The 47,273-nt window shown below is 64.6% G+C and carries 31 protein-coding genes, 1 tRNA gene and 2 pseudogenes; 20 read left to right on the forward strand and 14 right to left on the reverse strand.

From position 1 onward, the window contains the following. Positions 1–79: 79 nt before the first annotated feature. Complete coding sequence (locus ABB27_RS09245; RefSeq protein WP_057628415.1) at positions 80–418, reverse strand: P-II family nitrogen regulator; 339 nt, start codon at positions 416–418, stop codon at positions 80–82. A gap of 156 nt (positions 419–574) precedes the next feature. Here ABB27_RS09245 and ubiK point away from each other — a divergent pair, with 156 nt between their 5' ends. From ubiK to ABB27_RS20345, 3 genes and pseudogenes are all read left to right on the forward strand, one after another. Next, complete coding sequence (gene ubiK / locus ABB27_RS09250; RefSeq protein ID WP_057628416.1) at positions 575–832, forward strand: ubiquinone biosynthesis accessory factor UbiK; 258 nt, start codon at positions 575–577, stop codon at positions 830–832. Positions 833–842: 10 nt separating this feature from the next. After that, positions 843–1,289: pseudogene (locus ABB27_RS09255) on the forward strand (magnesium chelatase domain-containing protein); the annotation flags it as partial. A 17-nt stretch (positions 1,290–1,306) separates the two neighbouring features. Continuing rightward, complete coding sequence (locus ABB27_RS20345; RefSeq protein WP_244479194.1) at positions 1,307–1,564, forward strand: magnesium chelatase subunit ChlI family protein; 258 nt, start codon at positions 1,307–1,309, stop codon at positions 1,562–1,564. A 249-nt stretch (positions 1,565–1,813) separates the two neighbouring features. Here the strand turns inward: ABB27_RS20345 and ABB27_RS20175 are convergent, their stop codons facing one another. From ABB27_RS20175 to ABB27_RS20495, 3 genes and pseudogenes are all read right to left on the reverse strand, one after another. Then, the gene (locus tag ABB27_RS20175) at positions 1,814–5,878 is read right to left on the reverse strand and encodes an autotransporter outer membrane beta-barrel domain-containing protein (RefSeq protein ID WP_244479195.1); all 4,065 of its coding nucleotides are present in this window, start codon (positions 5,876–5,878) and stop codon (positions 1,814–1,816) included. Beyond that, a complete protein-coding gene (locus ABB27_RS20350; RefSeq protein WP_057628417.1) occupies positions 5,766–10,331 on the reverse strand; it encodes a beta strand repeat-containing protein in 4,566 nt (1,521 codons plus the stop codon). Before ABB27_RS20350 ends, ABB27_RS20175 begins: the two co-directional genes overlap by 113 nt. A gap of 273 nt (positions 10,332–10,604) precedes the next feature. Further along, positions 10,605–10,667: pseudogene (locus tag ABB27_RS20495) on the reverse strand (ESPR domain-containing protein); the annotation flags it as partial. Between the two features lie 581 nt (positions 10,668–11,248). Between ABB27_RS20495 and ABB27_RS09265 the strand changes: the two are divergent. Then, positions 11,249–12,775, forward strand: coding sequence for an esterase/lipase family protein (locus ABB27_RS09265; protein ID WP_057628418.1), 1,527 nt, complete (start codon positions 11,249–11,251; stop codon positions 12,773–12,775). Positions 12,776–12,888: 113 nt separating this feature from the next. Here the strand turns inward: ABB27_RS09265 and ABB27_RS09270 are convergent, their stop codons facing one another. The 4 genes from ABB27_RS09270 to ABB27_RS09285 all read right to left on the reverse strand — a co-directional run bounded on the left by ABB27_RS09270 (position 12,889) and on the right by ABB27_RS09285 (position 24,982). Continuing rightward, the gene (locus ABB27_RS09270) at positions 12,889–14,772 is read right to left on the reverse strand and encodes a prealbumin-like fold domain-containing protein (protein ID WP_161809637.1); all 1,884 of its coding nucleotides are present in this window, start codon (positions 14,770–14,772) and stop codon (positions 12,889–12,891) included. A gap of 270 nt (positions 14,773–15,042) precedes the next feature. After that, complete coding sequence (locus tag ABB27_RS09275) at positions 15,043–18,759, reverse strand: porin family protein (protein ID WP_244479191.1); 3,717 nt, start codon at positions 18,757–18,759, stop codon at positions 15,043–15,045. Next, positions 18,756–22,661: a DUF7507 domain-containing protein gene (locus ABB27_RS09280; RefSeq protein ID WP_161809638.1), complete on the reverse strand. Its 3,906-nt coding sequence runs from the start codon at positions 22,659–22,661 to the stop codon at positions 18,756–18,758. Before ABB27_RS09280 ends, ABB27_RS09275 begins: the two co-directional genes overlap by 4 nt. 794 nt (positions 22,662–23,455) lie before the next feature. Next, on the reverse strand, positions 23,456–24,982 hold the full coding sequence (locus ABB27_RS09285) for an aminotransferase-like domain-containing protein (RefSeq protein WP_338061720.1): 1,527 nt from the start codon (positions 24,980–24,982) through the stop codon (positions 23,456–23,458). 246 nt (positions 24,983–25,228) lie between these two features. Here ABB27_RS09285 and ABB27_RS09290 point away from each other — a divergent pair, with 246 nt between their 5' ends. Next, complete coding sequence (locus ABB27_RS09290) at positions 25,229–26,326, forward strand: hypothetical protein (protein WP_057628423.1); 1,098 nt, start codon at positions 25,229–25,231, stop codon at positions 26,324–26,326. Continuing rightward, positions 26,323–27,282, forward strand: a complete 960-nt coding sequence (locus tag ABB27_RS09295; protein WP_057628424.1) for a hydroxymethylglutaryl-CoA lyase — start codon at positions 26,323–26,325, stop codon at positions 27,280–27,282. The genes ABB27_RS09290 and ABB27_RS09295 overlap by 4 nt, the downstream gene beginning before the upstream one ends. Positions 27,283–27,446: 164 nt before the next feature. Here the strand turns inward: ABB27_RS09295 and ABB27_RS09300 are convergent. Next, positions 27,447–27,523: transfer RNA gene (locus tag ABB27_RS09300), tRNA-Arg, on the reverse strand. 126 nt (positions 27,524–27,649) lie between these two features. On the opposite strand from ABB27_RS09300, the gene ubiA reads away from it, so the two are divergent. Beyond that, positions 27,650–28,543, forward strand: a complete 894-nt coding sequence (ubiA, locus tag ABB27_RS09305; RefSeq protein WP_057628425.1) for a 4-hydroxybenzoate octaprenyltransferase — start codon at positions 27,650–27,652, stop codon at positions 28,541–28,543. A gap of 157 nt (positions 28,544–28,700) precedes the next feature. Here the strand turns inward: ubiA and ABB27_RS09310 are convergent, their stop codons facing one another. Then, positions 28,701–29,282, reverse strand: coding sequence for an HdeD family acid-resistance protein (locus tag ABB27_RS09310; protein ID WP_057628426.1), 582 nt, complete (start codon positions 29,280–29,282; stop codon positions 28,701–28,703). A 143-nt stretch (positions 29,283–29,425) separates the two neighbouring features. Further along, positions 29,426–30,151 (reverse strand): ComF family protein, encoded by a 726-nt coding sequence (locus tag ABB27_RS09315; protein WP_057628427.1) that lies wholly within the window; start codon positions 30,149–30,151, stop codon positions 29,426–29,428. Between the two features lie 49 nt (positions 30,152–30,200). Here ABB27_RS09315 and bioB point away from each other — a divergent pair, with 49 nt between their 5' ends. The 4 genes from bioB to bioC all read left to right on the forward strand — a co-directional run bounded on the left by bioB (position 30,201) and on the right by bioC (position 34,293). Further along, a complete protein-coding gene (gene bioB, locus ABB27_RS09320) occupies positions 30,201–31,229 on the forward strand; it encodes a biotin synthase BioB (protein ID WP_057628428.1) in 1,029 nt (342 codons plus the stop codon). Between the two features lie 90 nt (positions 31,230–31,319). Further along, positions 31,320–32,528 carry an 8-amino-7-oxononanoate synthase gene (gene bioF / locus ABB27_RS09325; RefSeq protein ID WP_057628429.1) on the forward strand — a complete coding sequence of 403 codons (1,209 nt, stop codon included), beginning with the start codon at positions 31,320–31,322 and terminating at the stop codon, positions 32,526–32,528. Between the two features lie 17 nt (positions 32,529–32,545). Continuing rightward, positions 32,546–33,313 carry a pimeloyl-ACP methyl ester esterase BioH gene (gene bioH / locus ABB27_RS09330; protein WP_057628430.1) on the forward strand — a complete coding sequence of 256 codons (768 nt, stop codon included), beginning with the start codon at positions 32,546–32,548 and terminating at the stop codon, positions 33,311–33,313. 92 nt (positions 33,314–33,405) lie between these two features. Next, positions 33,406–34,293 carry a malonyl-ACP O-methyltransferase BioC gene (gene bioC / locus ABB27_RS09335; RefSeq protein WP_057628431.1) on the forward strand — a complete coding sequence of 296 codons (888 nt, stop codon included), beginning with the start codon at positions 33,406–33,408 and terminating at the stop codon, positions 34,291–34,293. A 200-nt stretch (positions 34,294–34,493) separates the two neighbouring features. Here the strand turns inward: bioC and ABB27_RS09340 are convergent, their stop codons facing one another. From ABB27_RS09340 to ABB27_RS09350, 3 genes are read right to left on the reverse strand one after another with little or no spacing between them, the layout of a single operon-like run. Then, positions 34,494–34,925, reverse strand: coding sequence for a ketosteroid isomerase-related protein (locus tag ABB27_RS09340; RefSeq protein WP_057628432.1), 432 nt, complete (start codon positions 34,923–34,925; stop codon positions 34,494–34,496). Between the two features lie 29 nt (positions 34,926–34,954). Beyond that, positions 34,955–35,575 carry a YdcF family protein gene (locus tag ABB27_RS09345; RefSeq protein ID WP_057628433.1) on the reverse strand — a complete coding sequence of 207 codons (621 nt, stop codon included), beginning with the start codon at positions 35,573–35,575 and terminating at the stop codon, positions 34,955–34,957. Continuing rightward, positions 35,560–36,522: a pyridoxal-phosphate dependent enzyme gene (locus tag ABB27_RS09350; RefSeq protein WP_057628434.1), complete on the reverse strand. Its 963-nt coding sequence runs from the start codon at positions 36,520–36,522 to the stop codon at positions 35,560–35,562. Before ABB27_RS09350 ends, ABB27_RS09345 begins: the two co-directional genes overlap by 16 nt. Before the next feature lie 141 nt (positions 36,523–36,663). Here ABB27_RS09350 and ABB27_RS09355 point away from each other — a divergent pair, with 141 nt between their 5' ends. From ABB27_RS09355 to ABB27_RS09395, 9 genes are all read left to right on the forward strand, one after another. Then, complete coding sequence (locus ABB27_RS09355) at positions 36,664–37,278, forward strand: hypothetical protein (protein WP_057628435.1); 615 nt, start codon at positions 36,664–36,666, stop codon at positions 37,276–37,278. A gap of 493 nt (positions 37,279–37,771) precedes the next feature. Next, the gene (gene mnmG, locus ABB27_RS09360) at positions 37,772–39,661 is read left to right on the forward strand and encodes a tRNA uridine-5-carboxymethylaminomethyl(34) synthesis enzyme MnmG (protein WP_057628436.1); all 1,890 of its coding nucleotides are present in this window, start codon (positions 37,772–37,774) and stop codon (positions 39,659–39,661) included. Between the two features lie 333 nt (positions 39,662–39,994). Then, complete coding sequence (locus tag ABB27_RS09365; RefSeq protein WP_057628437.1) at positions 39,995–40,534, forward strand: gamma carbonic anhydrase family protein; 540 nt, start codon at positions 39,995–39,997, stop codon at positions 40,532–40,534. Between the two features lie 78 nt (positions 40,535–40,612). Then, a complete protein-coding gene (locus tag ABB27_RS09370; protein WP_425477521.1) occupies positions 40,613–41,533 on the forward strand; it encodes a DUF2167 domain-containing protein in 921 nt (306 codons plus the stop codon). 183 nt (positions 41,534–41,716) lie between these two features. Beyond that, positions 41,717–42,412 (forward strand): RDD family protein, encoded by a 696-nt coding sequence (locus ABB27_RS09375; RefSeq protein ID WP_244479193.1) that lies wholly within the window; start codon positions 41,717–41,719, stop codon positions 42,410–42,412. After that, positions 42,409–43,401 (forward strand): stage II sporulation protein M, encoded by a 993-nt coding sequence (locus ABB27_RS09380; protein ID WP_057628439.1) that lies wholly within the window; start codon positions 42,409–42,411, stop codon positions 43,399–43,401. Before ABB27_RS09375 ends, ABB27_RS09380 begins: the two co-directional genes overlap by 4 nt. After that, positions 43,391–44,980 carry a DUF4129 domain-containing protein gene (locus tag ABB27_RS09385; protein WP_057628440.1) on the forward strand — a complete coding sequence of 530 codons (1,590 nt, stop codon included), beginning with the start codon at positions 43,391–43,393 and terminating at the stop codon, positions 44,978–44,980. The genes ABB27_RS09380 and ABB27_RS09385 overlap by 11 nt, the downstream gene beginning before the upstream one ends. After that, positions 44,977–46,128 carry a DUF4350 domain-containing protein gene (locus ABB27_RS09390; RefSeq protein WP_057628443.1) on the forward strand — a complete coding sequence of 384 codons (1,152 nt, stop codon included), beginning with the start codon at positions 44,977–44,979 and terminating at the stop codon, positions 46,126–46,128. Before ABB27_RS09385 ends, ABB27_RS09390 begins: the two co-directional genes overlap by 4 nt. Next, on the forward strand, positions 46,125–47,150 hold the full coding sequence (locus tag ABB27_RS09395) for an AAA family ATPase (protein ID WP_057628441.1): 1,026 nt from the start codon (positions 46,125–46,127) through the stop codon (positions 47,148–47,150). Before ABB27_RS09390 ends, ABB27_RS09395 begins: the two co-directional genes overlap by 4 nt. The last annotated feature ends 123 nt before the right edge of the window (positions 47,151–47,273 follow it).

Below are 47,273 nucleotides of genomic sequence, written 5' to 3' on the forward strand. Positions count from 1 at the left end.
TTGGCGCAGCCAGGGGAGGGCTGGGGAGGGGTGCTTTAAAGCTTCAAAGCTCTAAACCCTCACTCCCCCCAAAAAAAACTCAAAGCGCATCGCCATCCAGCTCGCCGGTGCGGATCCGCACCACGCTGCCCAGGTCGTACACAAACACCTTGCCGTCGCCGATCTTGCCGGTGCCGGCGGCCTTGACGATGGCTTCCACCACTTCGTCGGCCTGCGCATCGGTAACGGCCACCTCGATCTTCACCTTGGGCAGGAAATCGACCACGTACTCGGCACCGCGGTACAGCTCGGTGTGGCCCTTCTGGCGGCCAAAGCCCTTGACCTCGGTGACGGTGATACCGGCCACGCCGCGTTCTGCCAGCGCCTCGCGCACGTCGTCCAGTTTGAACGGCTTGACGATGGCCATGATCATCTTCATTGGTCGGCTCCTTGAGTGGTGGCTGAAGCATACCCCGAGACGGCAGGGTGCCACCTGCCAGCTTCCGGACTATCCTTACCGCAAGTCAAAACGGATACCGATGCCCGCAAACGGCGGCCAGCTCCCACGCTAGGCCCAACCCTGCGGAGAAACCCCATGATCGACCTCAACCACATCGATGAGCTGGCCCGCCGCCTCAGCAGCCTGGTGCCGCCGGGCCTGCGTGAATCACGCGAAGAACTGCAGGCCACCTTCAAGACCGCGCTGCAGGCCGGGCTGAGCAAGCTGGACCTGGTGACCCGCGAAGAATTCGAAGTGCAGCGTGCGGTACTGCTGCGCACCCGTGAAAAGCTCGACGCGCTGGAACAAGCCGTCGTCGCCCTGGAAAACCGCGTCTCCGACAAGAACGCCTGAGCGCACGGCCATGAGCCTGGCGCTGGTGCACAGCCGCGCCCGTGCCGGCGTGCACGCACCGCTGGTGCAGGTGGAAGTCCACCTGTCCGGCGGCCTGCCCTTCACCCAGATCGTTGGCCTGCCCGAAGCCGCCGTGCGCGAATCGCGCGACCGGGTACGTGCAGCCATTCTCTGCGCGCAGTTCGACTACCCCGCCCGGCGCATCACCATCAATCTGGCGCCGGCTGACCTGCCCAAGGAAGGCGGTCGCTTCGACCTGCCGATCGCACTCGGTATTCTCGCCGCCAGCGGGCAGATCGACCGCAATACCTTGGCCAACTACGAGTTCATCGGCGAACTGGCACTGACCGGTGAACTGCGCGCGGTGGATGGCGCCTTGCCTGCCGCCATATCGGCTGCCAACGCGCGGCGCTGCCTGATCGTGCCACCCGGCAACGCAGGCGAAGCCGCGCTCGCCCAGCGCGCCGAGGTCAACTGCAACGTGCCGGCAAGGCCAATGCGTATCTGGCGCAGGCCGAAACCCTGCGCGATTGCCGCCTGTCCACTGCCGACGAAGACCTGCTTGAGCAGGCGATGGAACGCCTGCAGCTGTCGGCGCGGTCGATGCATCGCATCCTGCGGGTAGCGCGGACCATTGCCGATCTTGCCGGAGCCGATGCTATCCAGCGCGTCCATCTGAGCGAGGCCATCGGCTATCGCCAGTTGGATCGCAATGAGTCCAAGGAGTCGTGATTCTTAAGGAGTCGTGATTCTTTTTGCCGATGGAAACCGCGGCGGCAACGCTCGCCACGCGCTGGCCGCGGCCCCCGGTCACTGCGCTCCAGGCTGAAAAACCATCGCAGCACCCAGGCGCCACTCTGCACCGTTTCGCCCACCGCCTGCCGCGCCCTCCGCCACAAACGCCAAGGCCCGCAGCGGGAATGCCTGCGGGCCTTGGTTTCTACTGCGTAGGCTGACTACCTGCCAGCTACGCGCTTGCGTTTACCACTGCAGCTTCGCACCCACCGAGGCCTGCACTCCGCTCTCGACACGGCTGTCACCGCCATTGGCCCAGAGCTTGCCCAGTTCGGCGAAGATCGCGCCGCGCGGGCTGACCTGCAGGCTGGCACCGAACGCCATCTCGGTCGCCGTGTAGCCACCCTTGGCCTTGATCGCGGTGACCCCCGCCGGCGCGGCAAAGCTGGCGACATCGTTGCTGCCACTGGCTTTGTAGACGTTGATGCGTGCATACGGCTGCATCACGCCCGCAGCAGTGGCGAAGCTGCCTTTCAAGCGTGCACCAAGGCGCAGGGTCAGGTCATCGTCAGCCTCATTGCTCACCGTCGCCAGGCTCAGCCTGGTGTCGTCGAGATCAAGCTTGCGGTAGATCAACTGCGCCTGCGGTTCGATCTGCAAGTTGCTGGTCAACGCAAAGGACTGGCCCACTTCCAGCGAGGCCAGTACGCCGTTGCCCTTGCTGCGGACCTGCGTCGCCTCCTCGGCCAGGCGCAGGTCGCTGCGATGGTCAGCGCCTTGCAGCACCGCGTCGAGATAGCGGCCGGCACTGTCCTGCCAGCTGCCATACACACCCAGGTAGCGGCTGGACAGGTCGTTGTAGCCCACGTACTTGCCCTGCACGCCACCGGCAAAGCCGTGCACGCGCATCTTGCCTTCCAGCTGACCAACGTAGATGCCTGCGTTGAGCGCATCGTTGGCGTACAGATCAGTACCCGCCTGGAAGCCGGTCAGATCACCGCTGCTTTCCGGGCTGACCGTGCCTTGCTGGCGGATCTTGGGGTCACTGCGCAGCAAGCGCCCCCAGACCCGGCGATTGGCATCCGCATCGGCGCTGACCGTCGTTGCAGTAGCGGTGTCATCGCCCATGCGCTTGCGCAGATCACCGAGCATGCTGATGTCGGCCTGCCGCAACTGTGCGGGCAAGGCCGACAGCAGCGGCACTTCCGAACGGTAGGTTGTTGCCGGCGTGCCGGGGTCGACCTGGCTAGTGGTCGACTGCAGCGAGGCTCCCTGTGCGGTCTGGGTGAGGCGGTACTCGAACGCACCGGCATCGATATGGCCGCCGGCCAGGCTGAAACTGCCCGCCTGCAGGCTGGCGCCGTTTTCAGTACCGATGACCCGGATGCCATTGCCCGTGGTCTGGGCGCCCAGACCACCCGCATTGGTGATGTAGACGGTGGTGTTGCCGCTGGCCACCGCCGCGCTGCCGCTGAGCAGCAGCATGTCGGTGCTGCTGCCATCGGCGCCCAGCACGCTGGACAAGCCCAGGCTGCCATTGTTGCCGACGTAGGCACCGGTGATCTTGAGTACGGTCCCCGGTGCGGCGCCGTTGTTGCTGTTGAGCTTTACGGTGCCGCTGTTGCTCAGGCCGGACAGGGTCTGGCTGTAGCCGGCCAGATCCAGCACCGCACCACCTGCCACCGCATGTGCCGAGGTGGCGCTGAAGCTGTTGCTGGCACCCGCCTGCAACGTGCCCTGTGCCACTTCGGTCGCACCGGTATAGGTGTTGCCGGCACTGCTCAAGGTCAGGGTTCCGGCGCCCTGCTTGCTCAGGAAGCCCGCACCGGTAATGGCACCGGCGTAGGTCCCGTTGTTGGCACCGGTATCGATGATGGGATCGTTCTGCCCGGTCATGTGCAGGGCGTTGGCAATGGTCATGCCATTGGCCGTCAGCGCGATCCTGGTGCCATCGTCCATGAACAGTGTGCCGCTACCCAGGCCCTGCGCATTGCTGAGATTGATGCTGCCTTGCTTGAGCTGCACGTCCCCGCTCAAGGTGCTTGCACCGTCAAGTGCCAGCGTACCCTCGCCGCTCTTGATCAGGTTGCCCATGCCGTCCAACCGGCCGGCAAAGCTTGATACCGCACCCGCAGCGGTAGTGACGGTCAAATCCGCCGTGCCCAGGGTGACAACGCCAGCGCCACTCAGGCTGCTGGCCTGCAAGGCGTGGCCATTCAGATCCAACGTGGCACCTGCCTGCACTTGGTAGCCGCCACCTTGGGCCAGAGCGCCCGCCGAACCCGCCTGCAAGGTGCCGGCTGCCACCTGCGTCAAGCCGGTATAGGTATTGGTGCCGGTAAGCGTTGCGATACCGCCACCTTGTTTGACCAGGCCGCCGCTGCCGCTCACCACCCCACCAAACACGGCATCCTGGGCGCCTCCGAAGGCAAGCGTATTGGCGCCCAGCTCAACCTTGCCACTACCCACCAGCGTGCCGAAGCTCTGCGTGCCATTGCCGGCAGACAGATCAAAGGTCGCGCCACTGGCCACATTGACCACGCCAGTGGCCGCCAGGCTTGCACCCGCGCCCAGCGCAAGCGTGCCTGCGTTGACTTGGGTGCCGCCGGTGTACGAGGACACGCCGTTCAATGTCAGCGTGCTGCTGCCATTCTTGCTCAAGCTGCCGGTGCCGGAGATGTTTCCATCCAGCGTCAGCGCATGGCTGCCTGCCACGACAAGCCCGGCATTGAGCACCACCTGGTTTGCCAACGCGACCGCTTGGTTTGCGTCCAGTGTGGCCGCGCCGTCAACCGTCAACGCGCCCGATCCGAATGCAGTGTTGTTGCCGACTATCGTGCTGCCAGCCTCGAGTACCGTTCCACCAGCGTAGGTGTTGGCGGCATTGAGCGTCAGGCTGGATGCCCCGGCCTTGATCAGGCTGCCGCTGCCACTGATCGTGCCGTCCAGGCTCAAGGCGTTGGAGCCGGCAATCGTCAAGCCACCATTGAGAACCAGGTTATTGGCAAGACCTACCGCTGTATTGGTATCCAGCGCGGTGCCGGCGGCGGCAGTCAATGCGCCCGTACCGAGTGCGGCGCTGTTGCCCAGCACAATCGTGCCGCCATTGAGCGCGGTGCCCCCGCTGTAACCGTTGGCAGCATTGAGCACCAGCGTGCCGGCGTCGTATTTGCCGAGCATGCCGCTACCGTTGAGCGCTACGCCAATGGTGGCGGTGGCATTTGGATCGACCCGGACCGTGGCATTGCCCAGCGCACCGTTGACCAGCTTCAATGCTCCGGCCGTGCCGCTCTGCAGGATGTAACCGTCGGTGGCGAACTGCATGCCGGCAACGGTTTGCGCACCATTGACGGTGACGGTACCTGCCGTGCCCTGGAACACCGCGAAGCTGTTGGTCCACGCCTGGTTGGTGTTGCCGTCGACGTCGGTCCAGTTGATGCTGCCAGCACCCCAGGTGCCACTGCCGCCGTCGACCGAACCGTTGGCGACGACTTGGTTGCCGTCCCAGAACTGCACGGTTACGCCCGGCGCGGTTACCAGCAGGTTGATCTGGTTGGCCATGTTGGTTTGCAGTTGCAGGTCATCGGCCGACACACTGCCAGGCATACTGCCGATCAACATGCCGTTGTCGGTCAAGCCGCCGTTGTAGTTGAACAAGCGATACACGCCACTGCCGAAACCGCCGATGTCACTGACATTGAGGGTACCGTCCAGGGTCAGGTTGCCGCTGACGTTGACCAGCGGGTTGCCTCCACCGGACACCGGTGTGCCGAGGCCGACATCGAAGTTGGAGTTGGCATTGAACACCAGCGAATTCACCGACAGCGTGCTGCCACTGGCGCCCGCCAGATGACCGCCATCCGCCACGGTAACGGCCCCGCCGAGCGAGCCGCCACCGGTGAGTGTGCTACCGCTGTTGACCAGCACACTGGCGCTGTCCAGCGAGCCACTGACGTTCAAGGTGCCGGCGTTGACCGTGGTGTTACCGGTCAGGCTGTTGAGGCCGCTCAGGGTCAGCGTACCGATGCCGAGTTTGCTCAGTTCGCCGGTGCCGGTGAGCACACCGTCGAAAATGCTGCTGGCGTTGTTGCCGCCGATCCTCAGGGTGTTGCCGCCGCCGATCAGTGCGGTGCCGCTGCCGGTCAGACTGGCGAGACTGCTGGAACCGCCGAGATTGAGGATCGCCGCAGCGCCGAGATTAACCCCGGCGTTGCTGCCGAGTGCCGAGTTGCCCAGCGTGGTCAGGCTGCCGGATTGCACGTCGAACGTGCCGCTGAAGGTGTTGTTGCCGGTTAGCGTCAGGTCGGCCAGACCATTCTTGGTCAGGGTGCCCGCCCCGGCGATCACGCCGCCGAGGGTCAGGTTGTTGTTGCCGGCCACGCTCAGGTTGGCATTGACGTTGACGTTGTTGGTCAGCACCAGTGGTGTCGAGGGTCGAAGCGCCCGCCACGGTCACTGCGCCGGAGCCCAGGCCCGCCGAGGTGCCGAGGGTCACGATGCCGGCGTTCAGCGTAGTGCCGCCCGCATAGGTGTTGGCGCCGTTGAGGGTCAGGTTCGACCCGCCATCCTTGGTCAACCCACCCGCGCCGCTGACCTCGCCCGTGAGGGTCAGGTCATTGCTGCCGGCATTGGTCAGATTGGCGTTGAGCTGCACGTGGTTGCCCACGCTCGATGCGCCGCTGCTGTCCAGCGTCGATTCCCCGGCCACAAAAAGACCGCCTATTCCAAGGGCGTTGTTGCTGCCGACGGTCAACGTACCGGTATTGAGGGTAGTGCCGCCGCTGAAGTTGTTGCTGCCGCTGAGGGTCAGATTGGCCGCGCCACTCTTGCTCAGGCTGCCGAGGCCATTGACGGTTCCACCGAGGCTCAACGCATTGGTGCCGGCGATGTCGAGGTTGCCCGCCAGGTTGATCGCATTGCCGACGGTCAACGCGGTGCTGGTATCCAGCGCGGTGCCGCCGCCGGCGGTGAGTGTTGCCGCGCCTAGCGCCTTGTTTGACGCCAGCACCAGTGTGCCGCCATTCAACCACACAGGGCCGAAGAACGTATTGTTGCCGCCCAGCGTCAGGTTGGCCGAGCCGTTCTTGATCAGGCCGCCGGTGCCGCCAATCACGCCGTTGAGGGTCAGCGCATTGCTGCCGCCCACGGCGAGGCTGCCGTTCAGCGTGGTCGCGTTGGCCAGGGTCACGGCGGTGTTGCTGTCCAGCTGGGTGCCGGCCTTTGCCGTCAACGCGCCAGTGCCCAGCGCGGTGTTGCTGCCGACCACCAGCGCGCCGCCATCCAGTTGCGTGCCGCCGGTATAACTGTTGGCGCCGTTGAGCACAAGAGTGCCGGCGTCGAGTTTGTTGAGAATGCCGCTGCCGTCGATGTTCACACCGACCACGGCGGTCACGAGCGGATCGACCCGCATCGCCGTGGTGCCACCGCTACCGTTGACAGCGGTCAGCAGACCCGACGTACCGTCCACTACATTGTAGCCATCGGTGAGGAACTGCATCCCGGTGAACAGTTGCGAGCCGTTGACCGACACCGTGCCTGCCGTGCCCTGGAACACGGCGAAGTCACCGGCCCAGGTTTGATTGAGTGTGCCGTTGAAGTTGGTCCAGTTGGTATCCGCCGCCGTCCAGTTACCCGTGCCGCCATCAACCGTACCGTCCGGATTAGTCTCGCTGCCATCCCAATGACGGATATTGCTGGTCGGAGCCGACACCACCAGATTGACCTGACTACCAAGGGTCTGCACGAGGATGTCGCCCAGGCCGTAACCCACCGGCACACCAGCCACGGTCAGGCCGTTGTCGGTCAGCGCGCCGATGTAGTTGAAAAGGCGATACACGCCAACACCAAAGCCGCCGGCGTCGGTGACGTTGAGATTACCGTCGAGGGTCAGGTTGCCGCCGATGTTCATCAGCGCGCTGCTCGATGGCATGGCGAGGCTCGCGTCGACATTGCTGTTGGCCGTGAGGATCAGCGACGAGGTGGAAAAGGTATTGCGCGAAGACAACGCCAGATGACCGCCGCTGTTGATGGTGATGAAACCAAGCGCCGAACCGGTACCCGTGAGGGTCGCACCGTTGTTGACGTTGAGCTGGCTGCTGGCCAGCGCACCGGTGAGATTGAGCGTACCGGCGTTGACGTTGGTGTTGCCGGTGTGGCCGCTGCTGTCGGTGAGGTTCAGCGTGCCGGTACCGACCTTGGTCAGCGCACCGCTACCACCGAGGTCACCATCGAAAGTGCTGGCGTTGCTCACGCCGTCCACCGTCACCGTCAGGGTGTTGCCACCGGCGATCTGCACGCTACCGCGGCCACTCAGCCTGTTGAGGTTGGCGCTGCTGTTGAGATAGAGATTCGCACCGGCGCTGATGTCGGCGCCGGAGGTGTTGCCCAGCGCCCCGCTGCTCACGGTGGTGACGCTGCCGGAGGCGACGTTCAGCGCACCGGTGAAAGTGTTGTTGCCGCTGAGCGTCAGATCGCCAAATCCGTCCTTGGTCAGGCTACCGGCGCCATCGATCACGCCACTGAGGTTCAGAGTATTGCTGCCGGCCAGGGTCAGGCCGGCGTTGAGGGTGATGTTGTTGCCGACGCTCATGCCGGTGCTGGTATCCAGCGTCGACGCACCGCCGACCGTCAGGCCGCCACTGCCCAACGCAGCGGCCGAGCCCAGTGTCAGCGTGCCCGCGTTGAGCGTGCTGCCACCGCTATAGGTGTTGGTGCCGTTGACGATCAGGTTGGCTGCACCTTCCTTGATCAACTGGCCGGCGCCGCTGATCACACCGCCGAGTGTCAGGTCCTGGGTGCCGCCGACGCCCAGCGCCGCTTTGAGCACGACCGCATTGGCCAGGCTGGCCAGCGGCGAACTGCTGTCGAGCATTGCCGCACCACCAACGGTCAAGGCACCGGTGCCCAGTGCCGAACTGTTGCCAACGGTCACCATACCGGCGCTCAGGGTGGTGCCGCCGGCGTAGGTGTTGGTGCCATTGAGGTTCAGGTTGGCTGAGCCGTTTTTTACCAGGCTGCCGGTCCCGGCGACGGTTCCGGTGAGGGTCAGATCGGCACTGCCGCCGATGGTCATCGCACCGGCCAGGTCGACCAGGTTGACCTGGTTGCCCAGAGTGACGGCTATGTTGGTATCCAGTGTGGTGCCGGCCGCTGCATTCAATGCACCGCTGCCGATCGCGGTATTGCTGCCGACAATCAGCTTGCCGGCGTTGAGTGTGGTGTTGCCGAAGTAGCTGTTGGCGCCGTTGAGGGTCAGGTCTGCGGTGCCGGACTTGACCAGCCCACCGGTACCGGCGACAACACCGCCGAGTGTCAAGGCATGGCTACCGCCAAATGTCAGATTGCCGGTGAGGTTGACGCGATTGGTCAGCGACACCGCCGTGCCCGCATCCAGCGTGGTACCGCTGGCAGCGTTCAGCGCAGCGGTACCCAATGCCGTGTTGCTGCCGACGATCAGCGTGCCGGCGTCCAGCGAGGTGCCGCCGCTATAGGTGTTGTTGCCGTTGACGGTCAGGCTCGACGTGCCGGCCTTGATCAGTCCGCCGCCGCCGGCGATCAGCCCGTCAAGGCTCAGCGCGTTGGCGCCGCCTGCGGTGAGGGTGGCGCCGAGGTTGATCGTATTGTTCAGCGTCACGGCAGCGTTGCTGTTCAGCGTGCCCGTCCCTGCCACGCTAAGCACGCCGCTACCCAGCGCGGCGCCGTTGCCGACGGTAATCGCGCCGGCATTCAGTGTGGTAACGCCGCTGTTGGTGTTGTTGCCCGTCAAGATCAGGGTGCCGGTGTCGGACTTGATCAGCTCGCCGCTGCCGGAAATGGTCCCGCTCAAGGTGGTTGAATGGGTACCTTGCACCCTAACGCCACCGCTGCCGAGCGAAAGCAGGTTGCTGATATTCAAACCGTCTCTGCTGGCCTCCAGGATGCCACCGTTGGAGGTGATCATTCCCTGGCCGAAGGTGGCGTTGTCGTCGAACCTGGCTACGCCGCCATTGAGCGTGGCGGAGCCACTGACCAATGGCCCCTGCAAGGTCCAGGTGCCGCTGTTGAGGGTCAGGTTTTTGAAGTTGACGTAGGTGGAACTGGACGCCGTGCCGGTTCCCGCAGTACCGCCGCCGGGGCCGTTCGCGTTCTGCAGGATCAAGCTGTTGTCACCGCCGAGACCGCCATCGACCTTGCCGGTGGCGGCAAAGCTCAGGTTGACGCCGGCCGGCCCGTCTAGCTCGCTGCCCGTTCCGCCGCCGTTGCTGATGCTCGATCCAGTCACTGCGGTGAAGGTGTTTCTACTGCTTGCACCCAACGATACGCTGCCGTTGATGGAACCGATATTGGTGAAGTTGTTGCCCAACGTCGAGGCTTCGAACGCGACTCTGCCGATGATCGTCCCTGTGTTGGTCATGCTGACCTGCGAGCCGCCCCAGACTCCAACCACGGCCGTGTCGGCATTCATCACGCTAAGGCCCAACAGCGGTTTTGAGGTGATGGTGCCGTCATTGGTGATGATGGTGGTGCCGGTCACGCCGTTGTTCACGCCAAGCGCCAAGCCATTGATGCTGCCCAGGCTGGACGCCAACATCATGCCGGTCCCCCCCAGGATGCCACCGACGTTGTTTGACACACGGACCGCACCGCTCGCCCCCGCGCCGATGAAGGCACCACCGCTCAACGAGAAGACAGGTCCCTGCAATCCCGGATCAACCGTGCCGAAGTTGTTGAAGATGATGTTGGGCCCGGTCAGCTCCACCACCTTGCCACCGAGCGCGGCGTTCATTCCCGCCCCGGCAGTCACGTTGACCGTCAGATTGTCTTCTGCGCTGGCAAAGTTGTTGGGAACCGATGACGGCGTACCCGAGCAAGTCACGATTGAATCGGTGGTGGAACAACCAGCCCATGCCGCAGGGCTGACACCCGCAAGGCAGAACAGCGCGGTAGCTGCTGCCAGCCGCCGTATCCGCCCGAGCCTGTTGTCCAGATCTACCGCCAGCGCGTCGGCGGAAAGTGCCAGCCTTCTTTTCTTTGCCGAGCTCTTGCCGGTCCGGGCAATCTCCGGTGCCGCCACAAAGGTGCCCAACGCAGGATTCCAGATGGATCGATAAATATGGTTCACGACAAGCCCCTGTGGCGGTGATTGAAACTCATGTTTTTAACAAAAACTTTACATTTATTGCCCAAGCTGATCCGTCAGCAGGCCGCCACGGAATCTCCCGCGTTGGATAGCGGCAGCACCCAGCAAAAAATTTAGAGAAATCGCGCTTCCCGGTCCGCCGGAACGGCGGGCACGTCCCCTAGAACCGGCGATGATGTGCCTTGAACGTAAGAGACCGGTGGCCGCAAGAGGCGCGGACCCGCTGGCGGTGAACAGCACCGCAGAAACCGGAGTCCGTGGCTGGCGCCTGCAGCCAAACCGCGACCGGTATTGCGCAGGCGGCACGCGCCTGTTGAGAACGGTATTCGCCAGGCAGCCCCGTATCGGGCTGGATGCCTGTGCGTATCAACCATCCGCTTCGCCGTAGCGTCAGCCTGACGACAGTGATCGGTGGCGATCATCGCGCGGCGCGGCATGCTGCCCCGGCTCAAGGCACACCCGCCCTGCCTGCACGGCGTGCCAGAGAGGCCAGCCGGCTGCAAATTCAGGACAAATCCCAAAAATCCGTTCACCATCGCCCGCAGCCCCCGCAGAGACCGGCCATGGAACGTATCGAACGCCCCTACTTCCCGATCATCTACGTGCGCGGCTACGCCATGACCCGCGATGAGATCGTGGAAACCACCTCTACCCCGTTCATGGGCCTGGAGGCAGGCTCCACCAAGATGCGTCAGGCGCAGGACGGCAGCATCGTCAAGTTCGTGTTCGAGTCGCCGCTGGTGCGCTTGATGAAGGACTACGACTACCGCGACGTCTACGAATTTGGTGCCGAGCGCCGCGATCGCATCTCGCCACGCTGCATCGTCATCCATCGCTATTACGATCCGGCCGACCCGGCGTTCGGGGATGGCAGGACGCCATCGATCATTGATGCCGCTACCGCCCTGGGCAAGCGCATCGAGCAGCTGCGCGACAGCATCTGCGGCAACAACGCGACCATGCGCAAGGATTTCCGCGTCTATCTGGTGGCGCATTCAATGGGCGGATTGATCTGCCGCTGCCTGCTGCAGAACCCGGACGTGGCCAGCGCCGAGGTGCGTGCGATGGTCGACAAGGCCTTTACCTATGCCACGCCGCACAATGGCATCGAGGTGGGCGGCATCAACCTGCCCAATCTGCTGTCGATCAACGACATGAACAACTTCAACCGCACCAACATGGGCAAGTACCTGAAGGTGCCCAAGGACAAGGTCAACACCCTGGGTACGTCCGGCTTTCCGCCCGAGCGCCTGTTCTGCCTGATCGGCACCAACAGCCGCGACTACGCCGCCGCACATGGGCTGTCTTCCTTTGCGGTGGGCGCGCTGAGCGATGGCCTGGTGCGCATCGCCAACGCCTATGTGGAAGGCTCACCGCGGGCCTTCGTCAACCGCAGCCACAGTGGCTACTTCGGCATCGTCAATTCCGAGGAGGGTTACCAGAACCTGGTGCGCTTCCTGTTTGGTGATACCTGCGCCACCGCGCAGCTGGACATCAATGCCCTGCCCTTTCCGCCGGAGATCGAGGCCGCGCGCAAGCGCGGCAAGAAGATCGAGTCTTCGTACTACATCGAGGCCACCGTGGCACCACGCGGCGCCTATACCTACGAGCTCACCTCGCGTACGCAGGCCAACCAATGCGCCATCCGTCGCGAGTACGGCGACATCTTCGATGCGCAGGGCAAGCTGCTGAAGGACAAGCGCTCGACCGTGCTGTTCTCGGTATTCCTGGACAGCAGCAAGATACTGGCCGGCAGCGAGATTGCGTTTTCCATCGATCTGGCGGTGAGCAATGCCGGTTACCAGGTCGATGGCGCACTGTTCCTGAAGAACCACATCCCCGGTGAGTACCTGTTCCGCAACACCTTGGTGGTGTTCGCCAAACCCGACGACGCCGGTGGCTGGCGGCTGCGCTATGTGTGGAGCGATGACCAATGGGCGGGCGGGCCGAAGAACGAAGCCGAGCTGGCCGGCGCACGCAGCAAGGCCATCGGCATCAACCAGCAGGCGCCGAATGTGTTCGGTATTCCGCTGCAGTCGGCCAAGGGTTTCAGCGCCGAGCTGAAACTCTCGCTTTCCGCCTGGCGCTGAACCAGCCGTACACCCGGAGTTCGCACCGGCATTGCTGACCAACGCATCAACTCGCGGCTTGGCACGGCGCGAGTCGGTGGCTGCATTGCAGCAGCAGCCCCTCGCCCGCACAGCTACTCAATCAGGCAGCTCACGCTCATCCTGACCGCGCTGTGTGGCGGAAACACCGATATCGGCACGCCGGCTTCCGACTGCAACTGCCCCGCAGTGAAGGGCGCCGCGCACTGCGCACCGCCGTCGCTCTGGCAACTCACCCGCTGCGCTGGATCGCAGCGCATGGCGGTAGGCAGTGGCGCGCGCACCACCGCGCCATCGGCGGCCTGCGGCCCCGCATTGGCGACGTGGATGTCATAGCGCTGCGCCTTGCCAGAAACCACCACGTCGGCATTGTTGCTGGTGCTGATGGAAAGCGCGGCCAAGCGCGAATCATGGATGAAGGTGCAGACGATGGCGCCTTCGGTACGCGTGGCGGTGGCATCCAGGGTCAGGGTTCGGCTACCGCGGTCCAGCGTCACTGCACCGGCGTTGTTGATGCCGCTGCAGCTGGCGTCGGCCAGGATGAAACCAAACGGCAACGTACTTGCGGTGATATGCGTTGCCACCGCGCTCGCCAGTGCGCTGGCAACGCCGCTGACCGCTACACCGTCGGCGTCGGTGACAAGCTGCTGCGTAGCGATGCCATTGTCGCCAGTGAAGGAGAACTGGCAACTGCCGCCTTGGCTTATGGCGCGCACGCTGAGCGTCGGACAGGCAATGCGCAGCTGCGCGCTGGCGCGATTGTCCTCGGGTACCGCATCGACAAAGCCGGAATCTTCACCGAATTCGGCGCTGAAGCGCATGCTCATCTTCCCGCATGCGGCCTGCGCGGCAATGCTGCCGGTCACCTTGTACGAGAGCACGCCACCTGGTGCCAGCTCGTAGTTGTCGGCATCAATATCGCCCTGCCCGCTGGGCAATGGACAGCGCGAACCCGGCGTCGCCGTGCACAGCCAATGCACATTGCTCAGCTGCGCCGGCATTGGGCCCAGCATCAAGGGTGCATCGGGGTATTCGATATAGGGCGCCTGGATGCCCGGGTCCAGCGGATTGATGTCGGCATTGGTCACCGTTATCGAGAAAGCGACCTCGTCGCCGTGAAATGTCAGCGGCGTCGATGCCGTTTGGCTGACAACAATATTGGCCGGCGCGCGCGCATGCAGATTGCGGACCTCGTGGATATTGCCCCGCACCCCAGTCGAGGCCCCATAGCCAATGCTAAGCCTTGGCGGCGCCGGATAGGGGAAATCGACACCCTCGAAGATGGCCTGCGGCGACTGCCCGACACCACCGTAGTAACCCCAGATCCGATAGCCGCTGTCATTGCCCTTGGGCACCAGCACCAGGCGCAGATGGCGAATATCCAACGGCCGCGCCGCTGCCCCCGGGGCATCGATACGCGCATGGGCACCCGGGATGCTGGCGGCGATATATCTATTGTTACGGTCGGCAGGGCCGCGGATCACGATCTTCTGCGGCGCCCTACCTGGCCCGGAGCCATCGATGCAGCCCGCCGACGGCAAGCCCTGCCGGGGGGAGTTGGAAAAGTTGCCAAACTCGTCCAGGCCCACGCCCAGGTAGCCGCCGCTGCCCTGGCAATAACCCAGCCCTGCGCCGTTGTTGGCGCCGCTCATGTCCTGGCTGGCATCGAACAGGAACACACTGAGCCCATCGGCACCATCGCCGCCCCAGCTGACGTGGTCGAACTCCAGCTGCACGCCGCTGGACGAGGGAAACACCGAGCCATGGTAAAGCGCATTGCCGCGCTGGCTGGACAGGCTGGTGGTGAGCCGCAACCAGCCTTGGCCGCTGCGGTCATTGGTGCCCTTGCCGTCGTCCAGCGCTCCGCGGCCACCGGTGAAGATGCCGCTGTCATTGCTGCCGCTGTTGTCTGTACCCGATGCCGACCACAGTGTCTGCCGCCAGGCGCGGAACGAGGCGTCGACCGCGAACTGAGCCATCGCCGGCGCAGCTGCGAGTGCACAGAACGCAAACAGCAACGCGCCTGCCAGCCGTTTGTGATGTTCTCCTTCCACTGCGAATCTCTTGGCAAATTACCGCCAATATTTCGCGAAAAACGCTGCGCCTTGCATCCGATCAAGGATAGGCAAGGCGTCAGTCAACGGATGACATCAACGTCAGTGGAAACCATTGCCACTATTGCCGGACGCCCGAAGACCGAGCAGTCCGGCACTAGCTGCAGGACGCGCACGCGCGCGGCCACATGCCGGTCAGTAACTGCCCACCACGTTCAGGAACCAGCCGCGGTGGTCGTAGTCGAAATCGGTGAGCTTGTCGCTGAAGTCGGTGAAGTTGTAGCCCACACCAACGCGGAAGTTCTTGCCGATATCCCGATCAATGCCCACCAACGCACCTTGCCTGCGGCCGCCACCCTTGACCATCAAGCTGCGATATTCAGCCAGGCCGTGCCAATCGGTGGTGATGCCGTAACGCACCTGCCCCGCCAGCAAGGTTGCCGCTGAGTCGGCCCAGGCGCCGGTCATGCGGCCCATCCGCACTTCGCCCTCGCGACGCGCGGCCTTGAGTGCGAACTCCCAGTTGCTGAGCGGCCGGTACACGCCCTCGAACGACAGCACCTGGCTGCGCTGGTCGTAATACGCGCTGCTGGTGTCCTGGGCCAGGGTGGAGACGTCGTACAGATAGGTATAGCGGCCCAACAGGCCCCAACGCGTGCTGTTGAACGGGCGGTAGGCAAAGCCGACATTGCCTTCGATGAAGCGTGCGCCGGCCAGCGGATCGAGTTCATCATCGGTATCGGAGTAGTTGAAACGCGCCGCGATACGCAGGCTTTCATTGAACTTGTGGGTCAGGTTGTTGGTGGTCACCCACTGTTCGCGACGCTCGGCACCGCTGTCCTGCCGCCATTCGACCTTGCTGCTCCATTGCGTAGCGGCGGAGGTGCGGCCACCGCTGACGCTCACCGCGCGACGGTTGATGTTGCCGGTGCCACGGTCAAGCTCCGCATCCTGCAGCTGGAAGCCCAGGTTCCAACCCACGCCCGGATAGAAATCCATGCCGAAGGTATGGGCCAGGCCGGTCTCGTTGCGCGCCTTCAGGTATTGGCTCTCATTGAACACATTGACCTGGTTGGACAGGCGCCAACGTTGGCCCAGCGTCCAGCCATCGCGCTGCAGCGGATTGAACAGCGAGTCGTAATCGCTGCTGGTGGCATTGGTGAAGGTGTAGTTGCCGTAGAGGGAATGATCGGGCGTCAGCCGGTACTCGGCATTGAGCTGCGCGGCATCGCCGCGATCACCCTTGGTGACTTCCGCACCGATGCTGGACAGATTGCCGAACTGATAATTGCCACCTACGGTGACCGCATCGTTGTCGCGGTACTTGCCACCGTCGTCGTCCAGCGTCGCCTGCGCGGTGCCGTACATGTCAAAACTCGTGCCGAAACGATGCTTGTACTGCAGCGCGCCCAGCGTGCCGATGCCCTGTCCGCTGAGGCTGCTTTCATCAACACGGCGCAGCTCGGCGCTGAGCGTGTTGTCGGCGTTGATGCGCCACTCGCCGGTCAGCTGGCTTTGTTCCAGATACTCGACACCACGCTCGGCACGGCTGTAGCGGCCGTAGATATCGAAATCCGGCGTCAGCTGGCCGCGGAACTCGGCGCCATGCTCGCGAACTTCCTCGCCGGTGTCGTAGCGGGCAATGGAGTAACCCGAATCCACTCGCCGCATCCACGCGCCGGCCGACCAATCCAGCTGGGTCCAGCCCAGTTCCTTGAAGTTGGCACGTGCTTCTACCGACGTTGCATCGCCCTCGCGGCGCGCGCCCAGGCCGGAGTTGAGCTGATCGAAACTGAGGCCGCCGTTCTCCGAGTAGAACACCGGTGCGCTGGTGCTCTCGGTACGCGCCTGCTCCACTTTCAGGTAGGTGCCACGCCCGGCCTGCAGGGTGAGGTCGGCCGCAGCCAAGGTGTAGTCGTCGCCGGCCCGGTTCTCGTCCACATAGGTGACGCCGACGCCGACATGATCGCCAAACCAGTGCTTGCCGCGCACGCCGGCAGTGATCTCATCGGGATTGAAGCCGGTAGGCAGGTATTCGTAATCGACCAGCAGCACCTGGGTGTAGCCATCGAGTGGGGTGTCACGCGACAGCCGCGGCAGGCCATCGCGGGTAACGATGGACAGTGCATCGGACAGGATCAGACGGCCCTGGAAATCGTCGATCTGGTAGTCGGCGCCGGCCTGCAGGTCGATGCGCTTTTCGACCCGGCCGGTGGTGGCATCACGGATTTCGATGGCCACCTTTTCCGAACCCGGCAGGATGTCGTTGTGCCGCAGGTAGTACAGGCTGCCGCCGGTGCCGAGGAACTCGCTGTGGCCGGGCGCGGTTTGCGCCTCGGAGCCGAATGCGCGCAGCGTGGTGCTGGCGTCGCCCCACGCATTGGTGGCACGGCTGCGCCAGTTCAGCGCACCACCGTATAGCGAACGCGAATACTGCCCGTACTCGGTGCCGGTGATGCCGGTGCTGAAATTGCCCCACAGTGCCTGGCTCTTGTCCCAATCCACGCGCACATACAGCCGACCCTGCGTATCCACATCACGGTAGGTTGTGGAGTCGTCGCCGTACACCGGGTAGTACTGGTCTGGATCCAAACGACGGAACACATCCTGCGGGTCCGCGTTCCAGAAGCCCTTGAACAGCTCGTTGACCTCATGCTCCTGGGTATCGACCTGGGCGGTGACCAGGTATTTGCCCTTGACCTTGCCCTTCAGATAGAACGCCAGGCGGCCGTCGACCACCAGGTCCTTGTCGTAGCGGTCGTCATTTCCCAGTGGTTCCAGCGAGCCGGACACACTGCCGCCGGACAAGGTGAAATCGGCCAGCGCCACGGCAAACATGTAGCGACCGGTGACATCCACGTCCAGCTGGTCGTGGATGGCCTGAATCTGCTTGCCGGGCGCAATATCGATGTCGAACCTGTGCTCGCCCACCGGTACCAGGTATTCGGCAACCAGTTTGCTTTCCATGTCCACCGGCTGCATCTGGCCGTTGATCTTGACGCTGGCGCTCTCAGGCAGGTTGCGGCCCTGGATGCGGATGCGCGAGCCATAGATGGCGATGTTCTGCTGGCGCAGGCTGTCGCGGCCAAAGCTCTGGTCCACCAGGCTCTGCAGTTCCGCATCATCGGTGTTGAAGGCGGTGCCCTTGCGCTTCTCCACCGCATTGCGCAGCAGCTGCGCACCGCGCTCGGCTTCTTCCGGGCGCACCAGCTGCAGGCGGCTGGGATAGGTTTCGTCAAAAGCACCATCGGCGCCGTAGGCACGGGCGATATAGACCAGTTCGTCGCCAAGTTTGGGCTTGTAGCCGGACGGCAGGCTGCCATCCCATTCCAGCGTGGTCGAGGCGGCCACCGGCAATGGGATCACCGCCACCGGATCGACCAGGTCGGTGTCGCTGGCGCGATACACCAGCACCTCGGCGCGCTGCATGAATGCCGAATAGTTGTTGTAGGCGTAGAACTGCACCGGCCGGGTGATGCGCTGGCCATCGAACGGCAACAGCGACGGCGCCGACAGGCTGAACGACGGCTGCCCCAGATTGGGGTCTTCCGTTGCCCATATCACGCCACCATTGGGCAGCTGCAACGACCATTTGCCGATCGCCACCGCCTGCCCAGGCAGCAGGGCGCGGTTCCAATCCTGTTCGCGTTTCTCCGCGGCTACCGACACCTGACGGTCGGCTGCCAGTTGCGTTGATGCAAGCGGTGCGACCTCGGCATCCGTGCTGCCGCGGCTGATCAGCTTGAACAGCATGCCATCCTCACTGCTGCAGCCGCTGGAATCGCAGGCAGCTGCCCCGGCCTTGCCACTATCGGTGGCCGCCAACGGCGACGTCGCCTCCTGCGCGGACACGGACGACGCCATGCCTGCCAGCACGCACAACAAGGTGTAATCCAAAAGTTTCATCTTCATGGCGTGGCCTCCGCATCTGCTTGCCCGGATGAGGCGTCGGGCTCGCCAGGGAGGATCTCGACCTTGATGCGGCCGCGCTGTGCCGCCGGCAACTGCGCGCTCAGCGCGTCGAACACCGCCTTGGCACGACGCATCCCCAAGGCGTCGTTATAGGCAGCCGAAGCGCGGCGGTCGGCATGGCCAATCACCTTGATGGTCGGCACATCCATTTCCAGCAGGTAGCTGACGATGTGCGCCAGCAGCGCGTCGTACTCCGGCTTGATGCTGGCCTTGTCGGTATCGAAAAACGCCGTGCCCAGCAACGGCCACGCCCCCAGCTCCAGCACGCGGCGGCTGTCATCGCCGCTATCGGTACGCAGGCTTATCCGGGTAAGCGCGGCGACATCCGCCGGCAACGCTGCCACCAGCGCCTTGCGCAGCGTTACGGCGCGATCGAAGGCAAGCAGCTCGCTCTCACCCTGCGCGCCGATCACCACCTCGCCACCGCCATGGCTGCGCACCTGTGCCGCCATGCTTTCCACAACCGGCAGGTATTCGCTGCGCAGCTGCGCACTACCCGCTGCAAACATCACCGCACCCAGCTCCATCACCACCGGCTGCGTGACCCCGCCCTGCAGCAGCGCGGGCGGCAGCTTGACGCCGAAATCGAAGCGCACCGGCAGGCCCGGGGTAACCCGACGCAGCAACGGATTGCGGGTAGTGAAGACGCTGCCCGGCGGCAACGTGGCCGGGTCCACCTTCAGGATGAAGTTGCGGCCGCGATCATCGCGCCCGGCATCGACACCGATCAGGTTGTAGCGGCCGTACTGGTCGGTTTCAACCAACAGGCCTTCCACCGACGCGATCCGCACCCCCGGCACGCCGCGCTCGTCCACGCCCTCGTTGCGGATGATGTAGTCGACGCGATAGCCCTGTTCGGCCGGGCTGACCGTGCGCTGCACGCTGGGCGTGGCGGCACTCAGGCCGCGGGCGGCATCGCCACTATCCGCGCTGAGCGTGGTGTTGCCGGCCGCATCCATGCGCAAGGTGTTGCCCTGCGCGGTGGTCAGGACGAAATCATTGCTGAAATCCAGCGAGCGCAGCCGCTGACTCACCACCACCTGGCGTGCCTGTGCCGGATCGGCATCGGACTGGCGGCCACCAATGCGGCCAAGCGCGATGCCATGCAGCAGCGGTGCACTGGCGTCGGCTTCTGGCTGCTGGCCATTGCCACGATCAACCGTGGTTGAGTTGGCAATATAGGCGCCAGGCACAAAGCCGCCCTGTACGCGGATGTCACTCATCTCTGCACTGTCCTGCCAGCCATCACCGTCGCGGTCATCAAACACCGTGCCCAGCAAGGTGGCTTCGTCGGTCATCGGGTCGGGCACCATCTGCACGGTGGCGGTGGCCACGTTGGAAATGCGCCGGCCGTTGTCATGTACTTCGGCCGCGTTGACGTGCAGGCCACCGCGCACACCGGCGCCCACACGCAGCAGGTAGCTGATGGTTGCGCGAGCACCCTTGTCGATGTCTATCTGGTCAACGCGGATCGGATAGCTGCCGGCCAGGCGACCAGCGCCATCGCGGTCAGCCACCTGCAACGACCCCACCACCAGTGTGAAGCCCGGCGGCGGCGTGTCGACCAGGCTTGCGTCGACCACTTCCGTCTCACCGACGTTTTCCATGGTCACGGTGTAGCGCACCAGGTCACCGACCTTTACATCGCGCGGACTGGCCTGCTTGCTGAGCCGCACCTGGGTGTTGCCTTCGATGCTGATGGTGGCCGTTGCGGTGTCACAGACCGGGATGGGCTGCGAGACGTCACAGACGCGATAGACAAAACTGTCCTCACCCACGTAGCCCGGATTCGGCGTGTACAGGCAGCTGCCGGCATTGCAGCTGACAGCACCGTGGGTGGGCGGCGTGACCACCGTTACCGATGCCGGATCCAGTGGCAGCCCGGCGGTGGTGTCATTGCCGATCACATTCAGGCTGACCGGGGTATCCAAGGGCGTCCTGGCGCTGTCATCCACCGCGTCGATGCGGTTGGGCGGAACGGTGATGGTGACGGTGGCCGACTTGCAGACCGGGGTTGGGCTGGCGGTATTGCAGATCTGGTAGACGAAGGTATCCACACCCGAGAAATTGGTATTGGGTGTGTAGACGACCGTGCCATCCGGATTCAGGCTGAACGTGCCATGGGACGGGTTGCTCAGGATCGTCACCGACAGCGGATTCAAGCGCGCGCCGACGACGGTATCGTTGGCCTGCACGTCGACCGTCACCGACGTGTTCTGCGCAGTGGTGCGCGCGTCATCCACCGGGTTCAAGCTATTGACCAGCGGCGTGGTTACCGTGTCGGTCGCGGTGATCGGGGTATTCGTGCCAGGTGGTACGGCGGTGACGGTGGCGGTATTGACCACGCTACCGCTCACATAGTCCGCGGCCGTTGTGGCGTGGCTGTTGTTGGTGCATACCAGCGTCTGCGAAGCCCCCACCGGCAGCGTGATTGCCGGGCAGTCGAGCGCGGGCAGCAGTGGATCGGTCAACGTGACATTGCTCAGATCCACATTGCCGGTATTGGTCACAGTGAAGCTGTAGCTGATGCTTGCCTGGTCCGCCGACAGCGTGCCGCTCTTGCTCAGCGTCAACGCAGGCGCAGCCTGCAGTGGCACCGTGGCCGTGCCGGTGGTGCTGACCGCGGGGCCGCTCGGCGGTATGCCGCTGGCCGTGGCGGTGTTGTCGACCTTGCCTGCGGCATTGTCGAGCGAGCTCACGGTGTAGACATTGCCGGTGCAGATCAGCGTCTGCGAAGCACCGACGGCCAGCGTGATCGGCGGGCAGCTCAGTGCTGGCAGCTTCGGGTCGGTGACCGTTACCGCAGTCAAATCCACATTGCCGGTGTTCTCGACCACGAAGCTGTAGCTGATGGTCTTCTTGTCAGTCGACAGTGTGCCGCTCTTGCTCAGCTTCAACGCAGGCGTGGCCTGCAGTGGCACCGTGGCCGTGTCGTTGGCGCTTACCGCAGGGCCGCTCGGCGGTGTGCCGCTGGCCGTGGCGGCGTTGTCGACCTTGCCTGCGGCATTGTCGAGCGAGCTCACGGTGTAGACATTGCCGGTGCAGATCAGCGTCTGCGAAGCACCGACGGCCAGCGTGATCGGCGGGCAGCTCAGTGCTGGCAGCTTCGGGTCGGTGACCGTTACCGCAGTCAAATCCACATTGCCGGTGTTCTCGACCACGAAGCTGTAGCTGATGGTCTTCTTGTCGGTCGACAGCGTGCCGCTTTTGCTCAGCTTCAACGCAGGCGCATTGATGATGGTCTGCACCGAACTGCTGGCGCCATTGGGATCGGTAGTTCCTTCCGGCGGCGTTGCCGTTGCGGTATTGGTCACCCCGGGCGCCGCCGCGGCGATGCTGGCGGTGCCGCGAATGATGACGCTGCAGCTGCTGCCCATCGGCCCCGAGAAAACGCCACTGAGCGTATTGCCCGCAATATTGGCGGTGCATGCACTTGCAGCGACTTCAGGAGCAACGCTGGGAACAACACTGACAACGCTCAAAGCGCTGAAATTGGTGGGCACCACGTCGCGGAACACCGCACCGGTCAGCGGGCTGGGCCCGCCATTGCCCACCACGATCCGGAACTCGACGGTGGCGCCGATACCTACCGTCAGCGGCCCGGCGATGAAGCCAGCGGTGCTGCCTTCGCGCTCGGTCTTGACGATGGTCAGATCGGAAGTGCGGGTTATCGGGTCCTCGTCGGTCGATGCGCATACGCCAGTGGCAGGCGTGAACACGGCCGGAGCGACACATTGCGTGCCCGGATTGGTGACGCCGCCTGGCGGCGTAACGGTGGCGGTATTGCGCGCCACCTGCGCCATTGCCAATGTCGGCATGCCCAGTGCGGCGACCAGAATCATTACGCTCAGGCATACGCCTCGGCGCAAACCGATGAAATTCGCTTTTGCAAACACACGCAGCTCCATTGAGCCTTATCGGCCCAGTGCAAACGCGCCCCCCCTACGCTGGAGCGACGAACCTTTTGAACGCGAACAATCCCGGCAATTCACTTACGTGGCCGGCGCGGTCTATCGGTGCTTGCGAGTGTTCAAGCTAAAGCTTTCCCCCTGGCACTGCGTCCCCTAGTCCGCGCAGGCCACCACTTCTCGATCACAACAAATTCGAAAGTTCAAGAAGTAAAAGCGGCTAACCGTCACAGTTCGGCGCGGATCCTAGCCAAAAAGCTTGTTTCACGGATGAAGGATTTTTCACGGTGCAGCGCAGCCGCACGCGCCCTTGGCGGCACACGCTATTCAGCATGCTGACGGACGAAATACATTGGGGGACAAGGCGCTTTCGGCGTCGTGATGCGCAGGTGAAGGATTGGCAGCAACATTTCGCCGTGCACCACCGGCATCATCCCGATAGTCATCAGCTCTCTATGCCTACGCTTGGGTATGCGAACTACTTACCGGCCAACAGCCGGTTGAGCCTGAAAATTCGCGCTTGGAAGCAATACAACCGGGGCTTTTGCGCAGGACAAAACACTGCACACCGATGCGGCTGCGGACTTTCCCTACCCCTGCATCGCCCTAAGACAAAGCCTCCGCGCATTCAGGAAAGTCTGCAACAAGCCGGCACATGCGTCGCTCGAAGCTGACGCATGCACCCGCTCAACGCGCTGCCGCGGGGGACCAGCGCTGTCGATCCGCACTCACGCCATTGCCGGCAATTGATCCAATTCTTCGCGGATGCTGTCGATGAAGACGCTGTCATTCAAATAAGCGACGTTCAAACGCGTCCACGGCGACACCTGCTCTGTATCGACGTTGAAGAACGCCCCAGGTGCCAGCACCACGCCGCGTGAGAGCAGGCGCGAGGTCAGCAGACGGGTGTCATCGATGCCTTCGAAGCGCGCCCACAGATACAGACTCTGCTCCGGCGTGGCATAGACCGTGGCGTCAAGCCGCTGCAGCACTTCCAGGCCCTCGGCCGTAGCCGCCCGCACGCGATCCTGCAGCCGCCCAACGTGACGCAGGAAGTTGCCTTCGCGAAGAATCGCCTCCAGTACGCGCTCGCCGTACTCGCTGCTGCCAATATGCAACAGCATTTTCAGGTCGGCCAGTTCCTCGACATGCGCGTTTTCACCGGCAATGAAGCCACTGCGCAGTGCCGCGGAAACCGACTTGGAGAAGCTGCCAACGTACAGCGTGTTCTTGAACTGCGACAACGAAGACAAGCGGAACGCCGAGTTGGGCTTGAAGTCGGCCATCGCATCGTTCTCGACGATCAGCACGTTGTGCGCCGCCGCCAACTCCAGCAGACGCTTGCCCACCTCCGGCGAGACATCCGTGCCGGTGGGGTTGTGCGCGGTGGTCTGCATGAAGAACACGCGTGCCTTGCTGGTCTGCAGCGCGGCTTCGAACTCCGCCAGATCCGGCCCGTCGACGCGGCGGGTGATCGCAATCGATCTGGCACCCTGCAGCTGCAACTTGCCGAACAACGGGTAATAACCAGGCTGCTCCACCAGCACCGTGTCGCCCGGTGCGACGTAGCGCCTGATGATCAGGTCCAATGCGTGGTTGGCGCCAAAAGTAGTCACCAGCTGGCGCGGACCCAGCTCCATGCCGTGCATGGCCATGCGCCGGATCAGCTGTTGGCGCAGCGGCAGGTAACCGTAGCGATTGCCGTAGCGGAACAGGCTGCCGGTACCACTGCGCGCAACCTGGCGGTGGAATCGGTCCAGTCGCATGTAGGTCAACCAATCCACCGGCGGAAAACCCTCGGCAAGATGCGAGCGTCCCGGTTCGCGGATGGCCTGCTGGCGCATCAACCACAGCGTATCGATTACCCGGCTGTAACCGACCGGCTCTTCATCGATATCACGCTCGGGAGGCGCCTCCACCCCACGCACAAAAAATCCCTTGCCGTGCTGTGCCTCAACCAACGCACGCTCGCCAAGCAGATCAAATGCCGAGATCACCGTGTTCTTCGAGTAGCCGTTCAATCGCGCGTACTCGCGCAAGGACGGCAACTTGTCACCCGGCTTCAGGACACCAGCCAGTATCTGCCGGCCAATATCCATGGCCACCTTTTCCGACAAAGAAATTTTACGTGGTTCAGAGCGCATAAAAATCCATACAAAATTTTTCGGGCGCTCACTGTATCTACGCGTTCGAACGCGCTGTAAAGAGCATAAAACGACATTTTGATATGAATTGGCACTCCAACATTCAGGCATGCGCTGTTCGAAAAAACTGTACCTTTCGCCCGCATTTCATGGAGCACAATCTGCCTGACACTTTGCGCAATCCTCTTCGGCATGCAGTCAATCAAGGGGATGCAGTTGAACGCAATTTCGGCACATTCGACGCCAGCGAAGTCAGTATCGCTGGCACAGGCAGCGATGCATGGCCAGCCATCCGCAGTGGCCACCCGAGCAGTCGACGCAATCTCGCCATGCACACTCCCAAAGCTTGGCTTCGGCGTGCCTGACAACACTGCATCTGCAACAGGTTTCATCGACGGTCTGTTGATCAACGACATCGACCAATGCATGCCAGCAACGGCAGACCTTGGTTGGATGGCCGGCGTCGGTCGCATTGCACAGCTGGCCCGCGGCGCAGGCGGCTTCATTGCATTCTGTGCGGGCCCACTGGTCCGCTCGCGCATCCAGTTCACTGGCATCGCCGATGTCTACAACGCGCGACGACAGGTACTGCGGCTACGCAATGAATTGATCGGCCTGGCCAATACGATGAACCCGAAGCTGGTAGCTCTGGGTGGCGGCTGCAAGGATATCGCCGTGTATGCGCGCCAGACTTTGCAGCACGGGGCGTATCTTGAGGTTGACCTCATCGTCGATGTCCCGAACCGTTCCGATGCCAACATCCTCGACAGCATGCTCTCGCGGATGGCGCCGTTGATCGAACAACTGACGCTTGGCACAAGGAACAGGACATCGATAAGCGACATCGCCGATCAACAGCTTCTATGCGCGCAGGTTGCATTCGACGCACATTGCTTCGCGCTTGCGCCTCAAGATGCAGACGCGCTGGCCAGCCGCATTGTCGACCTGCACCGCCACATCTGCACTACGCCAGGCCTCATGAGACTGCACAATGCTGGCGTTGTGAAGGCCGTCAATTCGGTGCTCGCCGCCATCACCCCGGCAGCTACCGACAAGCCGCACTGCCGGACAGCACAGAGCGATCACGATGCGCCTCTGTGCATCTGGTACCGCGACCATCGCGGCCGCCTGTGCGGCAGGATCGCGCTGCCGCTGATCACTGGCCTGGTCGAGCACGATGAACGCATGCCGGCCATGTCCCGCACCTCGTCCAGCGTCCATCAACTCAACCACGCCGTTGCGGCTATTGGTCTGGCGCAGAGCCTGGCCAGCCTGCATGCCGATGCCAGCGATGCGATTGCACTGGCCGAGCCCGGCCAGCATGCACATGACGTGGCATTGCTGGTCGGCGCACGCGGCGATGAAGTCGCCAAACTGGTCAACGCCATGGTCCAACCGCAGGATATCCGCTGCGATCACGCCATCGACCTGCTCGATGCACTGCAATCGCAATGATCGACGATCACGCTGAGGTAATTGAAGACCACGTGCGCATCATCGAAGTTGGTGCGCACAGAGGGTTGCAGAGCCAAGCCAAGGTACTTCCCGTGATGGTGCGGTCGAACCTGATCGAGTTGCTGGAGTCCGCTGGCATTGCGGAAATGGAAGTCGGATCGTTCTCGCCGCAAAGTGCGGCTGCGCAGATGACCGATGCCACCGAAATCTACGCACAACTGGGCCCCTCGCCGGTGGATCGCATCCGCTCGGTGCTGGTGCCCGACATGAAGGGGCTGGAAATGGCGGTCGCTGGCGGGTTCCGCGACATCACCGTCGCCTTGGCCGCTTCGAACGCTTACTGCCGCGCCAACCTCAACTGCAACATCGACGAAAGCCTGCGCCGTGCCGACCAGATCGCCGAGCGCGCATTGACGCTTGGTATCCAGGTCCGCGCCACGCTTTCCACCATCATCCACTGCCCGCTCAGTGGCGCAGTAGCGCCGGCCGATGTCACCGCTATCGTCGCCACCCTGCACAACATGGGCTGCCGCGAAATCAGCCTGTGCGATACCACCGGCTCCGGCACACCCGCATCGGTGGGCAAGCTGCTGCGCATGTGCGCGGCCGAGGTGCCGATGCATTGCCTGGCCGCGCACTTCCATGACACCTACGGGCTTGGCGTCGCCAACATGATTGAAGCGCTGGAGCAGGGCGTACGCGCATTCGACGGCGCCATTTCCGGGCTGGATGGCGACAGCCATGCAGCAGACGCAGCATGCAGCCTTGCCACCGAGGACCTGGTCTATCTGTGCTCCGAACTCGGAGTCCGCTGTCATGTCGATCTCGACGGGCTGCTGCTGGCCGCCGACTACATCGATTGCGTTCTTGAGCGCAGGACCGGATCACGGGTGGGCCGCGCCCTGCGTGCCAGGCGCAACCAAAGGGAGCGCGCCGCAGCGGGTTGGGCGCGCTGAGTACTGCGCTCCTGGGCAGGCTTGCCTGTGCTTCTGGCGACGCGGCCGCAAGCCTGCATGGCTGTCCCGAAAAACCCAATCGAGCAAGGCCTGGCAGCTCGCAGACATGCAAAAGCCCCGCAGTGCGGGGCTTCTGGCGACCCGCGCAATGAGCGGGTTGAATCTGGCGCGCCCGGAGGGATTCGAACCCCCGACCAATGGCTTCGGAAGCCACTACTCTATCCGGCTGAGCTACGGGCGCATTGTGTACCGCACGGCTAAGCCGGGCGGACGCGCATTCTAACGGCAAAAGCGTCCGCAGGTCTGCCCCCTTCGGCAGATCGCTGCAGGCGGACTGAAAAATCCGGTCAGCTGGTAACCTTTGCACATGAGCCGTCTCCCACATACACCGTCCACCGCAGGCAGCCCCTCGCGGTTCGGGCACTACTGGAAATTGATGCGCGCCGACCGCCCGATCGGCACCTTGCTGCTGCTGTGGCCCACCTGGTGGGCGCTGTGGCTGGCTGCCGACGGCCTGCCGCCGCTATGGATACTGTTCGTGTTCAGTGCCGGCGTCTGGCTGACCCGCTCGGCCGGTTGCGTGATCAATGATTACGCCGACCGCTGGCTGGACCCGCACGTCAAGCGCACCAAGGATCGCCCGCTGGCCACCGGCGCCATCTCCGGCCGCGCCGCGCTGATGCTGTTCGCCGGGCTGATGCTGGTCGCGTTCGCGCTGGTGTTGACCCTGAACGGCCTGACCATCGGCCTGAGCTTCATCGGCGTGTTCCTGGCTGCCAGCTATCCCTATCTGAAGCGCTATACCCACCTGCCCCAGGTCTACCTGGGCATGGCCTTCGGCTGGGGCATCCCGATGGCGTTTGCCGCCATCCAGGGCGAAATCCCGCCGCTGGGCTGGGTGCTGTATGCCGCCAACATCCTCTGGTCCACCGCCTACGACACCTGGTATGCCATGGTCGACCGCGACGACGACCTGAAGGTGGGCTCGCATTCCACCGCCATCCTGTTCGGCGACCTGGATCTGGTCATCCAGGGCATCCTGTACGCGCTGTTCTTCGCCGCGATGGCCCTGGTCGGGCAGCGCGCGGGCCTGGGCTGGGCCTATTGGGCCAGCATCGGTGTGGCGATGGCCCTGGTGATCTATGAGTTCTGGATCTGCCGCGACCGCGAGCGCGAGCCCTGCTTCAAGGCCTTCCTGCACAACAACTGGGTCGGCGCGGTGTTGTTCGCCGGCATCGTTGCCAGCCAGTACCTGGATTAAAAAACGGCCCGCAATGCGGGCCGTTTTGTTGTTGCCGTGCCGTTGTCCCGTTGTAGGAGCGGCGTAAGCCGCGAAGCCCACAACGTCGGATGGCGCAGCCCTCCCTGGATCTGATGGACTATCTGCTTCGCGGCTGACGCCGCTCCTACAAGCAGCCTCAGATCGCGCCGATGGTTTTGCCCAGCGAGCGCAGGCGGAAGGCGGCGATTATCTGCAGCACGCCGTAGACCAGAGCCAGCACGCCGATCCACAGCGAGGTCACCGCCAGCCCGGCCAGCGGGTTGAGTGCGAACATCACGCCCAAGGCCACCGCCAGCAAGCCGCTGAGTATCAGCATCCACTCGCCGGTGATCTGCTTGCGCACGCGGATGGCGAACACGATCCGGTAGATGCCGCCCACCACCAGCCATGCGGCCAGGAACAGCAGCAGCACACTTGCCGTGGCCAGCGGGTTGATCACCGCCAATACGCCGAATGCGATCGACACCAACGCATAGAAAATCGCCCAGCCGCGCGATACCGGCGCCGAGCCATTGAAGGCCGAAATCAACACCACCACGCCTTCAACAATCGCCATGATGCCCAACCACCAGGCCAGCACGGCAGCGGTACGCACCGGTGCCATCACCGCCAATACGCCGAAGATCACCGCAAACAGCCCGAACAGCAGCAGCACCCACCAGTTGCGCGTCACCGTGCCAAACAACGAACCAGCGGGAAATCCCGGGGAAGCACCCATGTCTGTCTCCTCATGTTGAACAGGTAAAGGTCTCTCGGGGCCAGTCTAGGCCCATCGCTGTAGTAATGGCATGTAGAGATGACAGGCCAGATTTCAAGCCTGCTGCCGCAAGCAAACGATCCCAACCCTCGCGCCGCTGGCAATCACGGCACCCGTGCGCAGACCCAGGCATCCACCCGCTGCACGCCTGCGCGGTGCAGGGTGAGCGCGGCCGCATGCAGGGTAGCGCCGGTTGTCATCACGTCATCCAGCAGGACCACATGCGCCGGCAACTGCCCCACCGCCGTGAAGGCGCCACGCAGATTGCGCCGGCGCTGCACGGCATCCAGCTCCGATTGTGGTTGGGTGGAACGCCGCCGGTGCAGGCCGCGGCACATAGGCAGTTGCAGCGCGCGCGCCACCGGCTTGGCCAGCTCCCAGGCCTGGTCATAGCCGCGCTGGCGCAGCCGCGACAGATGCAGCGGCACCGGCACGATGGCCTGCGGCCGCTCCGCGCTGGCCACGGCATCAACCAGCAGCGCCGACAGCAAACGCCCGGCACTGAGATCATGGTGAAACTTGAATCGCAGCAGCAGACCGTCAACCGGCGCGCTGTACACGAACGCCGCCCGCACCGTCTGCAGCGGTGAAGACGAGCGCTGGCAGGGGCCGCACAGGGCATCAGCATCGGCGCCGGGCAGCGGCAATGCACAACGCCGGCAGGCAGCCCACAGCCATGGCAGGCCGGCGCTGCAGGCCAGGCACAGGTCCCGCCCCGGCAGCCCCGGCTCGGCGCATACCAGGCAGCGCGGCGGGAACAGCAGCCCCGACAAGCGGCCCCCAAGCCTGTAAACCCAATCTTTCATCTGATAGTTGACAGCAATGCCCATGCTGACCAGACTGCGCCGCTTCCATCGCCCCATCTGTCAGGTAACACCGATGTCCACTGTCCTCCGCCACGACTGGAAGCGCGAAGAGCTGCTGTCCCTGCTCGAACTGCCCTTCCCCGAGCTGCTGCACCTGGCCGCCAGCGTGCACCGCCAGCACTTCGACCCGGCGCAGGTACAGGTCTCCACCCTGCTCTCGGTGAAGACCGGCGGCTGCCCGGAAGACTGCGCCTATTGCCCGCAGGCACAGCGCTATGACACCGGCGTGGACGCCCAGAAGCTGATGGACACCGACAGCGTGGTGGCCCGCGCCCGCGCCGCCAAGCAGGCCGGCGCCTCGCGCTTCTGCATGGGCGCGGCCTGGCGCTCGCCCAAGGACCGCGACATCCCCAAGGTCGCGGCGATGATCCGCGAGGTGAAGTCGCTGGGCCTGGAGACCTGCGCCACCCTGGGCATGCTCGAAGGCCACCAGGCGCAGGCACTGAAGGACGCCGGGCTGGACTACTACAACCACAATCTGGACACCGCGCCGGACTATTACGACTCCATCATCCACACCCGCCAGTACCAGGACCGGCTGGATACCCTGGAGCACGTGCGCAACGCCGGCATGAAGACCTGCTGCGGTGGCATCGTCGGCATGGGTGAGACCCGCGAGCACCGCGCCGGCCTGCTGCAGGCCCTGGCCAACCTGCCCGCCCACCCGGACTCGGTGCCGATCAACCGCCTGGTGCAGGTCGCCGGCACCCCGCTGCATGGCAGTGCCGAGCTGGACCCGTTCGAATTCGTGCGCATGATCGCGGTGGCCCGCATCGTCATGCCGCGCTCGATGGTGCGGCTGTCGGCCGGCCGCGAAAGCATGAGCGACGAGCTGCAGGCGCTGTGCTTCCTTGCCGGCGCCAACTCCATCTTCTATGGCGAAAAGCTGCTGACCACCGGCAACCCCGATACCGAGCGCGACCAGGCCCTGTTTGCCCGCCTGGGCATCAGCCCGATGCAGGTGAACGTGGATGCCGAGGAACATGACCACCCCGGCACCGTGCACCTGGATATCGCCCCGGCCTGCGCCCGCAGTGCCTGACCCGGCCGGCGCTCCCCAGCGGGGGCGCCGCTTGGGCATTCTTACAGGCAACCGGGTACGCTAGCTGCCCGTTTGACCATGAACACTGCCATGGCCCGTCCTGATATCCACGAGCGCATCAACGCCCAGCGCAAGCTGCGGCTTGCCCAAGGCCGCATCCGCACCCGGCGCAGCATCAGCCGCCGTGATGGCGTGCGCCTGGAGCTGGACGGCCGCTGGTTGACCGGCTTCTGCAGCAACGACTACCTCGGCCTGTCGCAACAGTTCGAGGTGATCGCCGCGCTGCAGGACGCCGCCGGCCGCGAAGGCGCCGGCAGCACCGCCTCGCACCTGGTCTGTGGCCACCACAGCCTGCACGAGCAGCTTGAACGCGAGATGGCCGACTGGCTCGGCTATCCGCGTGCCCTGCTGTTCGACAGCGGCTTCATGGCCAACCTGGCCGTGCAGCAGGCCTTGCTGAGCGAGGAAACCGACATCTGCGTGCAGGACCGGCTCAACCACGCCAGTCTGCTCGATGCCAGCCGCCTGGCCGGCTGCCGCCTGCGCCGCTATCCGCACCTGGACAGCGAAGGTGCCATGCGCCAGCTCAAGAACACCGCCGACGGCGCCGCCATGCTGGCCACCGACGGTGTCTTCAGCATGGATGGCGACATCGCCCCGCTGCGCTCGCTGGCACTGGTGGCACGCATGCAGGAGGCGCTGTTCTATGTGGACGACGCGCACGGCATTGGCGTGGTCGGCGAGCACGGCCGCGGCTGCGTAGCCGATGCCGGCCTGGGCGTGAACGAGGTTCCGCTGCAGCTGCTGACGCTGAGCAAGGCGCTGGGCGGCCATGGCGCGGTGGTGGTGGGCGAAGAATCGCTGATCCAGCACCTGGCCGAAACCGCACGCCCCTACATCTACACCACCGCGCTGCCGCCGGCACAGGCCGCCGCCTCGCTGGCTGCGGTGAAGCTGGCGCGGCGCGACCATTGGCGCCGCGACAAACTCACCGAGCTGATCGCCGGCTTCCGCGAAGGTGCGCGCCGCAATGGACTGGAGTTGATGGCCTCGGAAACCCCGATCCAGCCGCTGCTATGCGGTGATGAAGCCACGGTGATGGCCTTGTCGGCAACGCTGGAGCAGTCCGGCTTCCTGGTCAGCGCGATCCGTCCGCCAACCGTGCCGGAGGGCAAGGCCCGTCTGCGCGTGACCTTGTCGGCGCTGCATACGCTGGACCAGGTCAAGGCGCTGGTGGAAGCCATCGCCAAGGCCCGCGATGTCGTGCTGTACCAGAAGTCCCTGAACACTGTTGCCTGAGAACCGGTTGTAACGCCATGCATATCCACGTCACCGGCAGCGGACCGGCCCTGGTCCTGATCCACGGTTGGGCATTGCACGGCGGTATCTTCGCGCCGCTGGTCGAACGACTGGCGCCGCACTTTGAACTGCATATCGTCGACCTGCCCGGCCACGGCCATAGCCGCGACGACACCACCCCGCTGCGCCTGCCCTACCTGGTCAACGCCATCGCCAGCGCCACCCCGGCAGCGGTGTGGTGCGGCTGGTCGCTGGGCGGGCTGGTTGCCCTGCATGGCGCCGCCACGCTGCCGCAGGTGCGCGGTCTGGCGATGCTGGCAGCGACGCCACGCTTCGTCCGCAATGCCGATTGGCCCAACGCGGTGGAGCCGGTGGTGTTCGAGCAGTTCGGGCGTGATCTGGAGCAGGACTACCGCGGCACGCTGGAGCGCTTCCTCGCATTGGACGTGATGGGCTCGCAACACGCCCGCAGCGAACTGCGGACCCTGCGCGATGCGCTGGTCGAACGCGGCGAACCGGCGCCACGCGCCCTGCACGAAGGCCTGGCCCTGCTGGAGCGCAGCGACCTGCGCGGCAGCCTGCCCAGCCTGCACAAACCCGGCCTGTGGATAGGCGGCCAGCGCGACCGGTTGGTGCCGTCCAAGGCCATGCACCAGGCCGCGGCCTTGGCTCCGCCGGGCCTGCATGCCGCACACACCATCGACGGTGGCGGCCACGCCCCGTTCCTGGGCCATGCCGACCACGTCGCCGAGCTGCTGCAACAGTTTGTTGCTGGCTGCGCGTGAGCGGTTACGCAGCCATTGCTGCAGCCTGGCCGATCATGTTCCGGCCAGGCTGAAAGCACCGCCGTTCCCAACCCGAATTCCGAATTACTGCCATGTCTTCTTTGTTCGACCCAAAACACGTCCGCCGCGCCTTCTCGCGCGCCGCCAGCAGCTACCGTGCCGCCGCAGTGCTGCAGCAGGAAGTGGCCAAGCGCCTGCTGGAATCGCTGGACTACCTGGAAGACCGGCAACCGCAGGTGGTACTCGACGTGGGCAGCGGCCCGGCCCATGCCACCGCGGCAATGAAGAAGCGCTGGCCCAAGGCGCAGGTGATCGCGCTGGATCTGGCCCTGCCGATGCTGGCCGAGGCCAAGAAGCAGGCCGGCTGGTGGCGCCCGTTCTCGCGCATCTGCGCCGACGCCCGCGCCCTGCCGCTGGCCGACAACAGTGTGGACGTGATCTACAGCAACCTCTGCCTGCAGTGGGTGGAAGACCTGCCGGCGGTATTCGCCGGCTTCCGCCGCGTGCTCAAGCCCAACGGCCTGCTGGTCTGTTCCACCTTTGCCCATGACACGCTGGTGGAGCTGCGGCAGGCGTTTGCGCAGGCCGACGACACCGCGCATGTAAGCCATTTCGTGCAGATCGCCCAGTTCGGCGATGCGCTGATGATGGCCGGCTTCCGCGATCCGGTACTGGACCGCGACATGTTCACCCTCACCTATGACGACCTGCCCACGCTGATGCGTGAGCTCAAGGCGATTGGCGCCACCAATGCCATGCACAACCGTCGCCACACCCTGACCGGACGCAGCCGCTTTGCCGCCGCCCGCGACGCCTACGAACCGATGCGCCGCGCCGACGGCAAGCTGCCGAGCAGCTGGGAAGTGGTCTATGCGCATGCCTGGGCACCGGCACCCGGCGCACCGATCCGTGAGCAGGGCCATGACGTGGCGAGCGTGCCGCTGTCGGCGATTCCGATCCGGCGGAAGACGACGGAGTAAGCATTCGGAAAAGCCGGCTTTGGCTTTGGCAGTTGATTTTCTCCTCTCCCCTTGCGGGAGAGGATGCCGAAGGCAGGAGAGGGGAAGCGGCGAAGCCGCTAAGAGCTCACACAAAATCAGATTGCACACTAACCAAGCTGCCAGCATTGCCAGCTTCGCGGCTCACGCCGCTCCCACAAAACACAAAAAGCTCAACGCTGTTACGCGCTAGCTACCTGCGCGATCCAATCCTGTAGGTTGTAGTAGTTGCTGACGCGGCTGATCCGGCCATCACGCACGTCGAAGAACGCGCCACCCGGCAGCACATAACGTTGCCCCTGTGCCGGCGGCAGGCCTTCGTCGGTGTGGTGGTACTCGCCGTGCACCACATATTCGGCCGCTACCCGAAGGCCGTCGTCGCTGGCCATCACCACGACATCGTGCAGCTGCTCACGGTAGCTGGCTTCCATGCGCTGCAGGAAAGCAGCAAACACAGCGCGGCCGGTTTCATGCGGGCCCTGGTTCAAGTCATGCGCCACGTCCTCACTCAGACAGGCCAGCATGCCTTCCCAATCGCCACGATTGAACGCGGCGTAGTACGCAGTCACCAACGCCACTGCCTGCTGCCGCGCTGAAGATTCATTGCCAGACATTACTTTCCCCTTGCAACCGACAACACCGCTCAAGCCCCTTTTACAAACAGGTCGCGGTGGAAGAAATACACTTCCTGCAGCAGAAAACGCCAGCTGGTATGGAAGCTGCGGAACCGCGTACTCGGCGTGGACGAGGCCAGCGCATCAATCCCCAGTTCCTTGGACAGGCGCAGCGCGCGGGCCATGTGCAGCGGATCACTGACCACGATCACCTTGTGCATGTCGTTCTTGGCCATCACCTGTTTGGCTTCGACCAGGTTCTGGCGAGTGGTACGCGAACGCGTTTCGATCAGGATGTCCTTGCCCGGCACCTGCTGCTTGAGCGCATAACGGCGTGCCACCTGCGACTCGGAAAAGCGCGCACCCGCGCCACCGAAACCACCGGTGAAAATCAGCTTCGGCGCATAGCCCTGGTGGTAGAGATCCAGCCCGTGGCGGATGCGCTCTTCGAAAACCGGTGAAGGCTTGGCGTCATAGGCCGCAGCACCCAGCACGATGATGGCGTCGGCAGGCGCAGCCTGGTCACGATCGCCTACCCAGATGATCCACGCCGCCACACCCAACAGCCACAACAGCAGCAATGCACACAAGCGCCACACCCAGCCCAGCAAGCCCGTGCGTCCAGCAGCTGCCTTCATGCCTGCCCCCATGGCAAAGCATCCAGGTCGACGTTGCCGCCGGACAACACCAGGCCAACCGTGCGCCCGGCAAAGCGTTGCGGCTGTGCCAGCACTGCCGCCAGGGTGATGGCCGACGACGGCTCCACGGTCTGCTTCATCACCTGCCAGATCAGGCGCATCGCCGCCACCGTATCGGCATCCTCCACGCTGATCACCTGCGCCGCATCGCGCAGCAGCGCGAAATTGGGCGCACCCAGCGCGCCGCGCAGGCCATCGCATAGCGTGTCGGGAACAAAATCGATCAGGTGCTCACCTGCAGCCAGCGAACGCGCGGTATCGGCAGCACCGGCAGGTTCGGCCAGCACCAGTTCGCAATGCGGCAACAACTGCTGCATCGCCAACAGGCTGCCGGCGGCCAAGCCACCACCGCCCACCGGTACCACCAGCACGTCCAGCTGCACCGCGGCCTGGCGGATCAGCTCCAACGCCGCCGTGCCCTGGCCCGCGATTACCCGCGCATCGGTATAGGGATGCACCAGCGTTGCGCCGGTTTCACGCTGCACACGCAGGCACTCGGCCTCGCGCGCGGCCTGGGTGGGCGCGCAACGCCAGAGCGTGGCGTGGTTACGTTCGATATTGGCCAGTTTGGCTGCCACCGCGCCTTCGGGCACAACCACGTGGCAAGGGATGCCCCGCGAGTGCGCCGCCAAGGCCAGCGCAGCGCCGTGATTACCCGAGGAATGCGTCACCACGCCGTGCCCGGCATGCTCCACATCCAGTGCCCAGACCGCATTGCAGGCACCACGGAACTTGAAGGCGCCGCTGCGCTGCAGATGTTCGGCTTTGAAGTGCAGGCTGGCGCCGGTCAGTGCATCCAGCGCGCGCGAGCGCAGCACCGGCGTGACGGTCGCATGGGGGGCAATCCGCGCTGCTGCTGCCAGTACCTCGGCAAATCCGGGCAAAGGGAGTTCATTCATGGTGAAAGGTTAGCCCAGGCCTTGGCCTGCGACTATCTCATCTGCGCACACCGTGTATGTTCAGCCATGTAGATGCGAATTAAGGGTCGATTCAATGCTGTGGCCCGAAGCTGGATGCCATTCCCACTGGGGGGGACTCTCATGATCAAGCGCCTGATTATTTCCACCGGCCTGCTGCTGGGCCTGTCTGGCTGTGCCACCTATGACTATGTCGGCGGCGGCTCGGGCGGCTATTACCATGGCTCCCCTTCGGTGCAGTACAGCTATCCCTACGGCTACCCGAACAGCGGCTATGGCTATGGCGGCTATGGTTACGGCAGCGGTTATTACGGCTACGGCAGCTACGGCTATCCGGTCTACCGCCCCAACTACAACCGGCCGCGCCCGCCCTACCACGGCAATGGCCAGCGCCCACCGGGCCATGGCAACGGCAACCGGCCGCACCCGGGCGGCGATGGCGATCACAACCACGGCGGCAACCGCCCGCGTCCACCGGGCAACGGCAATGGTGGCAACGAAGGTCGTCCGCCGCGGCCACCGCCGGTCAATGGCGGCGGCAACAAGTCGCCGTGGCGCAACCTGGACAACCTGACCCGCCCGCAGCCGCGTGCCAACAATCAGCCGATGCAGCGGGCCCAGCCCATGCAGCGACCGCAGGCCGTTGCCGACCGCCCGGCTATTCAGGCAAGGCCTGCACCGGCCCGACAGCCGTCACAAACCCGGCAGCCAACCGGCATCCGGATCCAGGAACGATAAAAAGGTTGCATTTGGTGGAAATGCAGGCATTCTTGATTCCACGGGTGACCGGGAGCGTCGCATAGTGACCTAAACCGGTCTTACCCAGACAGTTCAATGTCGATGTCCGCCAGGAAATCTGGATCCCCCCTGTTCCGGCCCTGTCGGACATCGGCGCCTAAAAAGACAAAGCCCCGGCCTAGGCCGGGGCTTTGTCTTTTAACGCTTTCCCGCCAAGGCGGGCCTTGCTGGATTGCAAGGCCGGTAGTCCCCCGACTACCGGCCCCCTGCTACCCCAACGTACGCTTCGGTCGGCCCCTGTTCCAATTCCGACCTTGTTGCGCCTATGTCGCATGCCACGTTGGGTGCAATGTATTAACTGCAGGTTGCGTGCCAACTTTAGGGTTGATGCATACCTGATTGCCCTTGGCAGTAAAATCACCAGACACGCCGTCGAACCGTGGGGTTTACCCCGGCGACCAACTTCACACTTTTCCTTACCGATCTCACGCCCATGAGCGACTCCTTCTACCGTTACGACGTCATCGTCATCGGCGGCGGCCACGCCGGCACCGAAGCGGCTCTGGCTGCAGCGCGCGGTGGCGCCCGCACCCTGCTGCTGACCCACAACGTCGAAACCGTCGGCGCGATGAGCTGCAACCCCGCCATCGGCGGCATCGGCAAGGGCCACCTGGTCAAGGAGATCGATGCGCTGGGCGGGGCCATGGCCCACGCCGCCGACCGCGCCGGCATCCAGTGGCGTACGCTCAACGCCTCCAAGGGCCCGGCCGTGCGCGCCACCCGCTGCCAGGCCGATCGCAACCTGTACCGCATGGCGATCCGCGGCATTGTGGAATCACAGCCGAACCTGACCGTATTCCAGGCAGCCGTCGATGATCTGGTGATTGAAGGCGACGCCGTACGTGGCGCCATCACCCAGACCGGCCTGACCTTCCACGCCAACGCAGTTGTGCTGACCGCCGGCACCTTCCTGGCCGGCAAGATCCACATCGGCGAAACCCAATACACGGCCGGCCGCATGGGCGACCCGCCGGCCACCACCCTGGCTGCACGCCTGCGTGAGCGCCCGTTCGTGATCGACCGGCTCAAGACCGGCACCCCGCCGCGCATCGACGGCCGCTCGCTGGATTACAGCGTGATGGACGAGCAGCCCGGCGATGATCCGCTGCCGGTGATGTCCTACCTGGGCGATGTCAGCGAGCACCCGCAGCAGGTGAGCTGCTGGATCACCCACACCAGCGAGCGCACCCACGACATCATCCGTGGCGCCCTGCACCGCTCGCCGCTGTACAGCGGCCAGATCGAAGGCATCGGCCCGCGTTACTGCCCGTCCATCGAGGACAAGGTGGTGCGCTTTGCCGAGAAGAACAGCCACCAGATCTTTGTCGAGCCGGAAGGTCTGGACGTGGTGGAGATCTACCCCAACGGCATTTCCACCTCGCTGCCGTTCGACGTGCAGCTGGAACTGGTGCGCAGCATCCGTGGTTTCGAGCAGGCGCATATCACCCGCCCCGGCTACGCGATTGAATACGATTTCTTCGACCCGCGCGGCTTGAAGAACACGCTGGAGACCCGCCAGGTCAACGGCCTGTTCTTCGCCGGCCAGATCAACGGCACCACCGGTTATGAAGAAGCCGGCGCGCAAGGCCTGCTGGCCGGCATCAACGCCGCATTGTTCGTGCAGGGCAAGGACGGCTGGTGCCCGCGCCGCGACGAGGCGTATATCGGCGTGCTGGTTGACGACCTGATTACCCACGGCACCACCGAGCCCTACCGCATGTTCACCAGCCGCGCCGAATACCGGCTGCAGCTGCGCGAAGACAATGCCGACACCCGCCTGACGCCGACCGGTCGCGAACTTGGCCTGGTCGACGACCGTCGCTGGGCCGCGTTCGAAACCAAGCAGGCCGCCGTCGCCAGCGAAAGCGCACGCCTGCGCGGCATCTGGGCAACGCCGGGCAATGCGCTCGGCCGCGAAGTGGCCGACGCCACCGGCGTAGCGGTCAGCCGCGAAACCAATGTGCTGGACCTGATCAAGCGCCCGGAACTGGACTACGCCAAGTTGATGCAGGTGCCCTCACTCGGCCCCGGCGTGGAAGATGCACGCGTCGCCGAGCAGGTTGAAATCAGCGTCAAGTACGCTGGTTACCTGGACCGCCAGCGCGAAGAGATCGAGCGCCAGCAGCGCCATGAAAACACGGCGATTGTTGAAGGTTTCGATTTCGCATCCGTGCGCGGCTTGTCGGCCGAAGCACTGCAGAAGCTGGAGCGCGTGCGGCCGCAGACCATCGGTCAGGCGCAGCGCATTCCAGGCATGACGCCAGCGGCGATCTCGCTGCTGCTGGTGCACCTGGAGCGGGCGCGGCGCGGCAAGGTGGCTTGAGTTTTTCAGGTTGGTTTTTGGTTGGTTGCTGAAGCTTGGAAGCTACCCCTCCCCAACCCTCCCCTGCGCTTCGCGCAAGGGAGGGGGTAAAAGCGGCATTGCAGCGAACTGACCGGGCGCATGAACAGCCACCTCCCTTGCGCGAAGCGCAGGGGAGGGTTGGGGAGGGGTGCCTTTGGCGAACACTCCAACGCCAAGCGCGTTGCGCCGAGGCCACATTGCAGATGATTTTCAGACAATCGCCATAGGCGCATGCGTACCTGCAGTCACGGCTGTCCATAGGCCCCGCGCTATCATGCTCAGCAACGTTTATTGCCGAACTTGAGCCGCAGCATGCCCGCACTACGCCCCTTCCTCGACAAAACCCCCACCCTCGGTGAGCGCGTCTATATCGACGAGGCCTGCACCATCATCGGCGATGTGCAGATTGGCGACGATGCCTCGGTCTGGCCGGGCACGGTGATCCGCGGTGACGTGAATTACGTGCGCATCGGCGCGCGTACCAATGTGCAGGACGGCACCATCATCCACGTCAGCCATGACAGCCCCTACAACAAGGGCGGCTATCCGACGCTGATCGGTGAAGGCGTCACCGTTGGCCATGGCTGCATCATCCACGCCTGCAGCATCGGTGATTACTGCCTGATCGGCATGGGTGCCTGCATCCTCGATGGCGCGGTGATCGAAGCCAATGCCTTCATTGCCGCCGGTGCGGTGGTGGGGCCGGGCAAGGTGGTGCGCAGTGGCGAGTTGTGGGCCGGCAACCCGGCCCGGCTGATGCGCCAGCTCAGCGACAAGGATATCGAAGGCCTGCGCTACTCGGCCGAGCACTACGTGCGGGTCAAGGACCAGTACCGCAGCATGCACGGCTGAGCCAGCCAACATTGCCGGCCCCCACCCCGTCGGTGCAAACTGCCGGCCTGGGCGTGGGGACGCCTTCGAGGGTTTGACATGAAGTCGATGCGAATCATGGCGCAGCGCCTGTTGGTGGCTGCGGCACTGCTGTGTGTGGTTTCCTTTGCCGCCTCCGCCCAGGACTCCGCCCAGGACGAACAGGGCATGAGTGCGGAGCAGTTCGAGCAGTCGCTGCAGTTCCGCAGCGGGCAGATCGAGGTGCCCGAGGCACGGGCCCATTTCAATCTGGATAGCGATTTCCGCTTCCTGGACAAGGCCGATGCGCGGCGGGTGCTGGAAGACATGTGGGGCAACCCGCCCGATGACAGCGTGCTGGGTTTGATCGTGCCGCGCAGCCCGGGCCTGACCGAACCGGAAAGCTGGGCGGTGGTGGTTACCTGGTCCGACGATGGCTACGTGTCCGACGAAGATGCCAGCAAGATCGACTATGACGATCTGCTCAAGACCATGCAGACCGCAACCCGCGAGAGCAACCCGGAGCGCGAGAAAGCCGGCTACGGCTCACTCGACCTGGTGGGCTGGGCGGTGCCGCCGCGCTACGAGGCCGGCAGCAAGAAACTCTATTGGGCACGCGAGCTGGCCTTCAACGACCAGCCCAACCACACCCTCAACTACGACATCCGCGTGCTGGGACGGCATGGCTACCTGAGCTTGAATGCGGTGTCGGGCATGTCCGAACTGGCGCTGGTGCGCGAGGGCATGGACAAGCTGCTGCCGATGGCCGAGTTCGACCAGGGCGCGCGTTATGCCGACCACAATCCCAGCACCGACAAGGTGGCCGCCTATGGCGTGGCAACCCTGATCGGCGGCGGGCTGGCGGCCAAGGCGGGCCTGTTCGCCAAGCTCGGCCTGCTGCTGGCCAAGTTCTGGAAGTTGCTGCTGATCGGCGTGCTGTTCCTGGGCGGCGCGATCAAGAAGCTGTTCACGCGTGGCGACGACAACCGCACGGTGCGTTGAACCCCGCCTCATCCAGCCCACCGATCGCACCGGTGGGCTGGGTTTTCGCGCTGCCGCCCGCTACAGTCAGCACTCTGATAAGGACGTAGCAGAGATACGAATGCCCCAGGCATCCGTCCGGGCCGGACTCCGGGCTTCCATTGGCCACAGGCAAGGCCAGCACCGCGTGCTGGAGCCATTGCAATGAACACAGCACGGCCGATGCTGGACACCTACCGCGAAGTCATCACCCCCGAAGGCGTGCCCTTGCAGCTGCCGGCCGCCGGTCCGGTGCCGCGCGCCCTGGCCTGGCTGATCGATCTGTGTGTGCGCTTCGGCGTGCTTGCGGTGATGAGCCCGCTGCTGGTCGCGCTCGGCGATTTCGGCCAGGGCCTCTATCTGGGGCTGATGTTCCTGATGTTCTGGGCCTACCCGATCGTGCTGGAGGTGTGGTTCGGCCGCACCCTCGGCAAGAAGGTCATGGGCCTGCGCGTGGTTGCACGCGACGGCGCACCGTTGGGCTGGATGCCGGCGATCGTGCGCAACCTGCTGCGTACCGTCGATGCCCTGCCCTTTGGCTATGCGCTGGGCCTGGTCACCTGCCTGTTTGATGCACACGGCCGCCGCCTGGGCGATCTGGTCGCCGGTTCACTGGTCATCCATACCGCGCCCCGCCCAGCCGCCGCACCGGCGCGTATCGAAACCGTACTGGCACCGCCGCTGCCGTTGCAGCCCGGCGAACAGGCCGCGCTGGTCGCCTTCGCCGAACGCGCGCCGGCCTTGTCGCCAGGGCGCCAACGCGAGCTGGCCGACATCGTCAGCGGGCTCAGCCATGAACGCGGCCAGGCCGGCGTGCTGCGCCTGTATGCCATGGCCAACTGGCTGCTGGGGCGGCGATGAGACAGGAACAGTTTGTCACCCGCTACCAGCACGAATGGCAGCAGTTCGAGGACTGGCTGCAACGCCGTGGCGAACGTTCGCGCAAGCAGCGCCAAACCCCGCAGCCCGATCTGCTCGGCGATGAAACCATCCCGCAGCGCTACCGCCGCCTCTGCCAGCAGCTGGCATTGGCACGCCGCCGTGGCTACAGCCCGCAGCTGGTGGAACAGCTGCAGCAGCTGATGCAGCGTGGCCACAACCTGCTGTACCGCACGCCGGCACCACGTTGGCAGCGCGCGGTTGAATTCCTGTTCGCCGACTTCCCCAGCACCGTGCGCAGCCAGGCCGGGGCGATGTGGGTGGCCTGCGCGCTGTTTGTCGTTCCGCTGGTGGGCATTTTCATCCTGCTGCAGTACAAGCCCGACCTGATCCACATGCTGATGGATCCACGCCAGCTCGCGCAGATGGAAAAGATGTACGACCCGGCCGCCGATCACCTGGGCCGCGACAGCGGCACCGACTGGGCGATGTTCGGCCACTACATCATGAACAACATCAGCATCGGCCTGCGCACCTTCGCCAGCGGCCTGCTGGCCGGCATCGGCACCATCCTGGTGCTGCTGTTCAACGGCATCACCATCGGCGCGGTCGCCGGCCACCTGCAGCAGATCGGCTCGGGCGACCCGTTCTGGCGCTTCGTGGTGGGCCATGCGCCGTTCGAGTTGACCGCCATTGTCATTGCCGGCGGTGCCGGCCTGCAGCTCGGCCTGCGGCTGCTGGCACCGGGCCGCAAGCGGCGCATCGATGCCTTGATCGAAGGCGGTGTGATTGGCGCGCGGCTGTGCCTGGGTGTGGCCTTCATGCTGCTGGTGGCCGCCTTCATCGAAGCGTTCTGGTCGTCGATCGCCTGGGTGCCGATGTGGGGCAAGCTGAGCGTATCGGCGGTGCTGTGGACGGTGGTGCTGCTGTGGTTGTGGCGCGGCGGACGCGGGGGTGGTCATGCGCATTGACCAACTCGATGTGGTCCTGCGCGCACGCTCGCAGTGGGAAGCAATGGAGCTGGGCACCGCGCTGGTGCGCCGGCACGCGGCGGCCATCTGGAAGCCGTGGCTGCTGCTGACCTTGCCGGTCTTCGCCCTGCTCAACCTGCTCGGCTGGTGGCTGGACAGCTTCTGGCTGTCCAGCCTGATCCTGTGGTGGCTCAAGCCCGCGTTCGAGCGCATCCCGCTGTATGTGATATCGCGCGGCGCGTTTGGTGCCGAGCCCAGCACCGGCCAGACCCTGCGCGCGCAGTGGAACTGGGGCTGGCGTGGCGTGGGCGCCTACCTGGGCTGGCGCCGGCTCAGCCCGGCACGCTCACTGCTGATGCCGGTCGACCTGCTGGAAGGTGGCGATGGCGCGCAACGGCGCGCGCGCCGCCGTGCACTTGGCGCTGCCAGCTATGGCCATGCCAGCCTGCTCACCTGGGTGTGCTGGCATTTCGAGGCGATGCTGCAGCTTGCCGGTGTCGCCCTGGTCTTCATGTTCGTGCCGGTGGAACTGCTGTCCGAATCACTGCGCGCCACCTGGGAGCTGATAGGCACGGACACCCCGGCCTGGGCCTGGATAGGCTTCAACCTGCTGGCGTGGCTGGCCATGACCCTGATCGGCCCGTTCTACAGCGGCGCCGGGTTTGGCCTGTACCTCAACCGTCGTACCCAGTTGGAAGCCTGGGATGTGGAAATCGCCTTCCGCCGGCTGCGCGAGCGCCTGGCCGGGCTGGCGCCGATGCTGGTACTGCTGCTGGCCGTGTTTACCATGCCGTCGTTGCAGGCGCGGGCGCAGGACAGCAGCGAGCCCGCCAGCATCAGCAGCCACGGCAACCACAAGGATGCCGTGCCGGAAGCTGCAGCCACCGCCACAGCAACCACCCCGCAACAACTGTTTGGCGCCGCGCCAGCCGACACCAACGGCTTCCGCCAGGCCGCCGCTCGCGCCTATGAGGACCCGCAGCTGGGTGCCAAGCGCAAGGTCAGCCGCTGGGTGAAGAAGGCATCGGACAAGATCGCCGAAAAAAAAGACGAGAGCGACAAACCCGATCCCGGCCCGATCCTCGGCGCCATCGCCAAGGCCGTGGCGCTGATCGGCGAAAGCATCCTGTGGATATTGCTGGGCGTGCTGCTGGTGGTACTTGCCCTGACCGCCCGCTGGTGGCTGCCCTGGCTGCGCGGCAGTGGCCGCAGCAGCCGCGTCGTACAGGCGCCGGCCATCCAGGAAGCCCTGCAACTGCCCGAAGTGCTGCCACCGGACATCCTCGGCAGCGCGCGCCGGCTGTGGCGCGAAGGCAAGCCACGGCACGCCCTGGCCCTGCTCTACCGCGCCTCGGTCGACGTGCTGGTCCAGCGTGGCAACGTGGTGCTGCCGCCCGGCGCCACCGAGGCACAGTGCCTGCGCGCGTCGCGCAAGATGCCGCAGGAAGCCGACCGCAACCTGTTTGCACGCATGGTCCGCACCTGGCAGTACGCCGCCTATGCCGGCCGCCTGCCCAGCGAGGATGAGTTCAATGCGCTGATCAGCGAACTGCACCTGCACTACGGGTGGCCGGCATGAGCGCGCCCGTACGCAATACCGTGATCGGCGTGGTGGTGCTGATGCTGGTCGGCTTGATCGCCAGCTGGTTTCTGAGCAGCTTCGAGAAGGGCAGCGAGGAAATCACCCTGCCGCCGTATGGCGAGCCCACCTACAACGCGCTGTATGCGCTGCGCGAAACCCTGATCCGCGACGGCAGCAAGGCCGAGAGCCGGCGCCAGCTGGATCTGCCGGCCATGCAGCTGCAGCCCGGCGACACCGTGCTGTTGCTGGACGACCCGCGCCAACTCACCCCGTCGCAGGTCGAAGACCTGCTGGACTGGGTGCAGTTTGGTGGCCACCTGCTGCTGCGCGCGCCCGATGCGGACGAAGACCTGGACGGCAACGAGCAGGGCCTGCTCGAACGCCTGGGCGTGCTGACATCCGATGCGACGGCACGCTGCCAGATCTGGCAGGTGGAAGGCCAGCCATCGCACGATGAATTCTGCAGCGGCAGCCGCTTCACGCTTGCCGACAAGGCCCGCGCCGAGCGACGTTGGGCCGATACGGGCGGCGACGACACGCTGGCCTATGCCCGCCTGCGCTACGGCCTGGGCCGGGTGGACGTGCTGGGCAGCATGGACTTCCTGCTCAACGGCGAAGGCGCACACGACACCGGCCTGCGCGACATCGCCCACCGCGATCTCACCCGCCTGCTGCTGGCCCCCAATTACGGCAAGGGCACCACCCATCTGATCTACGCGATGGAGATGCCGTCGCTGTGGAAAACGCTGTTCCAACGCGGTTGGCCGGTATGGGTGCCGCTGCTGCTGGCCCTGCTGGCGTGGCTGTGGATGCGCTGCCAGCGTTTTGGTGCGCTGTTGCCCTCACCGCGCGAAGACCGTCGCTCGCTGCTCGAACACGTCCGCGCCAGCGGCGAACACCTGCACCGCTATGGCAAATCGGCGCTGCTGTATGACGCGGTACGCCAGGCGTTCCTGGCCCGCCTACGCCGGCGCGCGCCGGTGGCGGCAGCCTTGACCGGCGATGCCCAGGCCCAGGCCATTGCCGACCACCTGCAATGGCCCATCGCCCGCGTGCAGACCGCGCTGCAGATTCCCCCCTCGCAGGACGATATCGCCCTGCGCGAACGCATCCGCTTGCTCATCCAGATGAGAAACCAGCTATGACCGACACGTTCACTCCGCCTGCCCTCCCCGGCGATGCACCCGCACCTGCGCCTGCACCCAGCCCGGGCAACGCTGCCCTGATCGAACGTGTTGAACGCATCCGCAACGCGGTCGGCCACGCCTTCATCGGCCAGGCTGACGTGCTCGACCAGATCCTGATCGCGCTGCTGGCCGGCGGCCACGTCCTTATCGAAGGCGTACCCGGCCTGGGCAAGACCTTGCTGGTCCGCGCCCTGGCGCAGGCACTGGAACTGGACTACGCACGCGTGCAGTTCACCCCGGACCTGATGCCCAGCGACGTCAGCGGCCATGCCGTCTACGACCCCAAGACCGAGAGCTTCAAGATCCGTCGCGGCCCGGTGTTCACCAACCTGCTGCTGGCCGACGAAATCAACCGCGCCCCGGCCAAGACCCAGTCCGCGTTGCTGGAAGTGATGCAGGAAGGCCAGGTCACCATCGAAGGCAAGGGCTTCCAGCTGACCCCGCCGTTCCTGACCATGGCCACGCAGAACCCGGTGGAGCAGGAAGGCACTTACCCGCTGCCGGAAGCACAGCTGGACCGCTTCCTGCTGAAGGTCTTGATCGACTACCCGCAGCTGGAAGACGAAAAGCAGATGGTGCAGGCGATCACCACCGGCCGCACCGCCAGCGACTTCAACCTCAGCCAGGTGCCGCGCGTACTCAGCGGCGAAGACGTGGTGGAACTGCAGAAGGCCGTGGCGGCGATCACGGTTGACCCGCAGGTAATTGATTACGCCGTGCGCATTGTCGCCGCCACCCGCAAATGGCCGGGCATCGCGTTGGGTGCAGGCCCGCGCGGCAGCATCGCGCTGGTACGCGCCGCACGCGCCCAGGCGGTGCTGTCCGGCCGCGACTTCGTCACCCCGGACGACGTCCGCGAGATCGCCAAGCCGGCACTGCGTCACCGCATCGCCCTAGCGCCGGAACTGCAGATCGAAGGCCAATCCGCCGACGACGCCCTCACCGCCCTGCTCGCCAAGGTCGAGGCGCCGCGCAAGTGAGCAAGGCGGCAAGCAAAAGCATCGACGGCGAAGCCCTTGCCTCAGCCCCCTCCCTTGCGCGCACAGCGCGGAGGAGAGGGTTGGGAAGGGGTGTCGTTGCTCCTGCCCCCTCCCTTGCGTGCG

The sequence above is a fragment of the Stenotrophomonas terrae genome, assembly GCF_001431465.1.
Classification (GTDB): domain Bacteria; phylum Pseudomonadota; class Gammaproteobacteria; order Xanthomonadales; family Xanthomonadaceae; genus Stenotrophomonas; species Stenotrophomonas terrae.

Coding starts and splice junctions, on each gene's coding strand:
- ABB27_RS09245 (WP_057628415.1), bottom strand. CDS start 418: ATGAAGATGATCATGGCCATCGTCAAGCCGTTCAAACTGGACGACGTG.
- ubiK (WP_057628416.1), top strand. CDS start 575: ATGATCGACCTCAACCACATCGATGAGCTGGCCCGCCGCCTCAGCAGC.
- ABB27_RS20350 (WP_057628417.1), bottom strand. CDS start 10,331: ATGAACGCCGCGCTCGGTGGCAAGGTGGTGGAGCTGACCGGGCCCAAC.
- ABB27_RS09265 (WP_057628418.1), top strand. CDS start 11,249: ATGGAACGTATCGAACGCCCCTACTTCCCGATCATCTACGTGCGCGGC.
- ABB27_RS09270 (WP_161809637.1), bottom strand. CDS start 14,772: ATGGCTCAGTTCGCGGTCGACGCCTCGTTCCGCGCCTGGCGGCAGACA.
- ABB27_RS09275 (WP_244479191.1), bottom strand. CDS start 18,759: ATGAAGATGAAACTTTTGGATTACACCTTGTTGTGCGTGCTGGCAGGC.
- ABB27_RS09280 (WP_161809638.1), bottom strand. CDS start 22,661: ATGATTCTGGTCGCCGCACTGGGCATGCCGACATTGGCAATGGCGCAG.
- ABB27_RS09285 (WP_338061720.1), bottom strand. CDS start 24,982: ATGCCTGAATGTTGGAGTGCCAATTCATATCAAAATGTCGTTTTATGC.
- ABB27_RS09295 (WP_057628424.1), top strand. CDS start 26,323: ATGATCGACGATCACGCTGAGGTAATTGAAGACCACGTGCGCATCATC.
- ubiA (WP_057628425.1), top strand. CDS start 27,650: ATGAGCCGTCTCCCACATACACCGTCCACCGCAGGCAGCCCCTCGCGG.
- ABB27_RS09310 (WP_057628426.1), bottom strand. CDS start 29,282: ATGGGTGCTTCCCCGGGATTTCCCGCTGGTTCGTTGTTTGGCACGGTG.
- ABB27_RS09315 (WP_057628427.1), bottom strand. CDS start 30,151: ATGGGCATTGCTGTCAACTATCAGATGAAAGATTGGGTTTACAGGCTT.
- bioB (WP_057628428.1), top strand. CDS start 30,201: ATGTCCACTGTCCTCCGCCACGACTGGAAGCGCGAAGAGCTGCTGTCC.
- bioF (WP_057628429.1), top strand. CDS start 31,320: ATGGCCCGTCCTGATATCCACGAGCGCATCAACGCCCAGCGCAAGCTG.
- bioH (WP_057628430.1), top strand. CDS start 32,546: ATGCATATCCACGTCACCGGCAGCGGACCGGCCCTGGTCCTGATCCAC.
- bioC (WP_057628431.1), top strand. CDS start 33,406: ATGTCTTCTTTGTTCGACCCAAAACACGTCCGCCGCGCCTTCTCGCGC.
- ABB27_RS09340 (WP_057628432.1), bottom strand. CDS start 34,925: ATGTCTGGCAATGAATCTTCAGCGCGGCAGCAGGCAGTGGCGTTGGTG.
- ABB27_RS09345 (WP_057628433.1), bottom strand. CDS start 35,575: ATGGGGGCAGGCATGAAGGCAGCTGCTGGACGCACGGGCTTGCTGGGC.
- ABB27_RS09350 (WP_057628434.1), bottom strand. CDS start 36,522: ATGAATGAACTCCCTTTGCCCGGATTTGCCGAGGTACTGGCAGCAGCA.
- ABB27_RS09355 (WP_057628435.1), top strand. CDS start 36,664: ATGATCAAGCGCCTGATTATTTCCACCGGCCTGCTGCTGGGCCTGTCT.
- mnmG (WP_057628436.1), top strand. CDS start 37,772: ATGAGCGACTCCTTCTACCGTTACGACGTCATCGTCATCGGCGGCGGC.
- ABB27_RS09365 (WP_057628437.1), top strand. CDS start 39,995: ATGCCCGCACTACGCCCCTTCCTCGACAAAACCCCCACCCTCGGTGAG.
- ABB27_RS09370 (WP_425477521.1), top strand. CDS start 40,613: ATGAAGTCGATGCGAATCATGGCGCAGCGCCTGTTGGTGGCTGCGGCA.
- ABB27_RS09375 (WP_244479193.1), top strand. CDS start 41,717: ATGAACACAGCACGGCCGATGCTGGACACCTACCGCGAAGTCATCACC.
- ABB27_RS09380 (WP_057628439.1), top strand. CDS start 42,409: ATGAGACAGGAACAGTTTGTCACCCGCTACCAGCACGAATGGCAGCAG.
- ABB27_RS09385 (WP_057628440.1), top strand. CDS start 43,391: ATGCGCATTGACCAACTCGATGTGGTCCTGCGCGCACGCTCGCAGTGG.
- ABB27_RS09390 (WP_057628443.1), top strand. CDS start 44,977: ATGAGCGCGCCCGTACGCAATACCGTGATCGGCGTGGTGGTGCTGATG.
- ABB27_RS09395 (WP_057628441.1), top strand. CDS start 46,125: ATGACCGACACGTTCACTCCGCCTGCCCTCCCCGGCGATGCACCCGCA.